Source organism: Macrococcus lamae (assembly GCF_004359545.1).
Lineage (GTDB): Bacteria > Bacillota > Bacilli > Staphylococcales > Staphylococcaceae > Macrococcus > Macrococcus lamae.
In genome coordinates, this window is sequence record NZ_SCWB01000009.1 from 1 (window position 1) to 57671 (window position 57671).

At 41.8% G+C, this 57671-nt stretch carries 54 protein-coding genes, 1 riboswitch and 1 other annotated feature (1 of these 56 running past the window's edge); of the genes, 41 read left to right on the forward strand and 13 right to left on the reverse strand.

The window, feature by feature from the left end; genetic code table 11:
- The first annotated feature begins 169 nt into the window (after positions 1–169).
- Entirely contained in the window at positions 170–586 is a 417-nt protein-coding gene (locus ERX29_RS05935) for a DUF1801 domain-containing protein (protein WP_133443786.1), read from the forward strand.
- Positions 587–598: 12 nt separating this feature from the next.
- Here the strand turns inward: ERX29_RS05935 and ERX29_RS05940 are convergent, their stop codons facing one another.
- On the reverse strand, positions 599–817 hold the full coding sequence (locus ERX29_RS05940; RefSeq protein ID WP_133443787.1) for a hypothetical protein: 219 nt from the start codon (positions 815–817) through the stop codon (positions 599–601).
- Between the two features lie 354 nt (positions 818–1171).
- Here ERX29_RS05940 and hutH point away from each other — a divergent pair, with 354 nt between their 5' ends.
- Positions 1172–2674, forward strand: a complete 1503-nt coding sequence (gene hutH, locus ERX29_RS05945) for a histidine ammonia-lyase (protein ID WP_133443874.1) — start codon at positions 1172–1174, stop codon at positions 2672–2674.
- A 105-nt stretch (positions 2675–2779) separates the two neighbouring features.
- Positions 2780–4267, forward strand: a complete 1488-nt coding sequence (gene nagE / locus ERX29_RS05950) for an N-acetylglucosamine-specific PTS transporter subunit IIBC (protein WP_133443788.1) — start codon at positions 2780–2782, stop codon at positions 4265–4267.
- 59 nt (positions 4268–4326) lie between these two features.
- Here the strand turns inward: nagE and ERX29_RS05955 are convergent, their stop codons facing one another.
- From ERX29_RS05955 to ERX29_RS05970, 4 genes are all read right to left on the reverse strand, one after another.
- Positions 4327–5634, reverse strand: coding sequence for a cation:dicarboxylate symporter family transporter (locus tag ERX29_RS05955; RefSeq protein WP_133443789.1), 1308 nt, complete (start codon positions 5632–5634; stop codon positions 4327–4329).
- A gap of 111 nt (positions 5635–5745) precedes the next feature.
- The gene (locus tag ERX29_RS05960; protein ID WP_133443790.1) at positions 5746–6189 is read right to left on the reverse strand and encodes an OsmC family protein; all 444 of its coding nucleotides are present in this window, start codon (positions 6187–6189) and stop codon (positions 5746–5748) included.
- A gap of 153 nt (positions 6190–6342) precedes the next feature.
- On the reverse strand, positions 6343–6945 hold the full coding sequence (gene rpsD / locus ERX29_RS05965) for a 30S ribosomal protein S4 (RefSeq protein WP_133443791.1): 603 nt from the start codon (positions 6943–6945) through the stop codon (positions 6343–6345).
- A gap of 337 nt (positions 6946–7282) precedes the next feature.
- Positions 7283–7759, reverse strand: coding sequence for a GAF domain-containing protein (locus tag ERX29_RS05970; protein ID WP_133443792.1), 477 nt, complete (start codon positions 7757–7759; stop codon positions 7283–7285).
- Positions 7760–7887: 128 nt separating this feature from the next.
- Between ERX29_RS05970 and ezrA the strand changes: the two genes are divergently transcribed.
- The 5 genes from ezrA to ERX29_RS05995 all read left to right on the forward strand — a co-directional run bounded on the left by ezrA (position 7888) and on the right by ERX29_RS05995 (position 13635).
- The gene (gene ezrA / locus ERX29_RS05975; protein ID WP_133443793.1) at positions 7888–9585 is read left to right on the forward strand and encodes a septation ring formation regulator EzrA; all 1698 of its coding nucleotides are present in this window, start codon (positions 7888–7890) and stop codon (positions 9583–9585) included.
- A gap of 73 nt (positions 9586–9658) precedes the next feature.
- Positions 9659–10795, forward strand: coding sequence for a cysteine desulfurase family protein (locus tag ERX29_RS05980; protein ID WP_133443794.1), 1137 nt, complete (start codon positions 9659–9661; stop codon positions 10793–10795).
- Entirely contained in the window at positions 10792–11997 is a 1206-nt protein-coding gene (thiI, locus tag ERX29_RS05985; RefSeq protein WP_133443795.1) for a tRNA uracil 4-sulfurtransferase ThiI, read from the forward strand. The genes ERX29_RS05980 and thiI overlap by 4 nt, the downstream gene beginning before the upstream one ends.
- 12 nt (positions 11998–12009) lie before the next feature.
- On the forward strand, positions 12010–12834 hold the full coding sequence (locus ERX29_RS05990) for a glycerophosphodiester phosphodiesterase (protein WP_133443796.1): 825 nt from the start codon (positions 12010–12012) through the stop codon (positions 12832–12834).
- A 30-nt stretch (positions 12835–12864) separates the two neighbouring features.
- Entirely contained in the window at positions 12865–13635 is a 771-nt protein-coding gene (locus ERX29_RS05995; RefSeq protein ID WP_133443797.1) for a TSUP family transporter, read from the forward strand.
- Positions 13636–13659: 24 nt separating this feature from the next.
- Here ERX29_RS05995 and ERX29_RS06000 read toward each other — a convergent pair whose 3' ends face one another.
- On the reverse strand, positions 13660–14460 hold the full coding sequence (locus tag ERX29_RS06000) for an NAD kinase (RefSeq protein ID WP_133443798.1): 801 nt from the start codon (positions 14458–14460) through the stop codon (positions 13660–13662).
- 85 nt (positions 14461–14545) lie between these two features.
- On the opposite strand from ERX29_RS06000, the gene sppA reads away from it, so the two are divergent.
- From sppA to ERX29_RS06025, 5 genes are all read left to right on the forward strand, one after another.
- Positions 14546–15550, forward strand: a complete 1005-nt coding sequence (sppA, locus tag ERX29_RS06005) for a signal peptide peptidase SppA (protein WP_133443799.1) — start codon at positions 14546–14548, stop codon at positions 15548–15550.
- Between the two features lie 9 nt (positions 15551–15559).
- Entirely contained in the window at positions 15560–16096 is a 537-nt protein-coding gene (locus tag ERX29_RS06010; RefSeq protein WP_133443800.1) for an RDD family protein, read from the forward strand.
- A gap of 62 nt (positions 16097–16158) precedes the next feature.
- Positions 16159–16656 carry a thiol peroxidase gene (gene tpx / locus ERX29_RS06015; protein ID WP_133443801.1) on the forward strand — a complete coding sequence of 166 codons (498 nt, stop codon included), beginning with the start codon at positions 16159–16161 and terminating at the stop codon, positions 16654–16656.
- A gap of 48 nt (positions 16657–16704) precedes the next feature.
- Positions 16705–17628, forward strand: coding sequence for a class I SAM-dependent methyltransferase (locus tag ERX29_RS06020; protein WP_133443802.1), 924 nt, complete (start codon positions 16705–16707; stop codon positions 17626–17628).
- Positions 17629–17705: 77 nt separating this feature from the next.
- The gene (locus ERX29_RS06025) at positions 17706–18908 is read left to right on the forward strand and encodes an acetate kinase (protein WP_133443803.1); all 1203 of its coding nucleotides are present in this window, start codon (positions 17706–17708) and stop codon (positions 18906–18908) included.
- Between the two features lie 83 nt (positions 18909–18991).
- Here the strand turns inward: ERX29_RS06025 and ERX29_RS06030 are convergent, their stop codons facing one another.
- Both ERX29_RS06030 and ERX29_RS06035 read right to left on the reverse strand, forming a co-directional pair.
- Positions 18992–19345: a hypothetical protein gene (locus ERX29_RS06030; RefSeq protein WP_165981086.1), complete on the reverse strand. Its 354-nt coding sequence runs from the start codon at positions 19343–19345 to the stop codon at positions 18992–18994.
- Between the two features lie 164 nt (positions 19346–19509).
- On the reverse strand, positions 19510–20016 hold the full coding sequence (locus tag ERX29_RS06035) for a universal stress protein (protein WP_133443805.1): 507 nt from the start codon (positions 20014–20016) through the stop codon (positions 19510–19512).
- Between the two features lie 134 nt (positions 20017–20150).
- Between ERX29_RS06035 and ald the strand changes: the two genes are divergently transcribed.
- On the forward strand, positions 20151–21263 hold the full coding sequence (gene ald, locus ERX29_RS06040) for an alanine dehydrogenase (protein ID WP_133443806.1): 1113 nt from the start codon (positions 20151–20153) through the stop codon (positions 21261–21263).
- A gap of 73 nt (positions 21264–21336) precedes the next feature.
- On the opposite strand, the gene ERX29_RS06045 is transcribed toward ald, so the two are convergent.
- Both ERX29_RS06045 and ERX29_RS06050 read right to left on the reverse strand, forming a co-directional pair.
- Positions 21337–21966, reverse strand: coding sequence for a copper homeostasis protein CutC (locus ERX29_RS06045; protein WP_133443807.1), 630 nt, complete (start codon positions 21964–21966; stop codon positions 21337–21339).
- Entirely contained in the window at positions 21963–23021 is a 1059-nt protein-coding gene (locus ERX29_RS06050) for a M24 family metallopeptidase (RefSeq protein WP_133443808.1), read from the reverse strand. Before ERX29_RS06050 ends, ERX29_RS06045 begins: the two co-directional genes overlap by 4 nt.
- Before the next feature lie 96 nt (positions 23022–23117).
- Here ERX29_RS06050 and ERX29_RS06055 point away from each other — a divergent pair, with 96 nt between their 5' ends.
- Together ERX29_RS06055 and ERX29_RS06060 are read left to right on the forward strand one after the other, a co-directional pair.
- On the forward strand, positions 23118–23801 hold the full coding sequence (locus ERX29_RS06055; protein WP_133443809.1) for a metal-dependent hydrolase: 684 nt from the start codon (positions 23118–23120) through the stop codon (positions 23799–23801).
- A gap of 59 nt (positions 23802–23860) precedes the next feature.
- The gene (locus tag ERX29_RS06060) at positions 23861–25156 is read left to right on the forward strand and encodes a DRTGG domain-containing protein (RefSeq protein ID WP_133443810.1); all 1296 of its coding nucleotides are present in this window, start codon (positions 23861–23863) and stop codon (positions 25154–25156) included.
- Between the two features lie 12 nt (positions 25157–25168).
- On the opposite strand, the gene ERX29_RS06065 is transcribed toward ERX29_RS06060, so the two are convergent.
- On the reverse strand, positions 25169–25519 hold the full coding sequence (locus ERX29_RS06065; RefSeq protein ID WP_133443811.1) for a YtpI family protein: 351 nt from the start codon (positions 25517–25519) through the stop codon (positions 25169–25171).
- 68 nt (positions 25520–25587) lie between these two features.
- Between ERX29_RS06065 and ERX29_RS06070 the strand changes: the two genes are divergently transcribed.
- The 8 genes from ERX29_RS06070 (at position 25588) to pyk (ending at position 36200) form a co-directional block, all read left to right on the forward strand.
- Positions 25588–26529: a DHH family phosphoesterase gene (locus ERX29_RS06070; RefSeq protein ID WP_133443812.1), complete on the forward strand. Its 942-nt coding sequence runs from the start codon at positions 25588–25590 to the stop codon at positions 26527–26529.
- Positions 26530–26541: 12 nt separating this feature from the next.
- On the forward strand, positions 26542–29670 hold the full coding sequence (locus ERX29_RS06075) for a DNA polymerase III subunit alpha (RefSeq protein ID WP_133443813.1): 3129 nt from the start codon (positions 26542–26544) through the stop codon (positions 29668–29670).
- A gap of 113 nt (positions 29671–29783) precedes the next feature.
- The gene (gene ystJ / locus ERX29_RS06080; RefSeq protein WP_133443875.1) at positions 29784–31013 is read left to right on the forward strand and encodes an NADP-dependent malic enzyme; all 1230 of its coding nucleotides are present in this window, start codon (positions 29784–29786) and stop codon (positions 31011–31013) included.
- A 13-nt stretch (positions 31014–31026) separates the two neighbouring features.
- Positions 31027–31449 carry a FadR/GntR family transcriptional regulator gene (locus tag ERX29_RS06085; protein ID WP_133443814.1) on the forward strand — a complete coding sequence of 141 codons (423 nt, stop codon included), beginning with the start codon at positions 31027–31029 and terminating at the stop codon, positions 31447–31449.
- The gene (gene accD, locus ERX29_RS06090; RefSeq protein WP_133443815.1) at positions 31442–32317 is read left to right on the forward strand and encodes an acetyl-CoA carboxylase, carboxyltransferase subunit beta; all 876 of its coding nucleotides are present in this window, start codon (positions 31442–31444) and stop codon (positions 32315–32317) included. The genes ERX29_RS06085 and accD overlap by 8 nt, the downstream gene beginning before the upstream one ends.
- Positions 32301–33251: an acetyl-CoA carboxylase carboxyltransferase subunit alpha gene (locus ERX29_RS06095; protein ID WP_133443816.1), complete on the forward strand. Its 951-nt coding sequence runs from the start codon at positions 32301–32303 to the stop codon at positions 33249–33251. The genes accD and ERX29_RS06095 overlap by 17 nt, the downstream gene beginning before the upstream one ends.
- Before the next feature lie 183 nt (positions 33252–33434).
- Positions 33435–34394, forward strand: a complete 960-nt coding sequence (gene pfkA / locus ERX29_RS06100) for a 6-phosphofructokinase (protein WP_133443817.1) — start codon at positions 33435–33437, stop codon at positions 34392–34394.
- A 48-nt stretch (positions 34395–34442) separates the two neighbouring features.
- Positions 34443–36200, forward strand: coding sequence for a pyruvate kinase (gene pyk / locus ERX29_RS06105; RefSeq protein ID WP_133443818.1), 1758 nt, complete (start codon positions 34443–34445; stop codon positions 36198–36200).
- 98 nt (positions 36201–36298) lie between these two features.
- On the opposite strand, the gene ERX29_RS06110 is transcribed toward pyk, so the two are convergent.
- On the reverse strand, positions 36299–37681 hold the full coding sequence (locus ERX29_RS06110) for an amino acid permease (RefSeq protein WP_133443819.1): 1383 nt from the start codon (positions 37679–37681) through the stop codon (positions 36299–36301).
- A gap of 280 nt (positions 37682–37961) precedes the next feature.
- On the opposite strand from ERX29_RS06110, the gene ERX29_RS06115 reads away from it, so the two are divergent.
- The 8 genes from ERX29_RS06115 to ERX29_RS06150 all read left to right on the forward strand — a co-directional run bounded on the left by ERX29_RS06115 (position 37962) and on the right by ERX29_RS06150 (position 48387).
- Entirely contained in the window at positions 37962–39080 is a 1119-nt protein-coding gene (locus tag ERX29_RS06115; protein ID WP_133443820.1) for a citrate synthase, read from the forward strand.
- Between the two features lie 61 nt (positions 39081–39141).
- Complete coding sequence (gene icd, locus ERX29_RS06120) at positions 39142–40404, forward strand: NADP-dependent isocitrate dehydrogenase (RefSeq protein ID WP_133443821.1); 1263 nt, start codon at positions 39142–39144, stop codon at positions 40402–40404.
- A 171-nt stretch (positions 40405–40575) separates the two neighbouring features.
- Positions 40576–41286 carry a response regulator transcription factor gene (locus ERX29_RS06125; RefSeq protein ID WP_133443822.1) on the forward strand — a complete coding sequence of 237 codons (711 nt, stop codon included), beginning with the start codon at positions 40576–40578 and terminating at the stop codon, positions 41284–41286.
- Between the two features lie 152 nt (positions 41287–41438).
- On the forward strand, positions 41439–42989 hold the full coding sequence (gene pnpS, locus ERX29_RS06130) for a two-component system histidine kinase PnpS (protein ID WP_243719995.1): 1551 nt from the start codon (positions 41439–41441) through the stop codon (positions 42987–42989).
- Between the two features lie 182 nt (positions 42990–43171).
- The gene (polA, locus tag ERX29_RS06135) at positions 43172–45781 is read left to right on the forward strand and encodes a DNA polymerase I (RefSeq protein WP_133443824.1); all 2610 of its coding nucleotides are present in this window, start codon (positions 43172–43174) and stop codon (positions 45779–45781) included.
- A 9-nt stretch (positions 45782–45790) separates the two neighbouring features.
- Entirely contained in the window at positions 45791–46663 is an 873-nt protein-coding gene (gene mutM / locus ERX29_RS06140; RefSeq protein WP_133443825.1) for a bifunctional DNA-formamidopyrimidine glycosylase/DNA-(apurinic or apyrimidinic site) lyase, read from the forward strand.
- Between the two features lie 8 nt (positions 46664–46671).
- Positions 46672–47274, forward strand: a complete 603-nt coding sequence (coaE, locus tag ERX29_RS06145) for a dephospho-CoA kinase (protein ID WP_133443826.1) — start codon at positions 46672–46674, stop codon at positions 47272–47274.
- 78 nt (positions 47275–47352) lie between these two features.
- Entirely contained in the window at positions 47353–48387 is a 1035-nt protein-coding gene (locus ERX29_RS06150; RefSeq protein ID WP_133443827.1) for a glyceraldehyde-3-phosphate dehydrogenase, read from the forward strand.
- 55 nt (positions 48388–48442) lie between these two features.
- Here the strand turns inward: ERX29_RS06150 and ERX29_RS06155 are convergent, their stop codons facing one another.
- A complete protein-coding gene (locus tag ERX29_RS06155; protein WP_133443828.1) occupies positions 48443–49144 on the reverse strand; it encodes a GDSL-type esterase/lipase family protein in 702 nt (233 codons plus the stop codon).
- A 113-nt stretch (positions 49145–49257) separates the two neighbouring features.
- On the opposite strand from ERX29_RS06155, the gene nrdR reads away from it, so the two are divergent.
- The 9 genes from nrdR to ERX29_RS06200 all read left to right on the forward strand — a co-directional run.
- Positions 49258–49722, forward strand: coding sequence for a transcriptional regulator NrdR (gene nrdR, locus ERX29_RS06160; RefSeq protein ID WP_133443876.1), 465 nt, complete (start codon positions 49258–49260; stop codon positions 49720–49722).
- Between the two features lie 8 nt (positions 49723–49730).
- Positions 49731–51068 carry a replicative helicase loading/DNA remodeling protein DnaB gene (locus ERX29_RS06165; RefSeq protein ID WP_133443829.1) on the forward strand — a complete coding sequence of 446 codons (1338 nt, stop codon included), beginning with the start codon at positions 49731–49733 and terminating at the stop codon, positions 51066–51068.
- Positions 51068–51988 carry a primosomal protein DnaI gene (dnaI, locus tag ERX29_RS06170; RefSeq protein ID WP_133443830.1) on the forward strand — a complete coding sequence of 307 codons (921 nt, stop codon included), beginning with the start codon at positions 51068–51070 and terminating at the stop codon, positions 51986–51988. The genes ERX29_RS06165 and dnaI overlap by 1 nt, the downstream gene beginning before the upstream one ends.
- Positions 51989–52270: 282 nt before the next feature.
- On the forward strand, positions 52271–54199 hold the full coding sequence (gene thrS / locus ERX29_RS06175) for a threonine--tRNA ligase (RefSeq protein WP_133443831.1): 1929 nt from the start codon (positions 52271–52273) through the stop codon (positions 54197–54199).
- A 53-nt stretch (positions 54200–54252) separates the two neighbouring features.
- A riboswitch (Lysine riboswitch) is annotated at positions 54253–54425 on the forward strand.
- A 55-nt stretch (positions 54426–54480) separates the two neighbouring features.
- Positions 54481–55962, forward strand: coding sequence for an amino acid permease (locus ERX29_RS06180; protein ID WP_133443832.1), 1482 nt, complete (start codon positions 54481–54483; stop codon positions 55960–55962).
- Between the two features lie 44 nt (positions 55963–56006).
- Positions 56007–56130: a sequence feature (ribosomal protein L20 leader region), on the forward strand.
- 18 nt (positions 56131–56148) lie between these two features.
- On the forward strand, positions 56149–56685 hold the full coding sequence (gene infC / locus ERX29_RS06185) for a translation initiation factor IF-3 (RefSeq protein WP_133443833.1): 537 nt from the start codon (positions 56149–56151) through the stop codon (positions 56683–56685).
- A gap of 12 nt (positions 56686–56697) precedes the next feature.
- Positions 56698–56898, forward strand: a complete 201-nt coding sequence (gene rpmI, locus ERX29_RS06190) for a 50S ribosomal protein L35 (protein WP_133431145.1) — start codon at positions 56698–56700, stop codon at positions 56896–56898.
- A 30-nt stretch (positions 56899–56928) separates the two neighbouring features.
- Positions 56929–57288, forward strand: a complete 360-nt coding sequence (gene rplT, locus ERX29_RS06195) for a 50S ribosomal protein L20 (protein WP_133443834.1) — start codon at positions 56929–56931, stop codon at positions 57286–57288.
- Between the two features lie 130 nt (positions 57289–57418).
- A protein-coding gene (locus tag ERX29_RS06200) for a DUF2512 family protein (RefSeq protein ID WP_133443835.1) crosses the window boundary here: on the forward strand, positions 57419–57671 show its 5' portion. It continues 158 nt past the right edge of the window; only the first 253 of its 411 coding nucleotides appear in the window; its start codon is at positions 57419–57421; the stop codon falls past the right edge of the window.

Sequence of the window (57671 nt, forward strand, 5' to 3'; positions counted from 1 at the left end):
GTTATTACGTAATTACATCAGTAAAAAAATGGATGATCGCTACCTCTGTTTAGGTGTTTTCAATTTTTAAATTTTCGTAGAAAATAAAAGTTCAGAAAATTCTGTATTTATTTATGCAACACTAGTGATTCTGAATATATAGTATAATTTTTCAAAAAGGAGAAATCGGATGACTGATGTGATGAACCAGCCAAGACATTCAGAAGTAGACCTCTTCATCTCTCAAATAACAGATGAGACGCGGAAGAACGATGTATTTCGTCTGCTCCAAATCTTTGAACAGACATCTGGATTTGAACCCAGAATGTGGGGACCGTCGATGATTGGTTTCGGTAAATATCATTATATGATCGATGAAAAATATGAAGGAGATGCTCCTTTAGTAGCCTTTGCACTGAAAAAAACAAAAATCAATCTATATTTGGCTCATTGCAATAGCGGCAGCGGGAAAGAACTGAAAAGTCTTGGGAAATTCAGCAAAGGAAAGTCTTGTCTTTATATTAAGGAAGTTGATGATATTAAAGAAGAAGTGTTGCAGGAATTGATAGTACAGTCTATTAGTTATCTGAAGAATATGTATCAATAATAAAGACAAGTGCTATGCACTTGTCTCATTTGATGTATGCTGCTGTTCGATTTCTGAAGAAAATAGACTTCTCTCAAGATCGAACAACTTATTATATGAAGCTTGATCGATGCTTTCCAGACACACAGAACCTGCTTCAAGACCGGATATAATTTCTATCTCGATGCCTGTAGCTGTGGCTATTTGATAAGCAGTAAGTTTGCCACTGAATAAATGTTCGAGGCGTCTCAATATAATCACCCTTAATTTGAATTATTATATTAATTATAGAGCATAGACTGATGAAAGGATATTTTTTTCTGACTAAATTGATATATTTTATTAGTTTAAATGTAACATGACTATAAAAGAATTACAAGATGATATAAAAAATATATGCATACATCAATAAATTTTATGAAAATAAACAAATTGTTAACTATATAATATTCTACTCTTTTTTTAATTTAAGGTAAATATTTATACTTATTTTTAATACACTAATTCGACACCATAGTAAAGAAAGCGTTTTCTTTATTGTTTCTGGAAATGTCTATGCGTATAATTTATATAGAAAGTATTTATCTATAAAGGGGATAGTAAGTGATGAATTTATCTTTAACAGGTGAGCAGCTAACGATTGAACAGATACGTGAGTTTCTTGCAGATAAAGGAACTGTAGAGATTTCAACGGATGCACTCGAACGGGTTAAGGCAAGCAGAAAAATCGTAGAACGAATTATTAATGAGCAGGAAACAATTTACGGGATTACGACGGGATTCGGATTGTTCAGTGATGTCTTAATTGAAGAAACGCAGTACAATCAACTGCAGGTCAACTTGATCAGATCGCATGCGTGTGGGGTCGGCACGCCGTTTTCACAGGATGTTGCACTTGTCATGATGGTGCTGCGTCTGAATACAATGCTAAAAGGGCATTCGGGTGTCACTACTGATTTAGTGGAACAGCTTGTGTTCTTTATCAACGAAAGAATTATTCCTGTCATACCAGGACAAGGGTCACTCGGTGCGTCAGGAGATCTTGCCCCGCTGTCACATCTGGCACTTGCCTTAATAGGAGAAGGTCGTGTCTATTACAAGGGGACGGAACAGAACAGTGAAGATGTATTGAAACAATTAAATAGACAGCCGCATCAACTGCAGGCTAAAGAAGGGCTTGCACTGATCAACGGAACGCAGGCGATGACCGCACAAGGTGTGATCAATTATATAGAAGCAGAATCTATCGCTTATCAGGCAGAGTGGATTGCGTCACTGACACATCAGGCATTAAACGGTATTACAGATGCTTATAACGAGAATGTTCACATCGTCCGTAACTCAGAAGATCAGACAGCAGTTGCTGCGAGAATGCTTGACTGGCTGGAAGGGTCTGGTCATACGACAAGACAAGGTCAAGTACGCGTGCAGGATGCTTATTCACTGCGCTGTATCCCGCAGATTCATGGCGCAAGCTTCCAGGTATTCAGACATGTGAAAGAAGTGCTGGAGAAAGAAATGAACGCAGCGAACGACAATCCGCTGATCTTTGATCAAGGAGACGAGACATTAGTCATTTCCGGCGGTAACTTCCACGGGCAGCCGGTTGCGTTTGCGCTTGATTATTTGAAGCTCGGCATCAGTGAACTTGCCAATGTCTCAGAAAGACGGATTGAAAGGCTCGTCAACCCGCAGCTGAATGGTGAATTACCAGCGTTTTTAAGCCCGGAACCGGGACTGCAGAGCGGAGCGATGATCATGCAGTATGCAGCAGCGAGCTTAGTGTCAGAGAATAAAACACTCGCTCACCCAGCAAGTGTAGACTCTATTCCATCATCTGCCAATCAGGAAGACCATGTATCTATGGGGACAATAGGATCAAGACACGGCTATATGATGCTCGAGAACACAAGAAACGTCTTAGCCATTGAATGTATCATCGCGCTGCAAGCAGTTGAATTAAAAGGCGCAGACCGGTTATCTCCGAAGACAAAGGAGAAGTTCGAGGAATACAGAACATTTGTACCAGCTATTACCGAAGATAGACAGTTCCATAAAGATATAAAAGAAGTTTCGGATTATTTGAAAAAAGTGGCTTATAAAGGTTAATAATATTAAAAGCAGCGATGACCAATGAGTTCATCGCTGCTTTTAATATTGTGTAGGATTAATCTTAATCAATTGATATAATGAAAGAAAAAAGGAGGTAAGATGATGTATTCATTTTTACAGCGTTTAGGCCGCAGTTTAATGCTGCCGGTTGCCGTATTACCGGCAGCAGCATTATTGATGGGAATCGGTTACTGGATTGATCCGACAGGATGGGGTGCGAATAACCAGTTTGCAGCGTTTTTTATCAAATCAGGATCAGCTATATTAGATCATCTTGGGATTTTATTCGCAATAGGCGTTGCACTAGGTATGAGTAAGTCGAGAGATGGAGCAGTTGCACTTGCGGCGGTTGTAGGTTTTCTCGTCGTCACTAATGTACTTGCAAGCGATTCTGTCGCCAACTTACTTGGTATCAAACCCGAAGAAGTAGATCGAGGATTTTCTAAGATTGATAATGTATTTGTCGGTATTCTTATTGGCTTGATTTCAGCATGGACTTTCAATAAATTTCATCAGACGGAGTTACCGGCAGCTCTGGCATTCTTTAGCGGCCGTCGTCTTGTACCAATTTTAGTAGCATTTTTTGCTATGATTCTTTCGGTAATATTATTATTTATCTGGCCGTTAGTATTCGGGGCATTAATCAGTTTTGGTGAATGGATGCTTGGATTAGGAGCAGTAGGGGCAGGATTATTTGGTTTCTTCAACCGGCTCTTAATTCCAACGGGACTTCATCATGCATTGAATGCGGTATTCTGGTTTGATGTAGCAGGCATCAATGATATTGGTAAGTTCCAGAGTAAAGAAGCAGTTAAGGGTGTAACAGGTATGTATCAAGCCGGATTCTTCCCAGTGATGATGTTCGGTATGCCAGGAGCTGCTCTTGCGATGTATCACTCAGCAAAAACACAACGTAAAAAAGCAGTCGCAGGTATCTTTTTGGCAGGTGCCGTTTCTGCTTTTCTGACAGGAGTAACAGAACCCGTTGAATTTGTGTTCATGTTTGTTGCACCTGTGCTTTATCTTATTCATGCAGTATTGACAGGACTTTCTATGTTTATTGCAGCGACGTTCCATTGGACAGCAGGTTTTGGCTTCAGTGCGGGATTCATTGATTATTTATTATCATTGAAAAATCCGAATGCTAATCAGCCACTCATGTTACTTGTACTTGGAGCAATTTATTTCGTGGTTTACTATGTCATTTTCCGCTTCGCAATTAAGGTGCTTGACATTAAAACGCCAGGTCGTGAGAGTGACGAGGAGATTGCTGCAATGGCTCTTAGTGAAGGCGATGAAGTCGGCGTTGCTGATGAAGTGACAGCTGGTACGGTTGGTAAGACACATAAATATGATGCACTGGCACAACGTTTGATCCAGGGGGTTGGTGGTGCTGATAATGTTGAGTCGATGACTAACTGTGCAACGCGTCTTCGGTTTGAACTGAAAGACAACAGTTTAGTAGATGAGCAGCTTATTAAACAAACTGGTTCTGCAGGTGTGATTAAGACCGGCAAAAAGAACGCGCAGATTATTATCGGTACACATGTACAGCAAGTGGCTGATGCAGTCGATGAATATCTAAAATAATAGGACTGTCATTAGTCAAATACGCCCGCTTTCCTTTTGTCAGGAAAGCGGGCGTATTTTTATTTTATATAACTTTCGTAGTACTTACGTCCTTTTTCGTAGTCCAGGCGGTTCTCCCATCTCGCAATAACGAGTGTAGATAATGAGTTACCGACAACATTGACTACAGTTCGCATCATATCAAGGATTCGGTCAATACCAATAATCAGAGCCAGTCCTTCCGGATGGATGTTCATCGCTGTCAGTGTCGTTATCAGTACGACGATGGATGTTCCAGGGACAGCTGCCATTCCTTTAGATGTCAGCATCAGTGTGAACAGCAGTATTAACTGTTCAGTGATGGATAAATGGATGCCGTACATCTGAGCGATAAATAGGGCTGCGATCGACTGATAGAGTGCTGATCCGTCCAGGTTGAATGTATAGCCTGTCGGTACGACAAATGAGACAATTTCCTTCGGGGCACCGAACTTCTCCATCTTGTCCATGATGACTGGTAATACAGTCTCAGAACTTGATGTAGAGAAGGCAAGCAGTATCTCATTTTTCAGTATTTTTAGTAGATGAAAGATATTGATCTTACAGATAGCTGCCACACCACCGAGCACGACTATGATAAAGAATACCATTGAACCTGCGACGACAAGCGCCAGTTTCATTAATGGAATCAATGCACCGAGTCCGAAGTTGATGACTGTCACACAGATGAATGCAAAGACTCCGATCGGCGCATACTTCATGATTTGATTTGTCATCCAGAAGATAACATCGAGGAATCCTTCGAAAAATGCTTTAACAGGTTCTCCTTTTTTACCGATAGCGGCAAGTCCGAGACCAAAGAATACGGCAAAAAAGATAACAGGTAGTAACTGTCCGTCTGCCATTGATTTAATGATGTTCGTCGGTATGATTCCAACAATTGTATCGATCATATGATTGCCGTAAGTTGACTGAGAAGCGGCTTCAGCATTTGTTGTATACTTTGACACGTCTCCTTTAGGCAGTTTCGATGCGTCAATACCAGCGCCTGGTTTAAAGACATTGGCGAAGATAATTCCAAGCCCGATAGCGATAGTTGTGATGACTTCAAAATAAAGCAGTGTTTTCCAGCCGTAGCGTCCGACCGTCTTCATGTCGCCGGCCCCGGCAATTGAGATGACAAGTGAAGCAAATACAATCGGTACAACAATCATCTTGATTAAATGAAGGAAGATATCACCGAAAGGCTGTATATAATTGACGACATCTGTTCGTCCGTTTAATAATGCACCAACGACTACTCCAAGTATCAGTGCTATTAATATTTGAGTAGGGAGGCTGATTCCTCGTCTACGTTTAGGTTTTTGAAGCTGTGTTACTGAACTCATTTCATCCCTCTTTTCTCCGTATTTTCTCATATTATGGCTTTTGTGCTTTAAAGTCAATGAGAATTTAAGACTATTCTTTAGTGGAGGGATGGCTTATTGATGCCGAATATTTTACTTAATATGATTAATAGTAATGTGGTCAATCACAACGTCAACGTTTCCTGCAAGCGCCCGGGTGATCATGCAGTTCGCTTCTGATTTATGAACGAAGCGGGTGATGAGGTTTCTTTTATCAATAGGTTCTTTCGTATCTACAGTGACATCGTAGTGGATGGACTCATAAGTAAAGACTCCATCTGTCACGTCAACTATAGCTTTAGACTGAACATTCAAGTATTCAAGCGACATGTTGTTTCTTTTGAACATGACTGACAGTGTAATGATAAAGCATGTCGTTGCGGCACCGAGCAGTAATTCATCAGGATTCGTTCCGACTTCCGGACCTCCCATTGAGACAGGTATAGAGATTTTTGTATCCATATTCTGTGTGGTGAGATTGCCATTAGCTGCGTAACCGCCTGTGAACTGTGCATGACCAGTAAATGTGTGTTTCATAAAAGCTCCTTTAGTTTTTCTATTATCATGAATGACTTGAATCGTTATTTCAACTCTTAAGTTTTATTCTCTATATAGGAAGAAAATAGTTTGATAGATCTTTTTTAATAATAGAATAAAAAAAAGCCTCCGAATTTCGGAGGTTTGAAAATATTATCTTGAGTAGTACTCAACGATCAACTGTTCGTTGATTTCAGCAGATAATTCAGAACGTTCTGGTGTACGTACGAATGTACCTTCTAATGCATCAGCATTGAATGTTAAATAGTCTGGTACGTGATTTGATAATTCAACAGATTCAGCGATGATGTCTAATTTCTGTGATTTTTCACGAACTGAGATTACTTGACCTGCTTTTAAAGTGTAAGATGGGATATCTACACGTTTGCCGTCTACCATGATGTGACCGTGGTTAACTAACTGACGCGCTTGACGACGCGTACGCGCTAAACCTAATTGGTAAACAACAGCATCTAATCGTGATGCTAAAAGTGCCATGAAGTTAGCACCGTGAATACCTTTGATTTTTGCTGCGCGGTCAAATGTAGTACGGAATTGACGTTCGTTGATACCATACATATAACGAAGTTTTTGTTTTTCCTGTAATTGAAGACCGTATTCTGATAATTTTTTTCGTTGGTTAGGACCGTGTTGTCCTGGTGCGTAAGGGCGTCTTTCTAATTCTTTACCAGTGCCGCTTAATGAGATACCTAAACGACGAGATTTTTTCCAAGTTGAACCTGTAAAACGAGCCATAAGTTGACTCCTCCTTTTGTTTTTTTCGCGAAAAACAAAAATATGATAAATGCTTAAGATGATATAGTATCTTTCCGTGCCTTCGCCTGTTAGCTTTGGTTACACAGCACGCCAACTAAGGGGATACCATAGAGCGCCTCAATATTTATCTGCTACTCTCGTTTATTCACATTCGTTTATTATATAGAATATGAAGAAAGATGTCAACGTTTGATTAAGTAGAAAAAGATGTGGCGTGTAAATCTCAAATACGCGCCACATCTCACCGAAAAACTGCAATTTCAAAAAGTTATGGCGTGTAAACCCAAGATACACGCCACAACTCCAGCAATTTTCCTCAGCTTGCTGTCGACAGATGTTTCTCCAGCACTTTGACGAATGCTTCCAGTCCTCTTTCGTCATCTGCGCTGAAACGATCTGTAACCGGTGCATCGATATCCAGTACGCCGAAAATTTCACCGTTTCTATGTACTGGGATTACAATTTCTGACTTTGAATTCGCGTCACAGGCAATATGACCTGGAAATGCATAAACATCAGCAACACGCATAACTTTGTCTTCATTGACGGCAGTACCACACACGCCGCGTCCGACAGGAATTGTGACGCATGCTGGAAGGCCTTGAAACGGTCCGAGCTGAAGCTGGCCATTTTTCATCGTATAAAAACCAACCCAGTTGACATTATCAAGAAAGTAATTGAGCAGACTGCTGGCATTAGCCAGATGACTGACGATATCATCTTCACCTGCGAGCAGATGATCAAGGGCTGAATTTAATTCATCATAACTTTTTAGCTGACCTGGTTGAAACATGATAAAACCTCTCTTCTGAATTAGATAGTCCTATTTTAATCATTTGCGATATTTTTCACAAGAAAATGTTTTTTGAGACTCTTTTTTAAGTTATAATATAATTTAGTAGGTTGGAGGGAAGATTATTTATGACATTATATATCATCGTGCTGGTTATTGTCTTACTACTTATTGCTGTTGGTATTTTATTCTATAAACGTAATCAGAAGCGTGTTGCTCTCGAGCAAGTTGAAGCGCGAAAAGAAGAAGTAAAGGCGCTGCCATTTCAGGATGAACTGGTAAAAGTGAAACAGCTCACTGTTAAAGGTGAAGCAAATATGCGCTTTGAAAAATGGAAACGTGAATGGCAGACCGTCCTAACTGAAGATATTAAAGCTGTGGAGTTAACGATCAATGATGCAGACGCAGCTCTGGATAAATTTAAATTTTCTCAAAGCCAGGAAAAAGTGGAAGAAAGTCATCAGATTCTCGATCAGATCGAAAAGAAATATAATAATATTTCGGCTGATATCAATAACTATGTCAGCAGTGCAAAGTCAGATCAAGTAAAATATGAAGAATGTCGCACGATTTACCGGGAAGCAAAAAGAGATGTGCTTGCCAATCGTCATCAATACGGCGATGCAGCTAAGCCACTTGAAGATAATATCGAATTGTTTACACCAAGAATTGATGAATATGTTCAGTATGCTAATGAAGGAAACTATGATACGGCGCACTTGCAGATTACTGAACTGCACCATCAGATGACTCGCCTTAAAGAAGATATGGATGAGATTCCGTTGCTTATTCGAGACGTCCAGAAGGAACTACCAGGTCAGTTCCAGGATGTCCGCTATGGCTGTCGTGACCTGAAAGTGGAAGGATACAATCTTGACCATGTCAAAGTGGACAGTAACCTTCAGACATTAAAAGGGAAACTCAATCTTGTAGAACCATTGATAGCTCGTCTCCAGCTTGATGAGGCAGAAGAGATCATCAGTGAGATCAATACTTCTCTTGACGATATGCTGGAGCTGGTGGAAATCGAAGTGAAAGCAAAGAACAGCGTGGAGAAATCACGGGAAATTATTACCGATGAATTATTTTATGCGAAAGATATGAACTATACGCTTCGCACAGAAATAGAATATGTGAAAGAAAACTATCATATTAATGAAGAAGATATTCAGAGGGTGCGTCAATATGACAATGAAATTCAGAGTTTGATTGGCATATATGATGAAATTTTAAGTGAGATGGCTAAATCTGCTGTCCGCTATTCAGAAGTAGAAGATAATCTTCAGTATATCAAGGATCACGTTGCAGTTATCAATGACAATCAGGAGAAAATCCAGCATCATTTGACAGCACTTCGTGAATACGAACGAGAAGCACAGCAGCATACGCTGAAGATTCAAAGTCGTAAAGAAGAAGTATTCAGACGACTGTTAGCATCGAATCTTGCGAGCGTTCCAGAACGCTTCATTATTATGAAGAACGAGATAGATATAGAAACACGGGAAGTTCATAGTCTGTTTAACAAACGGCCGATGAATGTTGAGTATGTCCGTGATAAAGTCAACAAAGTGCTTGTCACTATGAATACTTTTGAGCAGGAAGCGGTAGATGTACTGGACAACGCTAGGTACGCAGAAGCATTGATTCAATATGGCAACCGCTACCGAAAAGATCGTTCTGATGTCAATAAAGATTTGAACGAAGCAGAACGCCTGTTCAGCAACAACCGCTACAAACGTGCAGTGGAGATTGCAGAGGCGGCCATCGAACGCGTAGAACCAGGTGCGACGGAAAAAATCGAGCAGCGTCTCCATCAGATGAATTAACAGATAGAAAAAGACTTGAATCAAGTCTTTTTCTTTTTTATGGTATAGTATTACAATATTAATGAGGTGACCTATGATTTATTTCGATAATTGTGCAACGACAAAGCCCGATCCGGCGGTATTGTCGACATATACAAAGATTAATGAGGAATTTTATTTTAACGCGGCTAGCCCGCACAAGATGGGTCTGGAGACGAATCAGCTTCAGGAAGAGGCACGCAGTCAGATTAGGACCATTTTAAAGCTCGACCATCAGAGCATTATTTTTACGAGTGGAGCGACAGAGTCCAATAATATGGCTCTGACAGGGATGGCTAGAGCTAAGAAAGCATTTGGCAGCACCATTATTACGACAAAACTTGAACATCCTTCTGTCCTTGAAACATTACGAACCCTCGAGCAGGAAGGTTTCGTTGTCAAATACGTAAAGTTCAAGGAAGACGGTACAATGGACATGGACCATTTCGCAGAATTATTGTCTAATGATGTGATATTAGTATCAGTCATGCATGTCAACAATGTAATGGGAGCTATTCTCCCGATCAGTGAAATAGCGGAAAGGCTGAAGGACTATCCGAAAATTCATTTCCATGTCGACTGTGTACAGTCTTTCGGAAAGATGCCGCTTGTTATAGAGGGTGTTGACAGCTTCAGCCTGAGCGGTCATAAGTTCGGCGGTCTGAAAGGGCAGGGAATTCTCGTTATCAGTCAGCTGCGCAACATCACGCAGACCATATTTGGTGGAGGACAGGAATATGGTTACCGGTCCGGCACATCGAATGTAGCTGTCAATGTCACTATGAGTAAAGCGATGCGTCTTGCATCAGAAAATATGGATATGCAGCGTGCACGATTATATCAGTTCAAGCAGGACATCGAAAACTTTGTCAAACAGTTTCCCGGTATACGACTGAACTCTCATCCAAATGGTGCGCCCCATATTGTCAACTTCTCATTTGTCGGCATTAAAGGTGAAGTCATAGTCAATGCTTTCAGTGAGCGGGGAATTATGATTTCAACGACGAGCGCATGCTCGTCAAAACGAGCAAAGCTGAATGAAACTCTGACAGCGCTGCATGTGCCGGAAGATGCCATTACAGGCAGTGTCCGAGTGTCATTTTCTAAAGATAATACAGTTGAAGAAATCGCTGGATTTAAGGCCGCATTTAAGGAAATATATAGTCAAGTAGAGGAGTTATTAAAAAAATGAAATATAATAGAGTATTAGTACGTTATGGTGAGTTGACGCTGAAAACGGGAAACCGTCATCACTTTATCAGCCAGCTGAAAGGAAATGTAAAGTATGCATTAATTCCGCTTTCCGGCTATCATGTCATCGCTGAACGAGACAGAATGTTCATAGACCTTGAACCGGAAACTGATATTGAAGATGTGATGAAGCGAGTATCCAAAGTATTCGGCATTCAATCAATCAGCCCGGTCGTCCGCACGACGCAGAAAATTGATGAGATAATAGAAGCAGCTGTCGGCACTGCAAAGGAAATTGATGAAGCTGATGCGACATTTAAAGTCGATGTTAAACGCTCAGATAAACAGTTTCCTCACGATACATTTGAACTGCAGAGTATGCTTGGTGGTGAGATACTGAAAAACACAGAACATTTGACTGTTCAGGTGAAAAAGCCGGACTTTACCATACATGTTGAAGTGAGAAAAGAAGGCGTCTACATCTATTCACGAGTCATTAAAGGAGCAGGTGGACTGCCGGTCGGCACAGGCGGGAAGACGCTATTGATGTTATCAGGTGGTATCGACTCACCAGTAGCAGGAATAGAAGTGATGAAGCGCGGTGTAACAATCGAGGCGATTCACTTTCATTCACCACCCTTCACAAGTGAAGAAGCGAAGCAGAAAGTTATCGATCTGACACGCATTATGGCTGAAACAACTGGTGTCATTAAACTTCATCTTGTACCATTTACAGATATTCAGAAAACGATTCATAAAGTCATTCCTGAAAATATGACGATGACATCGACAAGACGCATGATGCTGAAGATTGCTGAACAAGTAGCACATCAAATCGATGCAAAGGCTATCGTTAATGGTGAAAATCTCGGACAAGTGGCTAGTCAGACATTGGGAAGCATGTATACGATCAATGCTGTCACATCTATGCCGATTCTACGTCCGCTGCTGACTCTTGACAAAGAAGATATTATTTTAAAAGCAAAAGCTATCGGTACATTTGAAACTTCTATCAAGCCGTTTGAAGACTGCTGTACTATTTTTACTCCGAAAAACCCAAAGACGAACCCACGTCTTGATAAGATGGAAAAATTTGAAAATAACTATGACTTTGAACCGTTGATTGCTGAGGCCATCAACAACATAGAAGTATTGACAATCAATAAAGAGAAAATGAGCACGCAATTTAACGATCTGCTATAAGGAGGACTTGTTATGCTGACTAAAAATGTTGTCATCGCACATAGAGGTGCATCTGGATATGCACCTGAGCATACCTTTTCATCTTATGATATGAGCCATTTTGATATGAAAGCTGATTATATAGAGCTTGATGTTCAGATGACGCTTGATGGTGAAATCATTATCATGCATGATGAAACAGTGGAACGTACAGCAGGTCTGCCAGGCATCATTAAAGAAATGACGCTCGAGCAGATTAAGCAGCTTGATGTTGGCAGCTGGTATAATGAGAAGTTTCCTGAATTACAGCAGGATTTTTATGCGGGTCAGACCATTCCAACATTAGAAGAAGTCATCAGTCGATATGGTGCAGTCAACTATTACATTGAAACGAAAGCCCCGGAAGTGTATCCGGGTATGGAAGAACGACTTGTTGAAATATTAGACAGACATCAGCTGCTGACACCGGAGAGGCTGACTGGTAATCAAACAGTCATTCAATCGTTCAGTCTGGAGAGTCTCATAAAAGTCCATAATCTGGTACCTGGTATGCCGCTCTTACTGCTCACAAAAAAGGAAGTACTACGCAATATGACAGATGATGACCTAAAACAAATCAATCATTTTGTCTATGCAGTAGGACCAAGCATTAAAGACCTCGATCAACCATTGATTGAGCGCATGCATGGAATCGGCTTTCTCGTCTTTCCTTATACACTTAATCAGCCTGACGATATGACGCGTTTGATCGATGCCGGTATTGATGGTGCTTTTACAAATTATGCTGACAGATTAAGAACAGCTTTCAATGCTGAAAACAGTGAGATCTTTGAGGAATTAAATCGCTCAGTAGACTAAGGAATAATTAACTAAAAAGAGGGACAGCTTATGGATATACAGATGCTTTTAATTATTATTTTCTTCGGTTTTCTAGCAGCATTTATCGATGCAGTAGTGGGTGGGGGTGGTCTCATTTCTATTCCTGCGCTGCTTGCAACCGGCATGAATCCTGCTACTGCACTTGGTACAAATAAGCTTGCAAGTTCATTCGGTTCATTGACGTCGACAGTATCGTTTATCAAATCAGGGAAAGTAGACTTCCATATTGTCGGAAAGCTGTTTCCCCTGTCTTTTATATTCTCTATTTTTGGAGCATTGACAGCCACTTATTTGCCATCGGCTCTATTGAAGCCGATTGTCATTATCATGCTGACGCTTGTTCTTATCTATACACTTTTTAATAAGGACTGGGGTTCAACGACAACTTATAAGAAGCTGTCGCCGCTAAAGTCAGTGGTTTTCATCTGTGTCGTCGGATTAATCGGTTTTTATGACGGCTTTTTAGGCGGCGGTACAGGAAGCTTTCTGCTCTTCAGCCTGTTAATTATTGGCTTTGATTTTCTAAGAGCGGCAGGCAACGCAAAATTTCTCAACTTTGCGTCAAACTTAGGAGCGCTGCTGCTCTTCATGTATTTAGGCAAGGTGGATTATACAGTTGGTCTCTGTATGGGACTTGCAATGGTAGCCGGAAGTTATGCCGGCAGTCAGTTTGCGCTTAAGAAAGGTGTTTCCTATGTCAAGCTGCTCTTCATTATAGTGACCGTGCTGCTCATCGGCAAGAACGCCTGGGATTACATCACAACCCATTTCTTCAACTAATATCAAAGAGGGTTCATATATGGATTAAAGGAAGTTACGTCTTACTTTATGCCAGAATGAGTTCTCTTTGATTTTTAATGTTTTGATAACTTTTTCGCTGATTTTCACTGAAATGAAGTCTGTGTACTGTATCGATAAAGCTTCGTTATCAAGACCCATGATTGGATAGTAGTTGCCGGATTTATCCAGTCTCAGTGTCAGTTCACGCTGATCGCTTAAGACTACCGGGCTGCCAAGGGTACGGTAATTATTATTGTTCAGTGAAGCAATTTCTGTCATCTGCATACTTTTTAGCTTAGGGTCGACGACAGCACCGCCGAGCGATTTATTGTAACCGGTTGATCCTGTCGGTGTAGAGATCAATAATCCATCACCCCGGAATGTCTCAAAATGGGTATCATCAATTGTAACATTCATAGTCATAGACTTAATAATAGAAGATTTAATATAAAAATCGTTCAGACAGTAGTAAGTCATCTCGTTGTTCAAGTTGATTTCAAGTACCGGGTAGCGTCTAACTTCAGTCGTTTCATTCTTAACAGCGGCGCGAAGATTAGAAGTGTCGTCTATATGGAAGTCTGAGTATAAATATTTCTGGTCGCTTGTGGAGATTCCGACATAAATAGCATCCTGGCGGAAATTGGTTTTACGTACGGATTGCAGGAAAGCTCCATCTCCGCCGATCGATGCGATAATATCAGCATCTTCGGAATTTTCAACGACTTCGAAACCATGTGCCACTGCAAGGTCAGCGACTTTATTTTTTTGAGCGATGACTTCTGGATCACGCGAAGTGAAGAAATAAAACTTATTTCTAGCATTCATGGAAAATTCCTCCTAGTGTTATGATTAATATATACTTTCTGCTATTATTATAGATGTAAATAAAACCATTTGAAAGGATGATCATATGAACAAGCGAATCATAGCACTGTTGATTGCAGCTGCATTATTTATTCTTGCGATTGCGTCTTCGTTATTTACAAGTAACTTCACCTCAGACTTTTCGAAAGAATTAGAAGGGTTGAACAAACCTGGAACATTAGAAGAAACAACTATTTCCGGCAGCGATGCGACAAAGAAAATTGCACGTGTAGAAGTGGACGGTGTCATTCAGGATACAGGAGAACCATCTTTATGGGCAAATGAATCATATAATCATCAGACGATAATGACAGAATTCGAAAAAATTAAAGATGACAGCTCAATTAAAGGTGTCCTTCTCGTCGTCAACTCACCAGGCGGCGGTGTATACGAAAGCGCAGAAATACATAATAAACTTGAAGAAATTAAAGCTAAAAATAAAAAAATCTATGTAGCGATGAAAAATATGGCTGCATCAGGTGGTTATTACATCTCAACGCCAGCCGATAAAATTTTCGCTTCAAGAGAAACCTTGACAGGGTCACTCGGTGTTATCATGCAGTCGACAAACTACAAAGAACTGGCTGATAAATATGGCGTTAAATTCAATACGATCAAAAGCGGCGAGCATAAAGATATTATGAGTCCGACGAAAGAAATGGATGCTTCAGAACGTAAAATACTGCAGTCACTTGTCGATGAAAGTTATAGTCAGTTTGTAAAAGTCATTTCAGATGGCAGAGACATGCCCGCTGATAAAGTAAGACAGCTGGCAGACGGCAGAGTATATTCCGGACTTCAAGCTCAAAAAAATGGTTTAGTTGATGAACTCGGTCTTGAAGAAGATGCACTGAAGGCATTAAAGAAAGAAATAAAATCAGATAAAGCAGAAGTGATAGAATTCACACAGCCGGACTCTATTTTCGGATCTAATCCACTTGCAGCAAAATCATTGATGTCCAGGCTGACCGGTCAGAGTGATGTAGCTGCTATTAAAGAATTGATGGCACAACGCCATGGCACAACGCCGATGTATTTATACGGAGAGTAGGTGGTAACTATGAATGAACGCGTAATTTATCCATCATCACCTCTCGAAGGTTATGAGCAGGATGTTATTTACAGCACACATGCAGGTTTCGGGTCGCGGTTACTAGCTTACTTGATTGACGCGATAATCATTTGGTGTATTAAGCAGATTTTAATCGATCCGCTGATGTCTCAATTTAATTTAACTGATCAGCACGTCGTAGCACCGATATTCAGTGCAGCCAATATTGCCAGCGCACTGGTCTATTTTCTTTATTTTGTGCTGATGACATGGTTCTTCAGAGCAACAATCGGTAAGATGATCATGGGGTTAAAAGTTGTTTCTTATAATGACGAGCCGATGACATTCTTCCGGATTGTCGTCAGAGAAGTATTCGGTAGATACATCAGCAATTTTTTCCTGAATCTTTTATACCTTGTTGTACTGTTCAATCCGAGCAGACAAGGGATACATGATGTGCTGAGTGATACTATTGTAGTCAAAGAACAGCAGGAAAGACTACGTGACCGACTGACACATGTGAGACATGTGGTTCAGCCAAAATAGTTCGCTTTAGGCGCATTTCATGGTAAATTAAATACGAATAAACTATTCAGGAGGAACTAGTAATGACTCAAATTACATTTAAAGATTCACCGGTTACACTGCTTGGCGAGCAAGTGACAGAAGGAACCATCGCACCCGATTTCTCAGCGCTCGCGAATGACTTATCTGTTCGCACATTGACTGACTATGAAGGCAAAAAGAAACTGATCAACGTCGTCCCTTCACTTGATACTGGTGTTTGTGACCAGCAGACGAGACGCTTTAATGAAGAAGCTTCAGGAATCGACAACGCAGTAGTCATCACAATTTCTGCTGACTTACCATTTGCACAGAAGAGATGGTGTGCAGCAAGCGGGCTTGATAATGTTGTGACATTAAGTGATCACAAAGACCTATCATTCGGTACTGCTTATGGTGTAGTCATGGAAGAACTTAGATTGCTTGCACGTTCAGTATTTGTCTTGGATGCAGACAATAAAGTGGTTTACACTGAAATAGTATCTGAAGGAACAAACCATCCTGATTATGAAAATGCGCTTGACGCTTTAAAATCAATTTAATGACGCTGCCCTAACTTAGGGCAGTTTTTATTTGAAAGGAAATATGAGATGATTGAACAATTATTTGAAACGCTAGATAAAAAAGCGAAAGAACTTCAACTGGAGAACGGACACAGTTTTATTGAGAATTTAGGGCTGAGCATGGAAGATATTTATATGAATGATCGGACATTGCTTGAGCAGAGCACTACAGTAGAACGACGTAAAGCGTTTCAGTTTGCCTATTTAAGCATGTTAAAAGAAGAGATGATACAACCGAACCATCAGATGACGCCAGACAGTATCGGCTATCTTGTCAGCTATATCGTCCGTATGTTCATGGAAGATGAAAAACAGGCACAGTTGCTCGATATAACAAGCGGTACAGGTCATTTATCAGCCACTGTACATGAGCAGAATCCGGATAAAACGTTTACGCATTATCTTGTGGAAGTTGACCCGATACTTGCAAGACTCAGCATCCATCTGTCGAATTTTCTCGAAATCCCGTTCAATGTCTATCCCCAGGATGCCATCATGCCGCTTAATGTATCAAATATGGATATCGTCATCGGCGATCTGCCAGTCGGTTATTATCCTGTAGATGAGAGAAGTCATGATATGAAACTCGGATTTCAGGAAGGTCACAGTTTCTCACATCATCTGCTGATTGAACAGACGATTAATGCATTAAAGCCGGGAGGGCTGGCATTTTTAGTCGTGCCGAGTCAGTTGTTTGAACATGATAATGTGGAACAGTTACAAAAATTTATTGCAACAGAGACGATAATTCAGGCATTTCTTAATTTTCCATCAAGCTTATTCAAAACAGAATCCACTCGAAAATCACTGTTGATCTTAGAGCGGAAGAGTAGTAAAAAAACACCACCAGTAGAAGTCCTGCTAGCAAATATCCCGGATTTCAAAGATGAGCATCAAATGAAATCTTTCCTTGCTGATTTTAATGAATGGTTCAAAGCTAATCGAAAATAACTGTAACTGTTATAATGATTGATAATATCCTGTATTAATGATTTAATATGAGAGTAGAACTTTTGAGGAGGATATTCATGAAAAAAATAATGGCAATTAATGCCGGCAGTTCATCACTGAAGTTTCAGTTATTTGAAATGCCTGAAGAAAAAGTTATGACTAAAGGTCTTGTGGAAAGAATCGGCATGAAAGATTCCATCTTCACGATTACAGTCAACGGAGAAAAAATTAAGCAGGTTCTTGATATTAAAGATCATGAGCAGGCTGTTAATATGATGCTTGACGAAATGAAGAAACACGGAATCATCAATGATATCAATGATTTAGATGGCACTGGACACCGCGTAGTCCACGGGGGAGAATTATTCCCGACGTCAGCACTTGTCACAGACGAAGTAGAACAGCAGATTGAATCATTGATTGATCTTGCACCCCTTCATAACCCAGCCAACTTAATGGGAATACAAGCATTCAGAAAAATGCTGCCGAACATTCCCCACGTTGCTGTATTTGACACGTCATTCCATCAGACAATGCCTGAAGAATCTTATTTGTACAGCTTACCGTATCAGTACTACAACGATTTCGGTATTCGTAAATACGGTTTCCACGGTACGAGCCATAAATATGTATCAGAACGTGCAGCTGAACTGCTGGAACGTCCGATTGAACAGCTGCGTGTGATTTCATGCCACATCGGTAATGGGGCATCCATTGCGGCGATTGATGGCGGTAAATCAGTCGATACTTCAATGGGCTTCACGCCGCTTGCAGGGGTTACAATGGGAACGCGTTCCGGTAACCTTGACCCTGCATTGATTCCATATATTATGGAGAAGACAGGGAAGACAGCTGAAGAAGTCCTTGATGTACTGAACAAAGAATCTGGTCTGCTCGGTATTTCTGGATCATCCAGTGATTTACGCGATATTGAACAGGGCGCACTGGAAGGTGACGAACGTGCGAAACTTGCACTCGAAGTATTTGCAAGCCGTATCCATAAATACATGGGTTCATATGCGACACGTATGCACGGTTTAGATGCTATCATCTTTACTGCAGGTGTCGGCGAGAACTCTGACGTCGTCCGCGCAAAAGTTTTGGAAGGACTAGAGTTCATGGGTGTCTACTGGGACCCAAGACTAAACACAGGACTACGCGGCGAAGAAGCATTTATCAACTATCCGCATTCACCGGTCAAAGTCATGGTCATTCCAACGGACGAAGAAGTCATGATCGCTCGGGATGTCATGATTTATGGAGAACTGGTTTCTGAATAATAAATGACAAAGCACTTGCTCTTATTTTGAGCAAGTGCTTATATTTATGATCTTTTTAAATCATTTAATTTCATTTTAACAAATTAAAGATATTCATTTGGAATTATGGCAAAATCAGGCTCGGTAGAAATCTCTAGAAAATCTTCTAATAATTTTTTATTAGCAAATTGAGAAACCTCTAAAGATTTCCAGTAATGTGAAAAAGCAAATTCATAGGCATATTGATAGTAATTAAAATGAAAGTGAAAAATCGAACCAGCCATTTCATGTGCATCAGAACTATTAATATCATTTGCATAGTTAGAGATAATAAATGCATAGTCTAAATCTTTAATATTATTTTCCATAAAATATGCGAATAATTCGATATTACAATTGATGACTTCAGTTTTTATCTTATTTGGAAGAATGCTTATTAATATATTTTGAGATTTCATTTTTCACCCACTAATTAGAAACAATGTTTTTGCCATTTTTACTTGATGAGAACAAAAGCTTTTTTTTTGAAAAAGAGACACGGTGGCTTCTGCATGTGTGCGGAAAGAAACCGTGTGTCATAATTTCGAAGAAAGGCTATAGTATTTTCATCTCGGTTTTATTCTTAAATAGAGTAATTGGCATTCTGCATGAGTTCGTCTGTTGCGACTTCTGGTGCAAAATCTGCCGGTAATGTTTCTGTTCTGACAACCAGTACGTCACAGTCGGCGTGACGGACAATCGCTTCAGATACTGAGCCGATGATGAAACGTTCTACAGCATTCAATCCTGTGGATCCACACATGATGAGGTCGACTTCTAATTTTTTAGCGATTTTCTTAGGAATGATTGTTTTAGGTGAGCCGTATTCCGTATAAGTATCGACTTTACTGACTCCGCGGTCCAGTGCCGCCTGCTTATATCCTTCCAGCAGAGAATTACTGAAACTTGATGCACGTTCTGAGATTGAACGGTCATAAGCTTCAACGCTTGCATAGCTTCTAGTATCGATGACATTGATGATAGACAGTTTCGCATCATTACGTTTTGCGACTTCAACGGCTTTATTGAACGCCCATTCTGCTTCACTTGAGCCGTCGACTGCGATTAAGATGTTTTTGTATGCTAACATAAAAATCCCTCCTGTATCGTTCTTTATTACACTTTTATTATAGCACAAAATAGGGGATAAACCTTAAAAATGGTTGCGTTTTCATTATGAAATGTTACTATTGATGTGAAGCATATTATAGGAGGCAGAAGAACATGAAAATTGGCGTACCTAAGGAAATTAAGAATAATGAAAACCGTGTAGCACTAACCCCTGCAGGTGTCTATTCATTAGTCGAAAGTGGTCATGAAGTCGTAGTTGAAACAGCGGCGGGTATGGGTTCATTTTTTACGGATGAAGATTATGTAGAAGCAGGCGGTCAAATTGTCGCTACAGCTCAAGAAGCATGGGATGCTGAGATGGTCATGAAAGTGAAAGAACCGCTCGCTTCTGAATACGGCTTCTTCAAGGAAGGATTAATTCTATTTACTTATCTCCATCTTGCGCCTGAGCCAGAACTCACGAAAGCTTTACTCGACAACAAAGTTGTTGGTATCGCTTATGAAACAGTACAGCTGGACAATGGATTCCTGCCACTCTTATCTCCAATGAGTGAAGTTGCCGGGCGTATGGCGACACAGATCGGTGCGCAGTATCTGCAGAGAACTAACGGCGGTAAAGGGATTCTTCTTGCCGGAGTACCAGGTGTTCATAAAGGGAAAGTGACGATTATCGGCGGTGGACAGGCAGGAACGAACGCTGCCAAAATGGCTGTCGGTCTTGGTGCTGAAGTAACAATTCTTGACTTAAATCCAATCAGATTACAGCAGTTAGACGATTTGTTCGGCAACTCAGTTCAGACGTTGATGTCTACACCATTCAATATCGATGAAAGTGTTAAACAGAGTGACTTAGTCATCGGTGCTGTATTGATTCCTGGTGCAAAAGCACCGAAGCTTGTGTCTGAAGAAGTCATCAAAGGAATGAATCCAGGTTCTGTCGTCATCGATATTGCAATTGACCAGGGTGGTATATTCAAGACAACAGACCGTATTACGACTCATGATGATCCGACGTACATTAAGCATGATGTCGTACATTATGCCGTAGCAAACATGCCGGGTGCTGTTCCAAGAACTTCGACTATGGCGCTGAACAATGCGACGATTCCTTATGCGCTGCAGATTGCCAATAAAGGATACGTGGAAGCAGTGAAACAGAATCCGGCACTATACAAAGGTATCAATACTTTGGATGGTTACGTGACATTTGAAGCGGTAGCGAAAGACCAGGGACTTGAGTACCGCGCAGCTAATGAACTATTATAAGAATGACTTAATAAAAGAGCTTGGAACGACTCTCTAATTTTAAAGATTAGATGAGTGTTCCAAGCTTTTTTAGTTAGACTATTTTAGTGCCATGAACTTCGTGAAACGGAATTTGGTTGATTAGTTCCTGGACATTATCCTTGGTCAGTCCGCCGCCCGGCATAATTTCAATTCGTCCTTTTGAATAGACCAGCAGCCGTGCAAGCTGCTGTACATTATCAGTAATCAATGTAGAGGAATCCGCTGAACCATGAGTTAGCAGTCGGACAACGCCGAGCGCAATGAGCTCATCCATCGCTTTCAGCTGCTGATGCTTCGGAATCTGGTCATATGCCATATGCATGACAAAAGGGACTGATGTAGCACTGATCAATTTTTTCAGTGCAAGTGTATCAAGGTCATAGTCTGATGTAAGAGTGCCGCAGACAAAATAATCTGCACCGAGTGAAGTATATGTAATAATATCGCTCCGCATGACTTCCTGCTCATAAATGTCATAACAGAAATTACCGCCTCTCGGTCTGATCATGACTGCTACTTCAACATTCTGGCTATGACAGTATTCAACAGCACATTTGACCATGCCGTAGCTCGGTGTCGTACCTCCGGTATTCAGATCTGCACATAGTTCGATCCGGTCAGCACCTGCGGCAACAGCTCTAATAATTTCAGGGAATGTTTCAACCACAGCTTCTCTGATCATTTCGGATAATGCGTCAGTACTTCGTAACCATTGCTCGTCACGACGAGATCGTCTTCAACACGGACGCCGACTTCTCCTTCCAGATAAATACCTGGTTCAATAGTAAAGACCATGCCTTCTTTGAAAACATCATCATTAGCTGATGAAATATCCGGAAACTCGTGGACACTGATGCCGAGACCGTGACCGAGCCGATGAGGAAACTGTTCTCCGTAGCCTTGCTCTGTAATATAGTCACGGGCAGCTGCGTCGCAGTCAGCAATTCGTACGCCCGGTTTGACAAGCTGAATCGCTCGATTATTCGCTTCAGTGACAATCGCATGAATTTGATTATGAAGCGGTGCTGTTTCACCGAATGCTACTGTTCTTGTAATATCTGAACAGTATCCTTTATAGACAACACCCAGGTCAAATAATACATATTCTCCTGTCTTCAAAGCACGGTTGCCAGGAGTCCCGTGAGGAAGCGAAGCATGGTCACCGAACAGCACCATGGTGTCAAAGCTCATCGCAGAGATGCCGTCAATCTTCATCATCTCTGCTTCAATCAAGCGGACGACTGCTGTTTCACTGATTCCTTCAGTCAATGCTTTGACGCCGATTTCCACGGCCTGATCAGCATATTTTGCCGCAGTTTTTAAAATCTCAAGTTCATCAGCTGACTTGATGTTTCGAACGTCTTTGATGGTCTGATCGATACTGACATACTCCATCATACTGAAATTGGATTTCAGTTCTTCAAGACGCTTGACCGTTAGATGTTCACTTTCTATAGCGATACGTTCAAATGAAAAAGTCTGTAATTTATACGGATTCTCCGTATCGAGATAGCCGATAATTGAACCATCAAATACAGCTTCAGCTGCCTGCATTTCCATCTTCGGCACGAACAATGTCTTGTGATCATGTGTGATAAGTAAAGCGAGCAGCCGCTCATGAGGATTGGATAGAAAGCCTGTAAAGTAGTTGATGTTTTCCGGGTTAGTCAGCCATAACGCATCAACATTTAGCTTTGTCAACTGTTGCTTCAAATAATTGATTTTTTCAGTTTGCATAATAATCTCCTCTCTATAGTCTGTCATGTACAATCATATCAAATCCACTGCTGTTCATGTATAATAAAGTTAAATAAATAAAGGGGAGTGTTATTGATGGAAGTTGTTTTTCACGGACAGGCCTGCATCTCTTTTGAAGCGAACGGAAAACGTGTGATTGTCGATCCTTTTATCACTGGAAACCCGTTGTCTGACCTAAAGGCAGAAGAAGGCGATGTGGATTTCATTGTATTGACACATGGCCATGGAGACCATTTAGGAGATACAGTTTCTATTGCTGAACGGACGGGGGCTACAGTTATTGCACTACCTGAAACGATTGATTATTTGAGCACAAAAGGAATCACTAATGGTCATCCAATGAATATCGGCGGGAACCGTGAGTTTGCTTTCGGCAAGGTGAAATTCGTTCAGGCCTTCCACAGTAATTCCTACACTGAAAAAGACGGAACTATCATTTATCTCGGCATGCCATGCGGATTAATCTTTACATTAGGAGAGCATGTCATCTATCATACCGGCGATACAGGGTTATTCTCTGATATGAAACTGATTGCTGAACGCCATCCTGTTGACTTATGTTTCGTACCTATTGGTGATAACTTCACGATGGGGATCGATGATGCAAGCTTTGCAGTCAATGAATTCATCAAGCCGCGCATCGCTGTGCCGATTCATTATGATACATTTGACTTAATCACCCAGAACCCTGAGGAATTCAAGGAACAAGTTAATACCCGGGTGGAAATACTGAAGCCTGGTCAGTCAGTAACATTGTAAGTGAATATGACAGGTCTCGCTGACCGTTGTCTTTTTAATGAAGGTGGTATGAGCACAGCATGACGAAACATGAGCAAATAATAGCCCATATTGAAAGTCTCAAGATCGGCAGTAAAATTTCTGTCAGACAAATAGCGAAGGATTTAAAAGTTTCTGATGGCACTGCTTACCGGGCAATCAAAGATGCTGAAAATAGAGGCATTGTCTCTACAATTGAACGTGTCGGCACGGTTCGGATTGAGAAGAAGACACGCGAAACGATAGACAATCTGACATTCGCTGAAATCGTCAAAATTATTGACGGACATGTAGTAGGCGGCAGAAGCGGGCTTCATAAATCGCTGGTCAAGTTCGCGATCGGCGCCATGGAAGTAGAAGATGCGGCGAAGTATCTCGGAGCAAATACATTGCTGATTGTCGGTAACCGCTCAGACATACAGCAGATTGCACTGGAAAAAGATACAGCTGTACTCATTACAGGTGGATTTGAAGTAGAAGAATCAATCAGACAGCTGGCGGATGCGAAAGGGCTGCCGATTATTTCATCTGCCTATGATACATTCACTGTAGCTAATATGATTAACCGTGCTATTTATGATCAACTGATCAAAAAAGAAGTCTTAACGGTCGCAGAAATATTAATTTCAGCGGATGAGACTAGTACACTCTTTGACAGTGATACGGTCCGTGACTGGAAGGAGCTGTCCATGTCATCAGGGCATACACGCTTTCCTGTAATCGATGACCAGGAAAAAGTATGCGGTATTATTACGCATAAGGACATTATCGATCAGGACAACAGCATTAAAATTAAGAAGCTGATGACAAAAAATCCGATTACGGTCTCTGAAAGTTCAACGATAGCTGCATGTGCTCACATTATGATATGGGAAGGGATAGAAATGCTTCCTGTGATCTCAAGACATCACATGCTTGCAGGAATAGTGACGCGTGAAGACGTACTGCTTGCTATGCAGTCAGCTGACAGGCAGCCACAGATGGGACATACTATCAATGATCAGGTTCTGAAATATATGCGCTTTGAAGGAAATGATATTACAGTAAGAATGACACCCCAAATGTCAAGCAATCTTGGTACAGTCAGTAAATCCGTATTTGTCGCGATCATTGAAGAAGCAACGAAATACGCCATGAAACGAGAGCGTAAGCGTGAAATTCTCATCGAAAGTCTGAATATTTATTTCCTGAAGACAGTGCCTATCGATTCTGAGCTTTCTATTTCTCTGCTTCAACTGGATTCAGGGCGGAAGTTTGCGAAGCTGGAAGTGGATATTTGCAGCAAACAGGTGACCGTGGCAAAGGCAATGCTGATGTGTCAGCTAATTGAGGCATAAAAAAAGAAAGCCTTAAGCTTTCTTATCTTTCTCGAGTTCTGCCCACGCCTTATCTTCTTCATCAAAATACTGCTCGAAGTACCGGCACGCTTTAATACCATAGTTAATATTAGCGAGACCGAAGATGATGAGTACAGCACAGATGATATAGGTGACTGCATTCGGGAATAACAAAACCTGATTGATGGCAAATGCTACCATGAAAATACCGAACATCATTCGGCCTCTTGCTCTATGCCACGCACGTCTGACATCACGATTAGTACGGAAATATTTAGCAAGCTGATATACCGCCAGCATAAAAGTGATGATCATAATAACGACGGTTAATGAAATAATATAAGGAAAAATTGTCTGCCACATAACGAACGACCTCCAACTGCATTATAGCAGTGACGATAAAAACTGTAAAACGATATTTAGGAGCTAATATGAATAATAAACAGATCAAGATATTACAGAATATGCTGAACTTATATGACACCATCATTATTCATCGTCATGTCAGACCGGATCCTGATGCATTAGGTTCACAGCTCGCCCTTAAAACAGCACTTCAAAAAATGTGGCCGCGCAAAAAAGTGATGGCTGCAGGCACTATGCCTGATAGCCTGGCATTTTTCGGTGAGATGGACAGTGTAACGCCTGACGATTATCGGGAAGCGCTCGTCATCGTTCTCGATACAGCCAATGCACCGCGAATTGACGGTGAGCATTATGGAACCGGCAAGTATTTGATTAAAATTGATCACCATCCGCCGGTGGACCAGTTTGGTGAACTGAACATCGTCAATACTCAGTCATCTTCAACAAGTGAGATGATCTATGAAATACTGCTGTTATTTGGCTATGGTGAAGATTACATCACAACAGACGTCGCTAAATATTTATATTTAGGCATTGTCGGAGATACGGGAAGGTTTCTATTCAATAATACGACTTCGAGAACGATGTCAATCGCTTCAAAGTTAATAAGCTATCATTTCGACCATACAGCGCTTCTTAACCAGATGGGAGAACGCCCGATCAAGAGCATTCATTTCCAAGGATACGTTCTCCAGAACTTCAGCTATGAAGACCATGTCGGATACATATTTATTACACAGGACATATTGAAACAGTTTGACATCACCGCTTCTGATGCTTCATTGTTCGTCAACAGTATGAGTGATGTCGAAGGAATAGAAGCATGGGTATTTGCAGTTGATGAGGGAGACGAGATAAGAGCCCGCATCCGAAGCAAGCGCGCCTCTATCAATGATCTTGCGGCACGTTACAACGGCGGTGGACATCCCATGGCAAGCGGAGGCACAGTCTATAGCAGAGAGGAATTTGAGCAGCTCGTCAAAGATTTAAAAGATACAGTAAAGTAAAGGAGAGAGCGTATGGTTGTCCATCTGAATTTGCATAGCTGTTATGACTTGCTGCAATCAACTGTAAGAATTAAAGAAGTAGTGGCTGCCGCTAAAGCAGATGGTCAACGCGCTCTTGCTATTACAGATACACATGTTTTGTATGGCATTCAGGCTTTTTACCGGGAATGTCTCAAGCATGACATTAAACCGATCACCGGTATGACTGTCCACTTAACAGACGGACATATGAATGTGGATGCAGTCATTCTTGCGATGAATCAGGAAGGTTATGACAATCTGCTGAAGTTATCTTCTAAAATTCAGCTGAAGGGATTGGATATCGTTCCCTTGTCGCTGTTTGAACGATACCGAAAAGATACAATTGCCATTTTCAAGCAGCTGCCAGCAGAGTTGAACCATCTGGTAGAAGATGCAGATGGTTATGCATGTCATCTATCAGCTGTTGCTGAAGAGAAGAAGGTCTATCTATCTCCTATCCGTTATATGAAGCCGTCTGGACTTCAGGACCTCACTGTGCTGAAGGCCATTGACAATAACGACAAGCTGATGCTTGAAACGCTGGATCATCGTACAGGAGAGGAGTATTTCATGACTTCTTCACGGCTGGCAGAACTTGATGTTTCATCTCAATATATCGCCCGTACAGAAGAGATTGCTGACCGATGCTCTGTCAAAGTGAATCACTCTTTGAGTAGACTGCCGAAATTCAGGACGCCGAACAACGAAACAAGTGATGACTATTTATGGTCACTGATACAACAAGGAAAGCATAAAATTGCTCATTTTGATGAACGCTACGAACAGCGTATGCAGCACGAATACCGTATCATCACAGAGATGGGCTTCAGCGATTACTTTCTCATTGTCGGCGATTTGATTAACTATGCAAAGTCAAAAGGAATTCTTGTCGGACCTGGCCGTGGCTCGTCAGGTGGTTCACTTGTCAGCTATCTGTTGAATATCACGATGATTGACCCGATAGAACATGGATTGTTCTTTGAACGATTCCTGAATCCTGAACGAGTGACCATGCCGGACATCGATATAGATTTTGAGGATACGAGACGTGAAGAAGTCATCCGCTACTGCACGAGTAAATACGGTGCATTCAACGTCAGCGGTATCGTCACGTTTGGTCATTTGCTTGCAAGAGCAGTCATGCGTGATGTCGGACGAATCCTGCAGTTCAGCGAAGATGACTTGAAATATGTCTCGCATCTGATGCCGAAGAAACAAATCACATTAACCGAAGCTTATCATATGGATGACTTCAAGGCATTTGTCACTAAGGACGAACGGCATAAAAAATGGTATGCCATCGCCTGTCAGCTGGAAGGACTGCCGAAACATACGTCCACGCATGCAGCAGGTATTATCATTCATGACCAGTTATTGACTGACTATGTCCCGTTAATACAAGGAGACGACATTAATTTAACGCAGTGGACGATGACTGAGGTAGAACAGCTCGGCCTCCTTAAAATCGACTTTCTTGGTCTTCGTAACTTGACGATTATTCAGCGCGTACTACAGCAGGCAAAGATAAATCTTACAACGGATACAATCAACTATGATGATGCTCATGTGTTCAGAGCATTGTCAGCAGCCGATACGAACGGTGTCTTCCAATTGGAATCAGCGGGTATGAGAAATGTGCTGAAACGACTGCAGCCGAAAAATTTTGAAGATATTGTCGCGGTACTCAGTCTCTACAGACCAGGCCCGATGGAGCAGATTCCTACTTATATTGAGAGAAGACACGGGCAGCCGGTGACTTATCTTCATCCTGATCTTGAACCTATACTCAATAAGACTTATGGTGTCATCATATACCAAGAGCAGATTATGCAGATTGCCAACCAGTTTGCGGGATTTTCACTTGGCGAAGCAGATAACTTGAGACGTGCTATGAGTAAGAAGAAGCGTGACGTTCTTGAAGCGGAGAAGCAACACTTTATAGAAGGCAGTCTGAAAAACGGTTATGATAGGAAGATGGCTGAACAGATCTATGAGTTGATACTGAAATTCGCCGATTACGGTTTTCCGAGAGCACATGCAGTCGCTTATGCCCAGATCGCCTATATGATGATGTATTTAAAAGTCCGTTATCCGTCTTACTTCTATGCATCCATTATGAGCAATGTCATCGGTAGTGAGGATAAGATGGCCGCTTTTATCAGTGAACTTAAGTCGAAGAATATTTCATTTACTTCTCCCTCTATCAATGAGTCCCATTGGTTTGTCAGAGCAGTTGATGATACTGTCATTTTATCGCTTGGGATGATTAAAGGGTTAGGTTACAGAACAGTGATGGATATTATAGATGAACGTCGTAATGGACGATTCATCGATCTCTACGATGTCGTACATCGTCTGCCTTCAAGAACAATGACTCGCCCGGTACTTGAGGCATTGATTCTTACGGGTGCATTCGATGAATTCAAGATGACCCGGGCGACACTTCTTGCGACACTTGATGAAGTTCTGAACGTCGGTGCTGACAATCAGCAGGAAGATCATTTCCTGGAAGACCTTGGACTCAATCTGAAGAAAAAATACCAGCATCATGAAGAGATGAGTGAAGAGCAGAAAGCAGCAGCAGAATATAAGCATCTTGGATTTTTCCTGTCAGAACATCCGGTTGAAAAGCGATTCAACGAACATCTCTATCTCCCGCTGTATCAAATTCAGCAGGCACAGCCGGGGCAGTATATATTAGCCGCTGTCAGTGAACTGCGGCGCATACGGACGAAAAAAGGGCAGCCTATGGCGTTTGCGAAAGTGATGGACGGTATCAGTGAACTGGAACTGGTTATCTTTCCCGCTGTCTTTCAATCTGCTGAAAAATATCTTCTGAAAAACGAGCTCATTGTCGTCAAAGGTAAGTTTGATCGAACATCTGATAAGTTGATTGCTGATTCGTTGCAATCGTTCGACGCGTTTAAAATCAATTATATGAATCAGCTGAAGGAAATCTATGTCCTGAAGAAGCCGAAAATACAGCTCGGACAAGGAACAATCAAGCTGTTCGAATATTCGATGAAGACGGGAAGAAGCGACCAGCTCGCTTTGATTGATAAAGTGACAGCAGAGCAATTGCTTGAAACTTATCCGCCTGAAATGATCCGAGTGATTTAATCTTTTAACTCCTAAAGCTTTATGATATAGTAGTCCGTAGTGGTCAGACCACTGCGGCTGTTTTTTGTTGTATTACTAAATTTTTAAGGGTCAAAGTCGAGAGGATGAAAAAATTGTCACTGAAAGATGATGCGTTACACTTACATAGAGTTAAGCAGGGAAAGCTTGAAATCAATTCCAAAGTTACAGTAAGAAACGGAGCAGATTTATCTCTTGCTTATTCTCCAGGCGTTGCAGAACCATGCAAAGCTATTTTTGAGGATGAAAGAAAAGTGTTTGATTATACGATGAAAGGTAACACAGTAGCCGTGGTTACTGACGGAACAGCAGTGCTTGGACTTGGAAATATCGGTGCTGAAGCAAGTCTCCCGGTCATGGAAGGTAAAGCAGTGCTGTTTAAAGGTTTTGCGGGAGTCGATGCATTTCCGATCGCTTTAAAAACGACAGATGTAAATACGATTGTAGAAACAGTGAAGCTCCTTGAACCTAATTTTGGTGGTGTCAATCTTGAAGATATTTCAGCGCCCCGCTGTTTCGAAATTGAAACGCGCCTGAAGAAAGAGACCAATATCCCGGTTTTCCATGATGACCAGCACGGGACAGCGATTGTGACTGTTGCTGGGCTGATGAATGCGCTGAAACTGACTGGACGTGCACTTGCTGATATCAAAGTCGTATTGAACGGGGCGGGAGCAGCAGGTATTGCCATCGTTAAATTGCTCTATAGTTATGGTGTCAGAAATATGGTAATGTGTGACTCTAAAGGAGCTATATTTGAAGGACGTACTTATGGTATGAATCCGACGAAAGACGACGTAGCGAAGTGGACCAACAAGGTTAAAATCGAAGGCTCTCTTAAGGATATCATTGCTTCGGCAGATGTTTTTATCGGTGTCTCTGTAGAAGGGGCATTAACTGAAGAAATGGTTAAGACGATGAATGCAGATCCAATTATCTTTGCGATGGCGAATCCAAATCCGGAAATCATGCCTGACAAAGCAATAGCGGCTGGTGCTAAAATTGTAGGAACTGGACGCTCAGATTTCCCAAACCAGGTGAATAACGTTCTGGCATTCCCAGGTATATTCCGCGGAGCTCTTGACGTGCGCGCGACACATATTAATGAAGAGATGAAACGGGCTGCTGTCGAAGCGATAGCAAGTCTTATCAGTGAAGAGGAGCTGAGAGCTGACTACGTCATCCCTGGACCATTTGATAAGCGGGTCGCTCCGAGTGTTGCAAAAGCAGTGGCGATTGCAGCAATGGAGTCCGGCGTCAGCCGAATTAAAGTCAATCCTGATGACATCGAGAAAAAGACATACAAATTGTCAGATTTAGAATAAGAGGTGACAGGTTTTGACTGAAAAGCAGCAGAAAGGATTTGTCTCTGTTGTTCATGAGCTTCAGGAAATTATCATCGATAATCACCTGTCACCAGGAGATAAACTGCCTTCTGAACGCTATTTGAGCGACAAGCTCAACATTAGCCGTTCGAGTGTCAGGGAAGCCCTTCGTGCAATGGAGCTGATCGGTATTATTTCAACGAAGCGGGGAGAAGGAACGTTTCTCTCTAATATGGACGACCACCAGCTGTTTGAACTCATCGGCAGCTACTTAATCTCATCTGACAAGCAGATCGATGAAATATCAGAATTCAAGCAAGTGATAGAGCATCATTTGACAAAGACAGGCTCGGATAACTTTATTATGACCCGGGTCGGCAATTTGCTGAGGCATTATGAACACGCCTTTAACGAGCAGGAGGATACAGATGTTTAAAGATATTTTCAAGCGTTCCAATAATAAAAAGAAAAAATACGTCGTTGTTCAGAATATGAAAGATACTGATGTTCCGGAAGGCATCATGACGAAGTGTCAGAAGTGCAAAAAAATTATGTATACTAAAGAACTAAAGAAGAACTTGAACGTTTGCACGAACTGTGATCATCACCTTGCGTTAACGGCTTATGACCGCATTCATATCATTGTTGACAAAAACAGCTTCAATGAATTTGATGCGGAGATGACATCTGCCAATCCTCTTGATTTTCCGGACTACCTGGAAAAACTTGAAAAAGATAAGAAGAAGACAGATCTTAATGAAGCCATTGTTACAGGTACTGGACTGATTGATGGGATGCCTTTTGGAATCTGCGTGATGGATTCCAGATTCCGTATGGGTTCGATGGGTTCTGTTGTTGGAGAGAAAATATGTCGTGTCATCGATTACTGTACTGAGCACAAACTCCCATTCGTTATCTTTACTGCCAGTGGGGGTGCACGTATGCAGGAAGGCATTCTGTCGCTCATGCAGATGGCGAAGACAAGTGTTGCTATTAACCGTCATAGTGACGCGGGACTGCTTTATATTTCCTATATGACTCATCCGACTACTGGAGGAGTGAGCGCAAGTTTTGCCTCTGTAGGTGACATTAACTTAGCAGAACCAGAGAGCTTAATCGGTTTTGCCGGCAGACGGATTATTGAGCAGACGATCGGAGAGAAACTCCCCGATGACTTTCAGACTGCTGAATTTCTGCTTGAACATGGTCAGTTAGATAAAGTCGTGCACCGCAGAGATATGCGGGATATTTTAAAACAGCTCATCATGATGCACGGAGGTAAACCAAATGGCACTTCAATTTGAGAAACCACTCGTAAAACTCGATAACAAGATTAAAGACCTCGAAAAATATATGGCTGAAAAACAAGTGGACCTGACAGGAGAAATCAATGAACTGCAGCAGGAACGCCATGCAAAGTTTATGGAGATTTACTCCAATTTGACACCGTGGCAGCGTGTGCAGATCGCACGACTCGGTGAGCGGCCGACATCACTCGATTATATAATGGAAATCTTCGATGACTTCATTGAATTTCATGGCGATAGATCATTCCGGGACGATCCGGCATTAATCGGAGGCATTGGTTCATACAAAGGACTGCCTGTCACTATAATCGGTCACCAGCGAGGAAAAGATACGAAGGACAATATTTACCGCAATTTCGGTATGGCACATCCCGAAGGTTATCGTAAAGCGCTTCGTCTGATGAAACAGGCAGAGAAGTTCAACCGTCCAGTCATCTGCTTTATAGATACTAAAGGCGCATATCCCGGAAAAGCTGCGGAAGAACGCGGCCAAAGCGAATCCATCGCTAGGAATTTAGTCGAAATGGCAGGATTAAAAGTGCCTGTCATCTCCATCGTCATTGGAGAAGGTGGAAGCGGAGGAGCACTTGGCCTAGGCGTCTGCAATCATCTGCTTATGCTGGAGAATTCAACTTATTCGGTCATCTCCCCTGAAGGCGCGGCGGCACTTCTCTGGAAAGATAGCGGGCAGGCACAGCGCGCAGCAGAATCTATGAAAATTACCGGTCCGGATTTACTGGAACTCGGAATAGTCGATTATTTAATTGAAGAAGTACTCGGCGGTGCTCATCAGGATGTTGTGAAACAAAGTCAGCTGATCGAAAGACAGCTGGAAGCTTCTTTAAATGAACTGCTCGAATTCAATGACATGCAGCTGGTGGAGCAACGCTATAATAAATATCGAACTATCGGACAATTTGAAGAATTATAATCTATATTTCAACTTATCCAGTTTTCTCTGACAGACAGGGGAACGGATAAGTTTTTTAATTTGAATACATAATTCATTTTATAAAACGTTTACATCGTATGTATAGACTTCTTTTAATGGTATCGCCCTGTTTTTTATGGTAATTTATAAGTAAATATGTACTTTAAAGTGAGGACTTGTTCTATGAAAAAAATAGCGGTTTTGACAAGCGGTGGCGATTCACCGGGAATGAACGCTGCAGTTCGTGCAGTGGTTAGAAAAGCGTTGTTCCATGATGTGGAAGTTTACGGTGTGTACCAGGGCTATCTTGGGCTTTTGACCAATAACATCAAGCCGATGGAACGCGGTACAGTTGGTGATAAGATTCAGCGCGGCGGTACGTTTCTTCAATCAGCCAGATGTCCCGAATTTAAAGACAAAGAAGTTCGTCAAAAAGGAATCGACAATTTAAATGCACTTGGTATTGAGGGATTGGTTGTTGTTGGAGGAGACGGCAGCTATAGAGGAGCGCAGCGATTAAGTGAAGAAGGGATCAATACGATCGGTATTCCAGGAACGATAGATAATGATATTAATGGAACAGATTTCACAATCGGTTTCGACACTGCGTTGAATACGATTATCGATGCTATCGATAAAATCCGTGATACAGCTTCAAGTCATGAGCGTACTTTCATTATTGAAGTTATGGGACGAGATGCAGGAGATCTAGCATTATGGTCAGCTCTTGCTGGAGGTGCTGAAACAGTGCTTGTACCCGAACACAAGAAAGACATCAAAGAAGTGGCTGACAAGATTCAGCAAGGGATAGAGCGCGGTAAAAAACATTCTATTATCGTTGTAGCTGAAGGTGTCATGTCAGGTGATGAATGTGCTGAACAGCTTAAAAAATATATCAATGTAGATACGCGTGTGTCAGTACTTGGTCACATGCAGCGTGGTGGTTCTCCGTCAGGTGTTGACCGTGTTCTTGCTTCCCGACTCGGTGCGTATGCCGTTGAATTATTGATGGAGGGCGAATCCGGTCTTGCTGTCGGCATTCAGAACAACAAGCTGACTAAGACTAAATTTGAGGATATCTTCTCATCTCAGCATGTACTTGATGAAAGAATGTTCCGATTGACAAATGAACTTTCAATCTAATTTCAGTGTTAATGAATAAACAATACAAATAACGGAGGCTCATGATACATGAGAAAAACTAAAATCGTATGTACGATAGGACCAGCTTCAGAAGCACCGGAAATGCTGGAGCAATTAATTGAAGCGGGGATGAACGTTGCACGTTTGAACTTCTCTCACGGCAGTCACGAAGAACATGCCGGAAGAATTCAGAATATCAGAAAGGCGGCTGACAAGTTAAATAAAACAGTTGCCATCTTACTCGATACAAAAGGCCCGGAAATTCGTACCCACAATATGGAGAATGATAAGATTGAACTGACTAAAGGTTCTACAGTGGCAGTCAATATGTCAGAAGTGACCGGCACACCCGAAGAGTTCTCAGTGACTTATGCAGAGCTGATTAACGATGTCCATGTCGGTTCAACCATTCTTCTGGATGACGGACTGATTGAACTTAAAGTAAAGGAAATCAAACAGGACGAAGGAAAAATCATCTGTGATGTGATCAACGCAGGAGAGCTGAAAAATAAAAAAGGAGTCAATGTTCCAGGTGTTAAAGTGAATCTCCCTGGCATCACTGAGAAAGATGCAGAAGATATTAAATTCGGTATTGAACAGAAAGTCGATTTTATCGCTGCATCATTTGTCAGACGTGCCTCAGACGTACTTGAAATCAGAAAAATACTAGAAGAACGTCAATGTGACTTCATTCATATCATTCCGAAAATAGAAAACGAAGAAGGAATCGAAAACATCGACCAGATTCTTGAAGTATCAGATGGTCTGATGGTTGCTCGTGGCGACATGGGTGTTGAAATTCCTGCTGAAAAAGTACCGTTAGTACAAAAAGATCTGATCAGAAAATGTAATGCATTAGGGAAACCGGTCATTACTGCGACACAGATGCTTGATTCTATGCAGCGCAACCCGCGTTGTACAAGAGCTGAAGCGAGTGACGTTGCCAATGCTATATACGACGGTTCAGATGCAGTTATGCTATCCGGAGAAACAGCAGCCGGGCTTTATCCGCTGGAATCTGTTAAGACGATGCACAATATTGCATACGCTGCAGAAGAAGCACAGGATTATAAGAAATTATTAAGCGACCGCACTAAAATGACTGAAACAACGATGGTGAATGCTATTGGTGTGTCTGTCGCACACACTGCATTGAACTTAAATGTACAGACGATTGTTGCAGCTACTGAAAGTGGTCATACCGCAACAATTATTTCGAAATACCGTCCACATGCACATATCGTTGCAGTGACGCCGTACGAAGAAACAGCGAGACATATGGCTCTCGTATGGGGAGTGCTGCCGCTCGTAAAAGAAGGTAGAAAAACAACTGATCAGCTGCTGAATGGTGCAGCAGAAGCAGCGATTGAAACCGGTACAGTTGAAAATGGAGATTTAATCATTATTACTGCTGGTGTACCGACAGGTGAGGCAGGAACAACCAACTTAATGCAGATTCAGTTAGTTGGAGACGAACTTGCTGGAGGACAGGGAATTGGACGTAACTCTGCAGTCGGTCATGTCGTTGCAGTCAAAGAAGCAGGGGAACTGGCAGGGAAAGATTTATCCAATGCTGTCATCGTCACACAATCCACTGATGCTGAAATGGTTCCCTATATCGAACAGGCGCTGGCAATTGTCACTGAAGAAGGCGGTCTGACAAGTCATGCAGCTGTAGTCGGTCTGACACTCGGCAAACCGACAATTGTAGGCGTGGAAGATGTCTATAGTAAGCTTGAAAATGACACGTTAGTCACAGTAGATGCGGCACATAGTAAAGTGTATGCTGGTCATGCTAAAGTATAATTTGTAGCAAGCTTAAAATAAGTCATTTATTGAAAAACACATAAAAGCACAGCTCTGATGAATTTCAGAGCTGTGCTTTTTTTATATGTAACATAACTTTAATGGCTTGAGCGTGTCTGTACTTTATACATGACGAACAGAATAACAAACCATAATGGGGTCCAGTATAAAGCGACTCTTGTGTCAGGAGCCAGGAATAATAAGGCGAATACAAAGATGAAAAATAGCAGGATAATCATTGCTGATATCATTCCGCCAGGCATTTTAAAAGCTGAGGAGGCGTGTTTTTCAGGATGGCGTTTCAAGTACATCATATATGAGATGATGATCAATGACCAGACAACCAGGAAGAACACTGTAGATATTGTTGTCACAAGCGTGAATACTTGAGCTGCATTCGGGATTAAATAGTTGAGCAGCACTGAAATTAACAGCAGCGAACTTGAAAAGATGACAGCATTAGCAGGAACGCCTTGCTTATTTGTCTTCTGAAAAAATCCTTCACCTTTAGCATAGTTCTTGCTTAATCCGAACAACATACGGCTGTTTGAGAATATACCACTGTTACATGATGACGATGCTGATGTAATGACTACAAAATTGATCAGACTTGCCGCAAAGACAACACCGATTAGCTTGAATAATTCAACAAAAGGACTGAGTTCTGGATCAATGCTGTTCCAAGGGGTAATGCACATGATTACCGCTAATGCACCGACATAGAACAAGAGAATACGAATCGGCACATTATTGACAGCACGCGGAATTGTCTTATGCGGGTCCTGCGTTTCTCCTGCTGTCACGCCAATCAGCTCAATACCGACAAAGCTGAATACTGCCATCTGGAAGCTGAGCAGAAAGCCGTTTATACCATTCGGGAAGAAACCGCCGTGTGACCATATATTGGATACAGATGCATGACCGAACGGTGTCTTGAATCTCATGACGATGAGTAAAATGCCGACGACAATTAAAGCAATGATGGTAACAACTTTGATGATAGCGAACCAGAACTCTAGCTCACCGAACATTTTCGCTGTCAGTAAGTTTAGTACTGTCAGCAGCACGATAGTAATTAAAGCAGAAATCCATGTCGGAAAATCCGGCCACCAGAAATTGATATACTGAGCGACTGCTGTCACTTCAGCCATGCCGGTCACTATCCAGCAGAACCAGTAAGTCCAGCCAGTGACATAACCTGCAAAATCACCGAGATAGTCCTTTGCGATATCTGTAAATGAGTGGTAGCTGGTATTTGACAAGAGCATTTCACCTAGCCCTCGCATAAACAGAAATAAAAACAGACCGATAATTGCGTAAGTCAATAATATAGAAGGACCCGCAAGATGAATCGTCTTGCCGGCTCCAAGAAATAATCCTGTCCCAATTGCTCCGCCAATTGCAATCAGCTGAATGTGACGGTTTGATAACGTTCGCTGTAGATCATTTGTCTCGTGTTCAGTTACTTGATTCTCTTTCATATTAAACCTCTTTTCGTAAGTCAGCTAAACTCATTATGATATTAACTTTACAAAAATTCAAATAATTTATTAAAATGAAGTTGGATTCATGGTTATACAATTGTGATGAAAAGTATTTATTATTTTTAAATATTCCATAAGTAAAAGTTATCATGTATCATAAAGAATATTAAAGGATTGAATTCATTCACAAAGAGGCTGAAATTAGCTATAATGAAACTGTGAAAGCCGTTACAGTTTGGCATTTCTATATTAAAATAATGTAAAGTGGGGTTAAGATATGTCCGAATTAACTAAAGGTTTAGAGGGAATTGTTGCCACTAAAACTAAAGTAAGCTCAATCGTTGATGATCAGTTAACTTATGCAGGTTATGAAATCGACGATTTAACTGAAAATGCATCTTTTGAAGAAGTCATCTTCTTACTATGGCATTTCAGACTGCCAAATGCAGAGGAGCTTCAGAATTTAAAGGGTCAGCTGTTTGATAATATGATTCTGAATCCAAGAATGTACAGTCATTTTGAAGACTATGCGACTGATCAGATTCATCCGATGACTGGTCTACGTACATCTTTAAGCTATTTAGCGCACTTCGATCCACGTGCTGAAGAATTCAATGAAGATGCGCATCTCAACAAAGCAATCCGTATCCAGGCGAAAGTAGCATCGCTAGTTGCAGCTTTTGCACGAGTACGTCAAGGCAAAGAGGTTGTTAAACCGAAGAAAGACTTAAGCTATGCTGCTAACTTCCTGTACATGCTGTTCGGTGAAGAGCCGACTAAAGTTCAGGAGGAAGGTTTCAATAAAGCGTTGATTCTTCATGCTGACCATGAACTGAACGCTTCAACATTTACAGCACGTGTTGCCGTTTCAACTCTATCTGATATGTACTCAGGCGTAACAGCAGCAGCTGGTGCTTTGAAAGGTCCTCTTCATGGGGGCGCTAATGAGCAGGTTATGAAAATGCTCTCTGAAATCGGTTCTATCGATAATGTTGAGGATTATGTTCAGAAGAAGATTGACAACAAAGAGAAAATTATGGGATTTGGTCACCGCGTCTATAAAAACGGCGACCCGCGTGCGAAGTACTTAAAAGAAATGTCGCGCAAAATCACTGATGAAACTGGCCAGAAGGAACTTTATGAAATTTCTGTTAAGATTGCCGACCTGTTGAAAGAGAAGAAAGGCTTGCTGCCAAACGTTGATTTCTATTCTGCAACGGTCTACCATTCAATGAATATTGAACATGATTTGTTCACACCAATCTTCGCTGTGTCGCGTACATCAGGCTGGATTGCGCATATTCTTGAACAGTACGCTGATAACCGTATTATCCGTCCACGTGCGGAATATGTCGGTGATGTTCACCGCAAGTACGTTCCAGTTTCTGAACGTTAATCACACTGCTTTAAATATAGAAACAACTTATCAAAAAAAAAAGACTTTACGGAGGTTTATCATGGGAGAGAAGATTACTAATTCTAACGGAGCACTTAACGTGCCGAACAATCCAGTTGTACCATTCATCATCGGTGACGGTACAGGTCCGGATATTTGGAAAGCAGCGGTACGTGTTCTTGACGGTGCAGTAGATAAAGCATATAACGGCGAAAAGAAAATTGAATGGAAAGAAGTACTTGCGGGTCAGAAAGCATTCGACGAAACAGGAGAATGGCTGCCACAGGAAACTTTAGATACAATCGATGAATATTTGATCGCTATTAAAGGACCTTTGACGACGCCTATCGGTGGTGGAATTCGTTCATTGAACGTTGCATTGCGTCAGGAGTTAGATTTATTTGTATGTCTTCGTCCGGTACGTTACTTTGAAGGCGTTCCTTCACCAGTGAAACGTCCGGAAGATACAGACATGGTTATTTTCCGCGAGAACACTGAAGATATTTATGCAGGTATTGAGTATAAAGAAGGAACAGATGACGTGAAGAAAGTCATCGAATTCCTGCAGAATGAAATGGGCGCTAAAAATATCCGTTTCCCTGAAACGTCCGGTATCGGTATTAAGCCCGTGTCTAAAGAAGGAACAGAACGTTTAGTCCGTGCGGCTATCAACTATGCACTGGAGCAGGGTCGTAAATCTCTGACACTTGTTCATAAAGGGAACATCATGAAGTTCACTGAAGGTGCCTTCAAACAATGGGGCTATGATTTAGCTGAACGTGAATTCGGCGACAAAGTATTCACTTGGGCACAATATGATAAGTTAGTTGACTCAGACGGCAAGGAAGCTGCTGATAAAGCTCAGGAAGAAGCAGTCAACAGCGGCAAGTTGCTAGTAAAAGATTCTATCGCGGATATCTTCCTGCAACAGATTTTAACGCGTCCTGCTGAGTTTGATGTAGTCGCTACAATGAACTTAAACGGCGATTATATTTCTGACGCGTTAGCAGCACAGGTCGGTGGAATCGGTATCGCACCAGGCGCTAACATCAATTATGAAACAGGACATGCTATCTTTGAAGCGACTCACGGTACTGCTCCGAAGTATGCAGGACTTGATAAAGTTAACCCATCTTCAGTTATTCTAAGCGGTGTACTAATGCTCGACCATCTAGGATGGAAAGAAGCTGGCGAACTGATCACAAAATCAATGGAAAAAACTATTGCTTCTAAAGTTGTTACTTACGACTTTGCACGTCTGATGGACGGCGCTACAGAAGTCAAATGTTCTGAGTTCGCTGACGAACTGATCAAAAACTTATAATAATCGAAAAGAATCGTGGATGAATATAACATCTATGATTCTTTTTTTGATTTTTCAATGTAAATTTAGTGTAAATAAATGTTACCATCGTTTGAATTTTATTGATAAATGATAGTCATATGATTTCTAATTAATATATAATAGGAGAGACAGATACTTTGGAGGGATATAATGAGTCAGAAAGTTCTAGTAGTTGATGATGAACAATCTATCGTCACTTTATTACAATACAATTTACAGCAGGCTGGCTACGATGTTGTGACTGCTTATGATGGTGAAGAAGGGTTGAATAAAGTATTCACAGAACGTCCTGATATCGTTGTGCTTGATCTGATGCTGCCAAAGATGGATGGTGTGGAAGTATGCAAAGCAGTCCGCAGTGAGAAGAACCAAGTACCTATTTTAATGTTGACAGCTAAAGATGATGAATTTGATAAAGTGCTTGGTCTTGAACTAGGTGCAGATGATTATATGACTAAGCCATTTTCTCCCCGGGAAGTCGTGGCGAGAATCAAGGCTATTTTACGACGTTCACAAGTCAGTGAACAGAGCAGTGATATTAAGCAGAGCAGTGAAATCCTGATCGGAAAGCTTAAGATTCTTCCGGAACACTTTGAGGCTTATAGAAATGACCAGCTGCTTGAATTGACACCGAAAGAATTTGAACTGCTAATTTATTTAATTGAAAGACAGGGACGTGTCATTACACGTGAACATATGCTGAATTCAGTCTGGAACTATGAATTTGCAGGAGATTCAAGGATCGTCGATGTACATATCAGCCATTTGAGAGAAAAAATTGAAGATAATCCTAAGCAGCCGCAATATATTAAAACAGTCCGCGGACTGGGCTATAAGCTTGAAATTCCGAAAGCACTATGATTAGTTTCCAGAAACGATTGCTTTTATCACTTACAACACTATTTGTTGTAAGTTTTCTTTTACTCGGTTTCTTTCTCTCAGTAACTTTAAGTGATAGAATTTATGAGAGCAAAAAAAATGATCTACTTAAACAGGCTTCTCATATTATTCATATGATTAAAGAAGACGGAGATACAGTTCACTATTTGAGCAGTGAAGACACGGCTGTCGATCAGATTATGATTAAAGAAGACGGTAAAGTCATATACAAAAGCAGCTCATTAAACAAGAAACAGCTCGAAGCGAGTCTCAGGAAATGGAAAGATAACTCCGAAACGACTGAATTCTTCCGCGATTATAATAATGATAATCAAGCGCTGCTGATACAAAATAAAGATGATTTTGCTGTGTATCTTATTGATGATATGACTGAAATAGACGATATCATCACTCAGATGTGGGAATATTTAATCATCATTCTTCTCATTGTACTGCCAGTCGTATATATTATAGTGCGTTACATCAATAAGAGTTATATCGCTCCGATCAGTGAAGTAACTTATGCATCAAAACTACTTGCTGAAGGCAATTATAAAGTCAGAGTACCAGAGAGCAGCGTGACCGAAACGAAAGATTTGTATATCAGTATAAATATTCTTGCCAGGACTCTACAATCATTGAATAATGAACAGAAGCTGCAGCGCAATAGGCTGGAGACAACCCTTCAGAATATTCCTTCTGCGATCCTTCTAGTTAATAATCACGGTGATGTTGTGATCAGCAATGATACCTACAACCGGTTGTTCAATAACGACGGTCCCTCGTTAAAAGGGTACTATGAGGAAGCTATCGCCTATTCCGCCATCAACCGCATGATTAAAGAAGCCATTGCAACTGAGAAGACAATCAATGAAACGCTTGATATAAAAATTAATGTCCATCAGAAATATTTTGATGCTGCAGTTGTTCCAGTCTTGTCTAAAACACGCAAAAAGCTTGAAGGAGTGGTCATCGTACTGCATGACATCACTCAGCTGAAGACACTGGAGCAGATGCGTAAAGATTTTGTCGCTAATGTATCACATGAACTGAAAACACCGATCACGTCAATTAAAGGTTTTTCTGAAACGCTGCTTGATGGTGCTAAGAATGATGCCGAGTCACTTGATATGTTCCTGAACATCATTTTGAAGGAAGCAAACCGAATTCAAGTGCTTGTCAGTGAACTGCTGGAACTGTCAAAAATAGAACGTAATAATCACCTTCAGCTCACACCTGTCGATATGAGTGATAAAGTAAAAAATTGTGTAGAAGTAGTTCAGCCGCTTGCTTTGAAAAAAAATCTTGAAATAAAGATGAATCTGGATGATGAAGTGTTTGTCCAGGCTGAACCGAGCAAACTGAAACAGGTGATTATCAACCTTTTATCCAACGCCATCAATTACTCTTCTGACAATGATGAAATCATAGTCAATGTTAGACAGCAAGACGGATTGTCCATTCTTGAAATCAAGGATAACGGCATCGGTATCGCACGTGAAGAGCAGATCAGAATATTTGAGCGTTTTTACCGGGTAGATAAAGCAAGGAGTCGGGATAGCGGTGGAACAGGGTTAGGACTTGCTATCGTCAAGCATATCGTTGAAGTATTCAATGGCGAGATAGAAGTCGACAGCAGACTCGGAGAAGGTTCGACTTTTCGCGTCACATTTAAAGCGCTATAACTTAATGAATTCTTTACACTAAGTTAATATTTTTCGTACAACCAACTGATATAATAATGATAGACCCCTTCATTTTGAAGAGATAACGGGACGCAGCTGCGTCCCGTTGTTTTTTGGTCTATTTTTTTTGCTTATATTTAAGGTATGTTAGAATAAAGTTATCTAAATAAATGGAGGCACTTATGACCGAAAAACTAATACTGATTGATGGGAACAGCTTGGCATTCCGTGCGTTCTATGCCTTACCACTACTAAAAAACACTGCCGGTATTCATACTAATGCAGTCTATGGATTTACACTATTGCTTGAAAAAATTATTAAAGACGAACAGCCGACTCATTTCCTGGTGGCTTTTGATGCAGGTAAGACGACGTTTCGTCACGCCACTTATAAAGACTATAAAGGCGGAAGACAGAAGACACCGCAGGAACTGAGTGAGCAGTTTCCTTATATCCGTAAGCTGGTAGAGGCATATCATATTAAACATTATGAGCTGCCTAACTACGAAGCGGATGATATCATCGGTACATTGTCAAAAGAAGCGACGGCGAATAAAATGGAAACAATCATCATCACAGGAGACCGTGACTTAACCCAGCTGGTCAATGACCATGTATCTGTGTATTACACAAAAAAAGGGGTCACGGATATTGATCATTACACACCTGCATTCATCCATGAGAAATATGGCTTTGGTCCTGAGAAAATCATAGACTTAAAAGGACTGATGGGTGATACATCTGATAATATTCCAGGTGTGCCGGGCGTAGGTGAAAAGACGGCGATTAAACTGCTCCTCGAATATGGCACGGTAGAGGAAGTTATTGCGCATCTTGATGACATTAAAGGGAAGAAGTTGAACGAGAATCTGACCTTGCACCAGGCAGATGCTTTGATGAGTAAAGAATTGGCGACGATCAATACAGCTGCACCCATTGAAGTCTCGCTTGCAGATACATTGATAACAGAAGATTCGACAGATAATAAGATTGAATTGTTTAAATCACTAGAATTCAAACAGATGCTTGGAAGTCTTGATACGGCTCCGCAGGCAGAAGAAGTGGCAGCAATAGAACTTGCGTCACTCGAAGAAATAAACTTAGACAACCGGACGAGCATCCTCATTGATTGCTTTAAAGAGAATTATTTGAAGAACGAAATACTACCTTTAGCTATCAGTGATGGCAATAAGACCGCAGTCATCACAGCCGATGCCATAGCAAGAAATGACACGCTTGCTGCTTATCTGTCAGATGATTCAAAACCGAAAGTAGTCTACGACGCTAAAAAGACGACAGTGCTGTTAAATCGTCTTGGTGTGGAGATCAAAGGGATTGAATTTGACATTACGCTTGCAAGCTATTTGCTCGATCCGTCAAATACGATTATTGATGTCGCAGAAATTGCCCGTCTGGAAGGAAAGTCACTTACATCAAATGACCAGATCTTTGGTAAAGGTGCGAAGATGGCAATACCGTCAGATGATGTACTGAACGATTATTTCGCAAAACAGGCAGTCACGGTGCTTGAACTGTCAGCTATTTTAAAAGACAAACTCGAAAAGAATGAACAGCTTGCACTTCATGATGAACTGGAACTGCCACTTGCTTTAGTGCTTGCGAAGATGGAGATGCGTGGAATCACTGTCAATAAAGATGAACTTGCAGCAATGCAGCATGAACTGCAAGGTAGACTTGATACTTTGATCAGTTCCATCCATTCCCATGCCGGTCAGGAATTTAACATTAATTCACCGAAACAGCTCGGTGTCGTGCTGTTTGAAGATCTTAAGCTGCCGATTATCAAAAAGACAAAGACGGGTTATTCAACTGCTGTTGATGTGCTTGAGGTTTTGCAGGGGAAACATCCGATTATCGATGACATTCTGATTTATCGTCAGCTGTCAAAATTACAGTCGACTTATGTAGAAGGACTGCAGAAGATGATTGGTTCGGACGGCAGAATTCATACACGGTTCAATCAAGTGCTGGCACAGACCGGCCGCCTATCTTCAGTTGATCCGAACCTGCAGAATATACCGATCCGTCTTGATGAAGGGCGTAAAATCAGAAAAGCATTTACAGCAGCTAAACCAGGCTGGGTTATCTTTGCCGCTGATTATTCTCAGATTGAACTGCGAGTATTAGCACATATAACAGGTGATGCCAGTATGTCTGAAGCGTTTATTAATGGAACTGACATTCATACGAAGACTGCGATGGAAGTGTTCGATGTGGAAAAAGACGAAGTGACACCTAATATGCGACGTCAAGCTAAAGCTGTCAATTTCGGCATAGTCTATGGCATTAGTGATTATGGTCTTAGTCAGTCATTAGGCATTAGTCGTAAGGCCGCTCAAAAATTCATCGATGACTATTTGGCGAGCTTTCCGAACGTCAAGCAGTACATGGATGATATCATTCAGCAGGCGAAGCAGGATGAATTTGTGTCGACGCTGATGAAACGCCGCCGATATATTCCGGACATTACGTCACGCAACTTCAATTTACGGGGATTTGCTGAGCGGACAGCGATGAATACGCCGATTCAAGGAAGTGCTGCTGATATTATCAAGCTCGCGATGGTGAATTATGATAAGGCAGTCAAGGCGACTGAATTCAGCGCGGAATTACTGCTTCAAGTCCACGATGAACTGATTTTTGAAGTGCCGGAAGAAGAAGTAGAGGCGTTCAGTCTATTTGTTAAAGATATTATGGAACATGCCTTGCCGCTTAATGTGCCATTGCTAGTTGAATCAGATTTCGGACAGTCATGGTACGATGCTAAATAGGAGGAAGCTATGCCTGAATTACCAGAAGTAGAACATGTCAAACGTGGACTCAGTCCTAAAATTATCGGTGAGCTGATTACCGGAGTCACTTTCTCAGAAAAAGTGACTATCGGTAAATCCGCAGGTAAGCAGACTATCATTAAAGGAACAGACCTTGAAACGTTTCAAAGAAATATTACTGGCAGTACGATTAAAGCACTGGACCGGCGCAGCAAATATTTGATTTTCACACTTGAAAATGAGCTGCAGGAACATTTCATCATCAGTCATCTCGGGATGTCCGGCGCATATTTTGTTGTTGATCAATTAGAAGACATTGGAGTACCGAACTATATCAACCACTGGCATGTCACCATCCATCTGCAGTCAGGCAGACTGCTGGTGTATAGTGACATCCGCCGGTTTGGTGAGCTGCGCTACATTGAACGACTGGAAGATGCAGCGCAGATTATGGCGATTGCACCGGAACCGTTTGACGATGGTGCATCTGACTATTATTTAACACAGCTAAAATCTTCGAGGTGGCAGGAGAAGACGATCAAGGAAGCGATCATGAACCATTCGGTCGTCAGCGGCTGCGGCAATATTTATGCCTGTGAAGCACTTCATTTGGCTAAAATTAATCCGAACCGCAAAGTAAAACGGGTGACAAAATCGAAACGTATCGAGCTGTTTCAAGCGATTGTTCATGTGTTGAACGAAGGAATTAAATATGGTGGTTCTTCCATATCGAGTTATCGAAATGTCGAAGGTAAAGAAGGATATATGCAGACTAGATTTAAGATTTATGGTCGTAAGACATGCGGAACATGCGGCGGACCAGTCACTGCAAAAGTGATTGCAACACGCAATACGCACTACTGCACACATTGTCAGAAGTAGGTGAAGAAATGAAAGTAATCGGACTGACCGGAGGAATCGCGAGTGGCAAGTCAACTGTATCAGCCTTATTAAAGGAATATGGTTTTGCCGTTGTCGATGCAGACGTTGCCAGCAGAACAGCTGTCGCTAAAGGGACAGACGGATTGAAAGAAGTCGAAAAGGTATTCGGTGAAGAAGCTGTAATTAATGGTGAGATGAACCGGCCATATGTCGGACAGCTTATTTTTAATGATATTGAAAAACGTGAGGCTTTAAACCGTATTATCCATCCGCGTGTCAGAGACATTATGGAATATGAGAAGCAGCAGGCACTTAAATCAGGCAGACATGTCATCATGGATATTCCACTGCTGTTTGAAAATCACTTAGAATATACAGTCGATGAAGTATGGGTAGTCTATGTAGATGAAGAATCGCAGCTGGAACGATTGATGAAACGCAATAATCTATCGTATGATGCAGCAGCAGCAAGAATTCATTCGCAGTTGTCTATCGAAGAGAAAAAAAAGCGGGCGCATATCATCATTGATAACAGCGGCAATTTGTCCGAGCTTGAACAGCAGGTAAAAAAAGTAGTAGAGCAGTTTTTTGAAAGAAATCAAAAAAAATAGTCGAAACCGCTTCCATCACTTGTTCATTGTGTTATACTATTGAAAGCAAATAGTATAACACAATAAGGGGAAGATGACATGACGACAAGAGTGGCTATTAATGGTTTAGGTAGAATCGGAAGAATGGTATTTCGTGCTGCGGCATTAAATAACGAACTGGAGATTGTAGCTATCAATGCAAGCTATCCACCTGAGACACTTGCCCATCTCATAAAATACGATACAACTCATGGTAAATATGAACTTGAAGTAGAGCCGATAGAGAATGGCTTGAAGGTAAACGGCAAGGAAATTAAACTGGTTTCTGAGCGTAATCCGGGATTATTACCATGGAAAGAACTGAACATCGATATCGTAATAGAAGCAACAGGTAAATTCAATGACGCGGAAAAAGCTTCGGCGCATTTAACAGCTGGTGCAAAAAAAGTATTACTGACTGCTCCTGGTAAAGGAAACGTCCAGACAATCGTGCGCGGCGTTAACTGCAAAGGTCTTGACGTAGAGACGTTTGACGTCATTTCAAATGCATCATGTACGACGAACTGCCTGGCGCCAGTGGCTAAAGTATTAAACGAAAAGTTTGGAATCGATAATGGATTGATGACGACAGTTCATGCATATACAAACGATCAGAAAAACCTTGATAACCCGCATAAAGATCTTCGTCGTGCACGTGCGTGCGCACAAAGCATCATCCCGACGTCAACAGGTGCCGCGAAAGCATTATCACTTGTGCTGCCTGAATTAGAAGGTAAACTACACGGTATGGCGCTGCGTGTACCGACGACTAATGTCTCATTGGTTGACCTGGTAGTGGATTTGAAACAGGATGTGACGGTAGAAGAAGTGAATAATGCATTCAAGGAAGCAGCTGAAGGTCCATTGAAAGGCATACTCGATATCACATTCGAACCATTAGTCAGCGTCGACTTCAATACAAACTCTATGTCATCAATCGTTGACGGTTTGTCTACCATTGTGATGGGTAACCGCAAAGTGAAAGTGCTGGCATGGTACGATAATGAATGGGGCTACTCAACACGCGTAGTGGAACTCGCTTCATTGATGGGTCAGGCACTGAACACTAAATCTGATGATTTAGTAGAAGCATAATTAAAACAACCTCTGAAATCGAATGTTTGATTTCAGAGGTTGTTTTAATCTTAGACTAATGACGTAATTGTATAGGGACTTCTGTTAATGTGTCGACAACCGCTTTAGCCATGATGTCATAGCCGAGGACGTGAGGGTGAAGGCCGTCATCAGAGAGTTCCGGATTTAAATAATCAGTCTTGTCAGTCAATGTCATAGCTTTGTAATAATCGATGTAAGGAATACCAGTGTAAGCGGCGAAGGTTTTCAGTTCTTCGTTAATGCGCTTGATGGTATCTGCTCTCAAAGTGAATGATTTCAGATGTGGACGGTTTGTTGATGTGACAGACGTAACAGCAATTGGAATGTGATGACTTAATGCATCATTGACCATATCCTTGATATCTTGAGTAATCTGCAGAAACAGCTGATCACTTGTTTCCTGACTCAGTTTCTGATCTAAATCTTTTGTATTGTTGACACCTATAGACAGGATGATAAAGTCTGGTTTCAATTGCAGAGCATCGGCATAGAAGCGGCGTTTTAAGTACATCGTCCGGTCATTGGAAATCCCTCTATTGATAATGCGTTTATTATTCTTCATCGTGAAGTAGCTATCTAAATCCCAGTAGGCAGTGATGGAATCACCGATAAACAGCACACCGATCGGATCATCATGATAGAGCAGCACTTCGTTTCTTCTATTGAATTTGTCCCGTTCCTTGTTGACGGGATTGCCTTCTTCAAATTTCTCCAGTTCTAAATAGTCAGGTCTCATGTGTCATCCTCCTAATGTGATAAAGTATACCCGATTTAATGTTTTTTCTAACGGTTTTTAACTCCTTATGAATCATGTATAATAAGATGATAACAATGAATGAGGTGAATGTCTTGAGATGTCCGAAATGCAGTTATAGTCAGTCCAAAGTTGTGGATTCCAGACATGCCGATGACTTAGCAGCCATTAGACGCAGACGTGAGTGCGAGCAGTGCGGCGCCCGGTTTACCACCTTTGAACGGATAGAACTTGCACCGTTGATCGTTGTAAAAAAGGACGGCACAAGACAGGCATTTAATCGTGACAAAGTTCTAGGTGGTCTTGTCAGAGCAAGTGAAAAACGTCCGGTTGCGTTTGATGAGTTAGAAAAAATAACGAATGAAATTGAATTTCAATTACGTGAAAGCGGCAAGAATGAAGTATCTTCTGTAGATATCGGCGAGCTTGTCATGGATGAGCTGATGCAGCTTGATCAAGTATCTTACGTACGCTTTGCATCAGTGTATAAGGAGTTTAAAGATGTAGACCAGCTGCTGAGCACCATGCAGGGTATTTTAAATGATAAAGATAAGAAGTAGGTGTTGGTGTGCATTATTTTTCCGGGTTAAGACCCGCTGATTCATTTATCGTCCATACGAATTATGTGCAGTCGTCGTTATCTGAAGACGTGCTGAAACGATTGTACATACCGCTTATCGGACTTGAAAGTATAGCGGTCTATCAGTACTTAAGTCAGTTTATTAACGGGCATCAAGTATCGGAGCCGGAGACCCATTATTTGATTTTGAATGAACTGAAAATGAATTTAAGTCATTTTGAGCAGCTGCGTGAACGGCTGGAAGCCATTGGTCTGATAAAGACATTTTTAAAAACAGGAGAAGATCAGTGTTTTGTCTATAAACTGATCAGTCCTGTCATGCCAGCTCAGTTCTTCAATGATCCGATGCTGTCGGTTTTCTTGTTCCAGGTGGTCGGTAAAGAGCGGTTTCAGCAACTGAAGAAACACTTCTGCACGGATACGATAGATCTGTCAGACTACCGCGATGTCTCAAAAAATTATATGGACGTGTTCGGTACGCCGAAAGAACCAAATCACAGCATTTTCAATGATAATGAGAAAATCATCAAGACAAATGACTCGCTCGGTATTCCAGTTCATCAGCAGACGTTCGACTTTGATCTGCTCGAGATGCTCCTCAATCAGAACTTGATTACACGTGAACAGCTGCCTAAGGAAACATGTGAACTCATCACTCAGCTATCTGTGCTGTATGACATTGCGCCGACGGACATGCGCCGAATCATCCTGCAGTCGTTAAGTGCAGATCAGACTATTTCGCATGAAGACCTGCGCAAAAATGCACGTGACTTCTATCAGCTTGAGCATCAAGGTAATTTACCTATTTTGACAGAAGCGCGTAAGTCTGAAGAAACAGAAGATCAGACGCAGCTGTCATGGTTTGAGATGATGGATACGACAAGTCCTATCGTTATGCTTGCATCTATCAGTAAGTCAGAACCGACACAGAAACAAAAACGCATGATAGAAACCATCATAGAACGTGAAAAACTGTCGTTTGGTGTCATCAATGTTCTGCTGCAGTACGTGATGTTCACGAGTGATATGAAGCTCCCGCAAAGTTATATCGAAGAAATTGCATCGAACTGGAAAAAGCTGAAGTTTGAATCCAGCAGGCAGGCATATGATCATGTGAAAAAACTTCAGAAACAGCAGGCTGAAAGAAAAACAGAGCAGAAAGTACACAAAACCCGTCTGCGGCCGTCCTATGAAAAAACACCTGAATGGGTCGCGCAGATGAAAGAAGGAAGTGTGCCTGTTGCAGCACATGAAGACGACTCACTTGAAGCTGAAAAACGTCAGCTTGAGCAGGAGCTGAAGAATTTCTGGAAGGAGGATAACTGATGAAGCCATTCAGTGCATTTTTAAAAGAAAATCCCGGCTTACAGGCACGTATTGATCAAGTTAAACAAGAGACGTTGAATGATGATGAAATCAGAGCATTCCTGATGGAACATCCTGATGTGACGGATGAGATGATCGATAAAGACCTGTCCATACTACAGGAGTATAAAGATCAGTCTAAAATGTGTGGCCGTTGTCAGAGCTACGGCACGTGCATCAACTTCGTCAAAGGACATACGCCAATGCTATATGTTGAAGATAAGCGGATTAAGATTGCTTACTCTCCTTGTCCAAACAAAAAAGTGTATGACGAAGAACTCAAGATGAAGGAATACGTCACAGCAATGCATGTCCCGTATGAAATACTGAACGCAAAAATTGATGCAGTGGATCTGGAAACGTCGGAACGACTGAATATTGTCAGACAGGCGATACAGATCTGTAATGATATCGCTGCAGGAAAACCGACGAAAGGGATGTATATTCACGGCAGCTTCGGTACCGGTAAGTCATTTATTTTAGGTGCTATTGCCAATCAGCTGAAAGAAAAGCATGTCTATACGACTATATTCTATGTGCCGGAATTCATCCGTGAGCTGAAGTCAGGATTCAATGACAATACGTTTGAACAGAAGCTTGACCGGGTGAAAAAAAGTCCGGTGCTGATGCTTGACGATATCGGTGCTGAAGATTTGACGCCGTGGGTACGAGATGAAGTGCTCGGACCGCTGCTGCATCATAGAATGATGAATCAGCTGCCGACGTTTTTCTCCTCGAACTTTAACCTGGAAGAACTCGAACATCACTTCGCCAATACAAGAAACGGCGTTGAAAAGACGAAAGCGCTCCGCATGATGGAACGCCTTTACGCTTTAGCGAATGTTTATCAGTTATCCGGAAAAAATTATCGGCGCTCTTGAAATATAGGAATGGCAGTGTATAATAGAACTATAATTCAACAATAAGAGGACAAGATGATTCTGATGTCTTACTAAGCGAGCCGGAGACTGGTGTAAGTCCGGATAAGTGCAGCATCGTTACTCCCTTTTTCTATTGGCAATTAAACGTTGCCCGGCTCAAGACCGTTATCTTATGCAGAGTTGCCTTATGGCGATTAGGGTGGTACCGCGGAATGACTCCGTCCCTTTTGGGATGGGGTCTTTTTGCGTTCTTATATATTAAAATTTAAAGGAGTGTTCATGATGAGTGAGATTAATATTAAATTTCCGGATGGTAACGAAAAAGTATTTGAAAGCGGCGTGACAACTGAAGACATCGCAGGATCAATCAGTCCTGGATTGAAGAAAAAGGCGTTAGCCGGCAAGTTCAACGGGCAGCTGGTGGATCTGTCGACTCAACTTGAGACAGACGGTAGCATAGAAATCATCACACCGGAATCGAAAGAAGGGATTGAAGTCCTTCGTCATTCAACAGCTCATCTGATGGCACAAGCCTTGAAACGTCTCTATGGAAATGTGCATTTCGGTGTAGGACCTGTCATTGAAGGAGGGTTCTACTATGATTTTGATGCAGAGCACAAAGTATCTAGTGAAGATCTAGCAGATATTGAAAAAACAATGCGTCAGATTGTCGGAGAGAATATTGCGATTGAACGCCGTGTCGTATCGCGCGCAGAAGCGAAGGAAGTCTTCCAGGATGATCCGTACAAACAGGAACTGATTGATGCGATTCCAGCAGACGAAAACGTAACGCTTTATTCACAAGGTGAATTCACTGATCTGTGCCGCGGTGTCCATGTGCCGTCAACAGCAAAGATCAAGGAATTCAAATTGTTATCAACAGCCGGTGCTTATTGGCGCGGCGACGCGAACAACAAAATGCTGCAGCGGATATATGGGACTGCGTTCTTCGACAAGAAAGCACTGAAAGAACATCTGCAGATACTTGAGGAACGTAAAGAACGCGACCACCGGAAAATCGGTAAAGAACTGGAGTTGTTTGCTACTAATCCATTGATTGGTGCGGGACTGCCGCTCTGGTTGCCAAATGGTGCGACAATACGCCGCGAGCTGGAACGTTATATCGTCGACAAAGAAGTCGCACTTGGCTATGACCATGTGTATACACCTGTGATGGGTTCTGTTGATCTGTATAAGACATCAGGACACTGGGATCACTATCAGGATGATATGTTCCCGGTCATGGAAATGGAGAACGAGTCGCTTGTTCTTCGGCCGATGAACTGTCCTCACCATATGATGGTCTACAAAAATTCGATGCACAGCTACCGTGAACTGCCGATCCGTATCGCTGAGCTCGGCATGCAGCATCGTTACGAGGCGAGCGGCGCAGTATCTGGTCTGCAGCGTGTCCGCGGAATGACATTGAACGATGCGCATATCTTCGTCCGTCCGGATCAGATTAAAGATGAGTTCAAGCGCGTTGTACAGCTCGTTATTGATGTGTACGAAGACTTCAAGTTTAAAGATTATACATTCCGTCTGTCTTACCGTGATCCAGAAGACACAGAGAAATATTTCCAGGATGATGCCATGTGGGAACGAGCTCAAGGGATGCTGAAAGAAGCGGTCGACGAGCTGGGCCTTGATTACGAGGAAGCACCGGGCGAAGCAGCATTCTACGGTCCGAAGCTTGACGTGCAGGTGAAGACAGCGCTAGGCAAAGAAGAGACATTATCGACTGTACAGCTCGACTTCCTGCTGCCTGAACGCTTTGATCTGACTTATGTCGGCAGTGACGGTGCCAATCATCGTCCCGTTGTCATTCACCGTGGTGTCATCTCAACGATGGAACGATTTGTTGCCTTTCTGACAGAAGAATATAAAGGGGCTTATCCAACATGGCTTGCACCGAACCAGCTGGAAATCATCCCTGTTTCCAATGATGTTCACTATGATTATGCAAGAGCACTATTCGATGAACTGAAGTCACACGGTGTGCGCTGCCATATTGATGACCGTGCAGAGAAGATGGGCTACAAAATTCGTGAAGCTCAGATGCACAAAGTTCCTTATCAGATTGTCGTCGGCGATAAAGAAGTAGAAAATAATGAAGTCAACGTCCGCCAGTACGGTAAGAAGGAATCTCTGACAATGGAGCGCGAGGAATTCATCTGGAAGCTGGTCGATGAAATCCATCTTAAAAAATAAGTTGTGAAATCACTGGGATTACGGTATAGTAAAACAAAATATAATATTCCTCAAAAAGAGGTAGAGGTTGCAATGAAGAAGAGTAGCACTGCTGATACGGTATCACGTAAATGAAGCAGTGTGAAAGGCGCCATTGCCGAAGTTTCTCCTGATGATAACAAGGAGCGGCTGGGCTGATATAGAAGATATATCAGACTGTCACAATCCGTGATGCGCTACTTAACACAACAGGTGTGCATCTATGTGATGTGCACCTCTTTTTGTGTGACGAGAGGTGACATATGAGCAATACAGAAGTACAACGTAAATTAAAGCCCCGTCATATTTCGATGATAGCGATCGGCGGCTGTATCGGTACCGGACTGTTTATGACATCAGGCGGTGCTATTCGCGAAGCGGGACCCGGCGGTGCGCTACTTGCATTTGCCATTATCGGACTGATGGTCTTCTTCCTGATGACGAGTCTTGGCGAGATGGCGACATACTTACCGATATCAGGGTCATTCTCAACTTATGCGACACGATTTGTCGATCCGTCTCTCGGCTTTGCGCTCGGCTGGAACTACTGGTTCAACTGGGTCATTACAGTAGCAGCTGACGTCAGTATCGCGAGTTCGGTTATCAAGTACTGGAGCGTCTTTGATTTTCTTCCGGCATGGGCATGGAGTTTTGTGTTCCTGGCGATTATTTTCGGTCTGAATACACTGAGTGTCAAAGTCTATGGTGAAAGTGAGTACTGGTTCGCCTTGATCAAAGTTGTGACCGTGATTTTGTTCATAGGTATCGGTCTGTTGACAATCTTCGGTATTCTAGGCGGCGAGTTTATCGGATTTTCTAATTTCACAGCAGGAGACGCACCGTTCCTCGGTCAAAACCTGACACAGTCATTCCTGACTATTCTCGGAGTCTTCTTAGTTGCAGGATTCAGTTTTCAGGGGACAGAGCTGGTGGGCATTACGGCTGGTGAATCGGAAGAACCGGAAAAAACGATTCCGAAAGCAATCAACCAAGTGTTCTGGCGCATTCTTATTTTCTATATACTCGCGATATTAGTCATCGGGCTGATTATTCCATATACAAATCCAAACTTGATGGGCGGGGATGACATTGCGAAGTCGCCGTTTACACTTGTATTCGAAAATGCAGGGCTTGCATTTGCGGCGTCATTTATGAATGCGGTCATTCTGACATCGATTTTGTCAGCGGGTAACTCAGGCATGTATGCTTCTACTCGTATGCTCTATGCGATGGGTAAAGATGGTCTTGCATCAAAGAAATTCTCTGAAGTGAACCGTCAAGGGGTACCGATTCCAAGTCTGCTTGCGACATTTATCGTAGTGATCATTATCTTCTTAGTGGAACGCCTGGCAAACGGTGCTTACGAATATATCGTTGCAGCGAGTGGGATGACGGGTTTCATCGCATGGCTCGGTATAGCGATTAGTCATTACCGTTTCAGACGCGCGTTCTATGCACAGAAAAAAGATTTATCAGTTCTAAAATACCGGGCGAAGTTATTCCCGTTCGGACCGATATTCGCATTTCTGTTATGTACCATCGTTATTCTCGGGCAGGATGTAGACCTTGTAACCGGCGGTAAGTTTGAATGGGATTCCGTGCTGATTACTTACATGGGAATACCTGTGTTCTTGTTCTTCTATTTCTACCATAAGCTGAAGTATAAAACGAAGAAGATCCCGCTCAATCAGGTCGACCTGTCACAGGCACATGATATGAGTGAATATGAAAAAATTAACGTTTGACAATGTTGAATCATCCTGTTATACTTTAGTCTGTTGAATACGAAACGGACAAGTAGAAGCATCCCGCTTCTCACCTTGAAGACGCCGAGAGCTGTTACAAGGTAAAATAACATGATCAAACATGTCTATTTTTGCGGGTGCCTTGTGCGCCTGCTTTTTTTGTTCGTCTAGTAAATCCAATAGGAGGTGTCAATCATAGCTAAAGATCAAACGCAAATCAATGACAAAATCCGTGCAAGAGAACTTCGATTAATCGGACATGACGGTGCTCAGCTAGGTGTTAAGACTAAAGTCGAAGCCATCGAAATCGCAGAACGTGTGAATTTGGATGTCGTACTTGTCGCGCCTAATGCAAAACCACCTGTTGCAAAGATCATGGACTACGGTAAGTTCAAGTTCGAACAGCAGAAGAAGGAAAAAGAAGCACGTAAAAATCAGAAGATTGTTGTTGTCAAAGAAATCAGATTAAGCCCGACAATCGAAGAGAATGACTTTAACACGAAGTTGAAAAACGGTCGTAAATTCCTTGAAAAGAACGATAAAGTTAAAGTATCTATCCGCTTCAGAGGTCGTGCAATCACGCATAAGGAATTTGGTCAACGAGTGCTTGAGAAATTTGCTGATGAGTGTAAAGATATCGCCACAGTTGAACAAAGACCGAAGATGGATGGTCGCTCAATGTTCTTGATGCTCACACCAATCGTCGACAAAAAACAAAACTAGGAGGACAATATAATGCCTAAAATGAAAACTCACCGCGGAGCAGCGAAACGTGTTAAAAGAACTGGTTCAGGTAAATTAAAACGCTCTAGAGCTTACACGTCTCACCTTTTCGCTAACAAATCAACTAAACAGAAACGTGGACTGCGTAAAGCGTCATTAGTATCTAAAGGCGATCAAAAACGCGTTGCACAAATGCTGACATACGTAAAATAATAATAGGATTAATACTAAGGAGGAATTATCATGCCACGAGTTAAAGGTGGAACAGTGACGCGTGCCCGTCGCAAAAGAACCATTAAATTAGCAAAAGGTTATTTCGGTTCAAAACATACATTATACAGAGTAGCAAAACAGCAGGTAATGAAATCAGGTCAATATGCATACCGTGACCGTCGTCAGAAAAAACGTGACTTCCGTAAATTATGGATCGCACGTATCAATGCGGCAGCACGTATGAACGACATCAGCTACAGCCGTTTGATGAATGGCCTTAAAGTTGCTGGAATTGATATCAACCGTAAAATGTTATCAGAGATCGCTATCTCTGACGAAAAAGCATTTGCAGAGCTTGCAACTCAAGCGAAAAACGCTTTAAATAAATAATTATTTCCCTGGTGCTCAAAGTACCGGGTTTTTTTATGAAATTTATATATAAATAAATATGTAATTTGTTTTAAAATGGAAACGCTGGGTACACTATAATGACAAAGTCATTGTGAAAGGAGGAAATCCTATGAATCATTTAAAAGCAATATTAACAAAATTTGTTGTTATCACACTTGTCTTACTCATTGTGCTGACACTGATTTTTGATGTACCATTTATGGATACATTGTGGATCAGCATCGTTACGACTCTACTTGCTTATTTACTTGGTGATCTTGGTATATTCAATATGGCGGGTCGTCCTGGCGAGTTCACTAAACGTAATGGACTGGCAGCAGTAGCAGACTTATTATTGTCATTTCTGACTATCTGGTTGATGG

Coding starts and splice junctions, on each gene's coding strand:
- ERX29_RS05935 (WP_133443786.1), top strand. CDS start 170: ATGACTGATGTGATGAACCAGCCAAGACATTCAGAAGTAGACCTCTTC.
- hutH (WP_133443874.1), top strand. CDS start 1,172: ATGAATTTATCTTTAACAGGTGAGCAGCTAACGATTGAACAGATACGT.
- nagE (WP_133443788.1), top strand. CDS start 2,780: ATGTATTCATTTTTACAGCGTTTAGGCCGCAGTTTAATGCTGCCGGTT.
- ERX29_RS05955 (WP_133443789.1), bottom strand. CDS start 5,634: ATGAGTTCAGTAACACAGCTTCAAAAACCTAAACGTAGACGAGGAATC.
- ERX29_RS05960 (WP_133443790.1), bottom strand. CDS start 6,189: ATGAAACACACATTTACTGGTCATGCACAGTTCACAGGCGGTTACGCA.
- rpsD (WP_133443791.1), bottom strand. CDS start 6,945: ATGGCTCGTTTTACAGGTTCAACTTGGAAAAAATCTCGTCGTTTAGGT.
- ERX29_RS05970 (WP_133443792.1), bottom strand. CDS start 7,759: ATGTTTCAACCAGGTCAGCTAAAAAGTTATGATGAATTAAATTCAGCC.
- ezrA (WP_133443793.1), top strand. CDS start 7,888: ATGACATTATATATCATCGTGCTGGTTATTGTCTTACTACTTATTGCT.
- ERX29_RS05980 (WP_133443794.1), top strand. CDS start 9,659: ATGATTTATTTCGATAATTGTGCAACGACAAAGCCCGATCCGGCGGTA.
- thiI (WP_133443795.1), top strand. CDS start 10,792: ATGAAATATAATAGAGTATTAGTACGTTATGGTGAGTTGACGCTGAAA.
- ERX29_RS05990 (WP_133443796.1), top strand. CDS start 12,010: ATGCTGACTAAAAATGTTGTCATCGCACATAGAGGTGCATCTGGATAT.
- ERX29_RS05995 (WP_133443797.1), top strand. CDS start 12,865: ATGGATATACAGATGCTTTTAATTATTATTTTCTTCGGTTTTCTAGCA.
- ERX29_RS06000 (WP_133443798.1), bottom strand. CDS start 14,460: ATGAATGCTAGAAATAAGTTTTATTTCTTCACTTCGCGTGATCCAGAA.
- sppA (WP_133443799.1), top strand. CDS start 14,546: ATGAACAAGCGAATCATAGCACTGTTGATTGCAGCTGCATTATTTATT.
- ERX29_RS06010 (WP_133443800.1), top strand. CDS start 15,560: ATGAATGAACGCGTAATTTATCCATCATCACCTCTCGAAGGTTATGAG.
- tpx (WP_133443801.1), top strand. CDS start 16,159: ATGACTCAAATTACATTTAAAGATTCACCGGTTACACTGCTTGGCGAG.
- ERX29_RS06020 (WP_133443802.1), top strand. CDS start 16,705: ATGATTGAACAATTATTTGAAACGCTAGATAAAAAAGCGAAAGAACTT.
- ERX29_RS06025 (WP_133443803.1), top strand. CDS start 17,706: ATGAAAAAAATAATGGCAATTAATGCCGGCAGTTCATCACTGAAGTTT.
- ERX29_RS06030 (WP_165981086.1), bottom strand. CDS start 19,345: ATGAAATCTCAAAATATATTAATAAGCATTCTTCCAAATAAGATAAAA.
- ERX29_RS06035 (WP_133443805.1), bottom strand. CDS start 20,016: ATGTTAGCATACAAAAACATCTTAATCGCAGTCGACGGCTCAAGTGAA.
- ald (WP_133443806.1), top strand. CDS start 20,151: ATGAAAATTGGCGTACCTAAGGAAATTAAGAATAATGAAAACCGTGTA.
- ERX29_RS06045 (WP_133443807.1), bottom strand. CDS start 21,966: ATGATCAGAGAAGCTGTGGTTGAAACATTCCCTGAAATTATTAGAGCT.
- ERX29_RS06050 (WP_133443808.1), bottom strand. CDS start 23,021: ATGCAAACTGAAAAAATCAATTATTTGAAGCAACAGTTGACAAAGCTA.
- ERX29_RS06055 (WP_133443809.1), top strand. CDS start 23,118: ATGGAAGTTGTTTTTCACGGACAGGCCTGCATCTCTTTTGAAGCGAAC.
- ERX29_RS06060 (WP_133443810.1), top strand. CDS start 23,861: ATGACGAAACATGAGCAAATAATAGCCCATATTGAAAGTCTCAAGATC.
- ERX29_RS06065 (WP_133443811.1), bottom strand. CDS start 25,519: ATGTGGCAGACAATTTTTCCTTATATTATTTCATTAACCGTCGTTATT.
- ERX29_RS06070 (WP_133443812.1), top strand. CDS start 25,588: ATGAATAATAAACAGATCAAGATATTACAGAATATGCTGAACTTATAT.
- ERX29_RS06075 (WP_133443813.1), top strand. CDS start 26,542: ATGGTTGTCCATCTGAATTTGCATAGCTGTTATGACTTGCTGCAATCA.
- accD (WP_133443815.1), top strand. CDS start 31,442: ATGTTTAAAGATATTTTCAAGCGTTCCAATAATAAAAAGAAAAAATAC.
- ERX29_RS06095 (WP_133443816.1), top strand. CDS start 32,301: ATGGCACTTCAATTTGAGAAACCACTCGTAAAACTCGATAACAAGATT.
- pfkA (WP_133443817.1), top strand. CDS start 33,435: ATGAAAAAAATAGCGGTTTTGACAAGCGGTGGCGATTCACCGGGAATG.
- pyk (WP_133443818.1), top strand. CDS start 34,443: ATGAGAAAAACTAAAATCGTATGTACGATAGGACCAGCTTCAGAAGCA.
- ERX29_RS06110 (WP_133443819.1), bottom strand. CDS start 37,681: ATGAAAGAGAATCAAGTAACTGAACACGAGACAAATGATCTACAGCGA.
- ERX29_RS06115 (WP_133443820.1), top strand. CDS start 37,962: ATGTCCGAATTAACTAAAGGTTTAGAGGGAATTGTTGCCACTAAAACT.
- icd (WP_133443821.1), top strand. CDS start 39,142: ATGGGAGAGAAGATTACTAATTCTAACGGAGCACTTAACGTGCCGAAC.
- ERX29_RS06125 (WP_133443822.1), top strand. CDS start 40,576: ATGAGTCAGAAAGTTCTAGTAGTTGATGATGAACAATCTATCGTCACT.
- pnpS (WP_243719995.1), top strand. CDS start 41,439: ATGATTAAAGAAGACGGAGATACAGTTCACTATTTGAGCAGTGAAGAC.
- polA (WP_133443824.1), top strand. CDS start 43,172: ATGACCGAAAAACTAATACTGATTGATGGGAACAGCTTGGCATTCCGT.
- mutM (WP_133443825.1), top strand. CDS start 45,791: ATGCCTGAATTACCAGAAGTAGAACATGTCAAACGTGGACTCAGTCCT.
- coaE (WP_133443826.1), top strand. CDS start 46,672: ATGAAAGTAATCGGACTGACCGGAGGAATCGCGAGTGGCAAGTCAACT.
- ERX29_RS06150 (WP_133443827.1), top strand. CDS start 47,353: ATGACGACAAGAGTGGCTATTAATGGTTTAGGTAGAATCGGAAGAATG.
- ERX29_RS06155 (WP_133443828.1), bottom strand. CDS start 49,144: ATGAGACCTGACTATTTAGAACTGGAGAAATTTGAAGAAGGCAATCCC.
- dnaI (WP_133443830.1), top strand. CDS start 51,068: ATGAAGCCATTCAGTGCATTTTTAAAAGAAAATCCCGGCTTACAGGCA.
- thrS (WP_133443831.1), top strand. CDS start 52,271: ATGAGTGAGATTAATATTAAATTTCCGGATGGTAACGAAAAAGTATTT.
- ERX29_RS06180 (WP_133443832.1), top strand. CDS start 54,481: ATGAGCAATACAGAAGTACAACGTAAATTAAAGCCCCGTCATATTTCG.
- rpmI (WP_133431145.1), top strand. CDS start 56,698: ATGCCTAAAATGAAAACTCACCGCGGAGCAGCGAAACGTGTTAAAAGA.
- rplT (WP_133443834.1), top strand. CDS start 56,929: ATGCCACGAGTTAAAGGTGGAACAGTGACGCGTGCCCGTCGCAAAAGA.